The organism is Paraburkholderia sp. GAS32, assembly GCF_050434225.1.
In the GTDB taxonomy this organism is placed as follows: Bacteria; Pseudomonadota; Gammaproteobacteria; order Burkholderiales; family Burkholderiaceae; genus Paraburkholderia; species Paraburkholderia madseniana.
This window is the reverse complement of sequence record NZ_JBNPVS010000004.1, coordinates 115344-173014: the sequence shown is the minus strand read 5'-3', so window position 1 is coordinate 173014 and position 57671 is coordinate 115344. Positions and strand designations below refer to the sequence as shown.

The window sequence follows — 57671 nt, the reverse complement described above, 5'->3', positions numbered from 1 at the left end:
CAAAGACCCGTCATGACTGGAAATGCAAGTAGCGCTACACGCTGCACCAGCTCGGCATAGACCAGATCAACCCTTTCCCCGGAATCGTAGGCTCGAGACATCGCGGGCAGCATGGCACGATTGAATACGGATGAGATATTTTGCAAGGGGAAAAGCATGAATTTATACGCCAACCCGTAGATTCCAAGTGACGCGGCACCGAGAAATTTTCCGATCAAAATCGAATCTGAATTTCTGGCGAAATAGTTAACCGTAACAAATCCGAAAAGATTCGAGCTGTAAGAACTCACCTCTTTAAAAGACGCCCATTTGAATCGAAAACGGGGCCTCCATGGGTTGATGTACCAATAAGACAGTGTGGAAAGAGAGTTTGCCAATATCGCATTTGTAACGAGCGCGTAGACCCCAAAGCCAAATTTTGCCAGTAGTAATGAAGCCACCAACGCAATATACGTACTGGCTGTCTCCACTACAGCCAATTTCCGAAACTGCAATTCTCGCTCCAGAAACGCTTGCTGAGCTGCTCCGAGCGAAGCGATTGGAAACGAAATGCTTGCCCACAAAAGAACATTTTCGAGACGAGGCTCCGAAAACAGCCTCGCGATAATATGCGATGCCCCAGCTATGATTGCGCATGCCGCGACACCAACCAGAATATTGAAAGCAAAAACCGAGTTTAATGTATCCTCGGTTAATTCTTTTTTCTGGATTACCGCCTGCCCAGTCCCCATATCACGAAACAAAAGTGCGAAAGTGACGACTGTGGTTGCCATCGCCATCAGGCCAAAATCTTTAGGGCTAAGCAAATGGGCAAACAACGGCGCGCCAATCAACTGGGCGAGAATCTTTGCAGCCTGAATGGCGCCAACCCACTTTACAGAGCCGAAATGATTTTTTTTCATAAAATCTTGGAATCTCAAAGGTGTGCGCGTACCCTAGAGAGAGCTATCTCGATTGGTAATCCTGATACGCCGCCGAAAGCCCGCTGCGAAGGTCGAATTTTGCGTGCCACCCGAGTTTTCGAAGGGTCTCCGTGCTGGACAACTTCCTCGGAGTACCGTCCGGTTTGCTTGTATCGAACAGAATTTCGCCAGAATAGCCAACGGTCTCTGCTATAAGAGTCGACAGATCTGCGATGCTGATGTCGACACCAGAGCCGACATTGACGTGGGACAGTGTCGGCCTCGTGCTCTTTTCGTAGATCTGCCGATCCAGGTTGTGCAAAAAAATGCTCGCGTCTGCCATGTCGTCGACGTACAGGAATTCGCGCTTCGGCGTGCCGGTACCCCAGACCACAACGTTGGTCGCGTTATTCGTTTTAGCCTCGTGAAATCGATGAATCAGTGCGGCGATAACGTGACTGTTTAAAGGGTGGTAATTATCGCCATCACCATAAAGGTTCGTTGGCATCACGCTACGATAGTCCGTACCAAACTGTCGATTGTAGCTTTCACACAATTTAATACCCGCGATCTTGGCGATTGCGTAGGGCTCGTTCGTCGGTTCAAGCGGCCCTGTGAGCAAAGCCCCTTCTTCAATCGGCTGCTGGGCAAATTTCGGATAAATGCACGTCGACCCGAGGAACAGCAATTTATTTACCCCGGCCTGGTAAGAGGCGTGTATAACGTTCGCCTCAATCATTAAATTTTCGTAAATAAATTCCGCTGGATAGGTATCATTCGCGTGAATTCCGCCAACCTTGGCCGCCGCGAGATATACCTCATCGATCTGATTATCAGAAAAGAATCTCTTGACAGCATGCTGATCCAGAAGATCAAGCTCGCTGTGACTACGCGTTATGATGTTTTGATAGCTAAATTTTTTGAGTCGCCGAACAATGGCAGAGCCAACCATACCCCGATGGCCGGCAACGTACACTCGCGCGGTGGTATCCATAGTGTTTACTCGTTGTATTCGAATGCTTTGAATCCAGCCAGCGTGACTAGCGCATCGCGTTTCGCAACCTGGTAATCGGATCGGGTCATTTCGGCGACAAGCGACTCAAACGAGGTCGTCGGCTTCCATCCAAGCTTTTCGTGGGCATTGGTAGGGTCGCCCAACAGCGTTTCCACTTCAGTCGGTCGAAAATAGCGCGGATCTACGCGAACGATAACGTCACCTGGCTTGACTTTTGCGGCGCTTCCCTCAACTCTTGTTACAACAGCGATTTCGTCGACCCCAGAACCCTCGAATTGCACGGTGATTCCCAAATGGCCCGCGGAATGCTGAACAAAATCTCGAACGCTATATTGGACGCCTGTTGCTATGACGAAATCTTCGGGCTGCTCCTGTTGGAGCATTAGCCACTGCATTTCGACGTAGTCACGCGCGTGCCCCCAATCCCGAAGTGCCGAAAGATTCCCCAGATGGACACAGTCCTGAAGTCCGGCGGCAATCCGTGCAATAGCGCGCGTGATCTTTCGCGTAACAAATGTTTCACCACGTACCGGCGATTCGTGATTGAAAAGGATGCCGTTGCAAGCGTACATCCCATACGCTTCGCGATAGTTCACGGTAATCCAGTAGGCGTACAGTTTGGCCACTGCGTAAGGGCTGCGCGGATAAAACGGCGTAGTTTCCTTTTGGGGCACTTCCTGCACCAACCCGTATAGTTCTGACGTCGAGGCCTGATAGAAGCGCGTTTTCTTTTCGAGTCCCAGTATTCTGATTGCCTCGAGGATACGCAGCGCGCCTATTCCGTCCGCGTTAGCCGTGTACTCCGGTTCTTCAAAAGAAACTGCCACGTGGCTTTGAGCCGCCAAGTTGTAGATTTCGTCAGGTTGAACGCGCTGAATGATCCTGACCAAGCTCGTCGAATCGGTAAGATCGCCATGGTGCAGGACGAAGCGCGCATCCGTGGAATGAGGATCCTGATAGAGATGATCAATTCGGTCCGTATTAAACAGTGACGTCCGGCGCTTAATGCCATGCACCTCGTAACCTTTGCCTAACAGTAGCTCGGCAAGGTACGACCCGTCTTGTCCCGTCACTCCGGTAATCAGTGCGACTTTTCGATTCATTTGCTTGATCCTCAGTTTGATTCAAGTTGCGACACAACGGCTCGCGGCAAAGACTGGTGAACTTAATCTTCACTCAGTACTGCTTTGATATCCGTAATACCCAGAGTAGTAGGCCCCGTATCCGATCCGCCTTTGCGGCACATCGGAGAACAACACGCCCTTCACCATGACACCACCGTTGCGCAGACGCTTTGCGGTCTCCGCGATTTCGGACATCGGGTTACGACCATGCCGAACGACTAGTAATGTGGTGCCCGCGAATTTTCCGATAAGCGCCGCATCGGTGACCGCTAACACAGGCGGCGTATCAACGATCACGATGTCGTAACGAGTAGAAAAATAGTCCAGCATGTTTTTGAAGCGCTCGCTCATGAGCAATTCAGCCGGATTGGGTGGCAGCAAACCTTTGGGGAGAAAATCAAGGCCCGGCAGAACGTCATGCAACACGGCGCCCTCGATATCCCTTGCGCCGATTGCATCGGACAGTCCGGGACTTCGATTGACCCCGAGGTACGTGTGCGCGTCACCTCGGCGCATATCCGCATCTATAAGCAATACGCGCTTACTGCTCGACGCGAGCACTGCCGACAAATTGACCGCCATAAAGGACTTCCCAACTTCGGGACGCGGTCCTGTGATCATCACAATATTGTTGCGAGCGTCGAGTAGGCCGAATTCAAGCGCCGTTCGCAAACTCCGGATACCTTCCACGGCCACGTCCTCAGGCGCACTTGCCGCTAGCACGTTCTGCCCTTGGTGGCCTCGGCGGATATTCCTCCATAGCTGAATCTGCGCTTCGCTGTGAGGCACAACGGCATATACGGGAAGACCCAGTACTTCTTCAATTTCTTCGCTATGCTCCACGCCGCCAAAAAGCGTCTTCCGAACGAAGGCAGAAACGGTGCCAATGACCAGGCCTAAGACGCCAGCCAAGCCGACGGTCATGACGCGCCGAGGCCGGACAGGAACATCATCGGCTACAGCGTAGTCGACCACCCGCACATTCCCCACTTCACCCGCTTTCACGATGCGCAGTTGTTGCGCAGCGTCGAGAAGATTGGTGTACAACTCTGTATCGACTCGCACGTCACGCAACAACCGAAGCGCCGACTGCTCGGTATCAGGAAGCCGGATAACCTGTTTGTCGAGCGACGTCCCCTGCTCCTGCAGCAAGTTGATTTGGGCGGTCAATGCCGCAACAGCAGGGTGCGAAGAGGTGAAGCGCTGGACCATTTCGACACGCTGTTGCTCGAGATCCGCAAGCTTGGTCTTGCTGTCTACGATCTGCTGCAGGAGCAAGCGGCTCTCTGCGCTCAGATCAACCGTTCCCTTTTCGTTGCGAAATGCGTTATATCGGTCTTCAGCTTTGTCGAGTTGGGCCCGGAGTTGCGGCAATTGCTGGTTAAGAAACGCGAGTGTGTGTTCCGCCTCAGCAGATTTTCTGTCGATGTTCTGTTGAACGTATGCACTAGCGATCGTATTCAGGATCAGCGCTGTGCGGGCGCTGTCTTCGCCATCGAGCGTCGCGCCGATTACACCCGACTGCTTGGTCTTTTCGGCGATCGTCAACGCATCCTGCAACTGATCAATCGTCCCGAGCGTGGACGAGCGGGCGACCATAAATTGAGTACCGGGCCGCGCAACTAGTGCGTCAACCTGGATTTCGATTGGGCCGTTAGCCGTCATCCCAGTTGCAGGATCGCCAGCCTTGCCGTCTTTGACATCCTTGGACAAGGTCCCGGCTTTACCTCGAAGGACAATATCTCCGTCCTGATCCGCCACATCGAAATTACCGTTTTCACGCGCGGTCAAGACAAAGGTCGTGCCATAAAGTGATTTTGGCACCTCGAACATCGGAACTTGAATGCTTTCGCCGCCCCACGCGAATTTACTCAGTCCAAAGAAAGCCGGAGCAAGCTCGCCCGCCGCCACCTTGCGTGCAACGGCCCTTCCGATCAATGGGAAGTACCGTGGATAGGCGTTGATATCCAGATGCAACCGCTGCACGGTTTCCGTGACAACGAGTCTTGAACGGATCAGCTCGATTTCGGCCGCGGCTGTCTGCTTCGTATCGAAAATCGAGGCAAGTTCGCCGAGCGCGTCTTTCGTCGAACTCGCGCTGTCCTCGACCTGGATCATTACATCTGCCCGATAAATCGGCCGGGCCAAGACAGCATAGAGAATGCCTAGGATTACCACCGCAAACGTGATCCCGGCGATCAGACGCCAGCTTTCGACTACTACGGAAAGATAGTCGGCCAAGTGAATCTGGTCCCCACTTGAGGACTCGTCGGATTGTCTTTTATATATAGAAGCCATGCGTTCAGTGAACCAGTGGGATCATTGCCTCGAGCCAGCGCGACAAGCTGCGCTCAATTTGCACCAAGGACATCTCAAACGCCGCCCGGCCACGCCGGTATGGGTCTAGCACGTCCAGCCCTTCGTGCTCGCCGAGGCGATACACTTTCCCCTTCACGAAGGAATAGTTCGCTTCAATCCTCCTTCGTTGCTCCAGTGTCATCGTCAGAACAAGTTGTGCTGCGCGCACGTCTTGCAAGGACAACGCGGATGCGACATGCCCGCTTATGTCTATCTCACGCTCGGCCATGAGTTCGATCGCAAGCGGGTCCGCCTGGCGACCAACCAGAGCACCAAGCCCGGCAGACGTAATTCGGGCGCGGGGCAACTCTTTGGCCAACAGGCCTCGTGCCATCGGACTTCGGCATATGTTTCCCTCACAAACAATCAGAATGGTGTCTATCATTTCGCCACAATCGCCCCGGTCATGCCTGCGTTGATCGCTGGCAGCAGCAGATTCAGCACGCGGCTGAAGCGAACCAGACCGTTACCATCGACATACACGACGTCCTTGGGCTGCAACTCGAACTGATTCGCCAGCACCATTGCGACTGGCGAACGCGCATCGAGATGGAATATCTGCGGCGTCGCGTTGGATGAGCCGCGAATCACGTAGAGCTGAGCTGCGTCCGCGCTCGCGCTGTTCAAGCTGCCGGCTTGCGATAGGGCATCACTTAGTGTCAGCTTGCCGCTCTTCATAGGAATGGCGGTTACAGGCTTGTTGACCTCGCCCATGACAAATACGCCGTTGTCATCGCGCGAAACGACACGCAACAAGTCACCGTTCTTTAGCAGTATTTTCGAAGGGTTCTGATCGCTCGAAAGCATGCTCGATAGATTCAAACGATATGACATGCCGTCGCGCACGAGGACCATCCGGCTTTGATCAGCCGTCGTACTAAAGTCGCCGGCCCGGTTGATGGCTTCGAACAGGGTGAGTGGCACGTCGTTAATCGGAACTGCGCCCGGCGCGCGCACCTCGCCGTCCACATACACCTGCTTGGCACGAAACGAGGCCACTCGGACCGTCACCTGCGGCCGGACAAACACTTTGCTCAAAGCGGTGTACACCGCCTGCTGGCTCTGATCAACGCGTAGGCTGGCGACATGAACGTTGCCCGCATACGGAATCTGCACATTACCGTTGCTGTCAATCACGAACCCTTGCGCCGGATCGTAGGGCCGGTTGTTCGCTTGCGTCTGAGTGCCCAGCGCCGCCGTCAGCTCAGGATGGTCCCATACTGTGATCTGCAGCACGTCGCCCGCACCCAGTGTGTACGGCTCCGGCTTGGTCATTAGCTCATGCAGTTGCACCGCGTTAGCCTGAGCATCCGCCTCGCGCATCTTTTCCGTTAAGACGACGTTGATATCGGTAATCGGAATCTGCATCTCGGTCGGCGGCAACTCTGAGTTCCCGCTTCCGACCGGCAGCGTTGCCGGAGCAATCATCCGCATGCCAGGAGCCACTGCACAAGCCGACAACACGGCACTGGCGGCGACGCTCATCAGTAGACGAGTACAGCGGCGAACAGGACGTTCCACTCCGTCTCCACTACACTTCCCCAAAAATCCCATCAGATATTCCTCGAATTTCGTCCAACTGTTCATTCACATCGCGATCGCTAGTACGCGTTGCTATTAACCAGTCCCTTCGCTACCGTTGTCACGACAATCCGCATGTCCAACGCGAACGACCAGTTGCGCAGGTAGTAAAGGTCATGCTCCACTCGCTTCTGCATCTTCTCGACCCGGTCCGTTTCACCGCGGAATCCGTTAACCTGCGCCCAACCTGTAATACCCGGCTTGATCCGGTAGCGATGGATGTAGCCGTTGATGACTTTCTGATAAAGCTCATCGTGCTCGATCGCGTGCGGACGAGGCCCGACCACCGACATTTCGCCGCGAAGAACGTTGAAAAACTGCGGTAGCTCGTCAAGGCTCGTCCGTCGCAGCAGGGCACCCACGCGAGTGATGCGCGGGTCACCCTTCGTAGCCTGCGTGACCACGCCTGTCTTTTCGGCATGTGGACGCATCGTCCGGAACTTGTAGATTTTGAACACGCGGCCATCAGCCCCTTTGCGATGTTGCGTGAAAAACACCGGCCCACGCGATGAACACTTCACGGCAACCGCAATGATCGTCAACAACGGTATCAACGCGAGTAACGCAAGCGCCGCAAATACGCGATCGAAAATTTCCTTCTGCACGATTGCGCGTGCTGGCAAAGGCGATGCGACAAGGCTAATCGCCGGCGCCCCGATCAGGTCGATCACGCCGCCTTCGAATAACGCCATGCTGCGCACGTCAGGAATGAAGCGGATATTCACGAGGTCGTCACGGAATTCATTGACGAAGCGCAGCATGGTTGACGCTTCCGCCAAGGGCAAAGCCAGCCAGATTTCCTGCACGCCTGCGCTCCGAACGTGTTCGGCAAACTTGTGAAAATCGTCGAACACCGGCACGCCGTTCAGCACGACACTTCCTTCCGGCCCCACATCAAACACCGCAGATGCACGAAAACCGCTGGAAGGGGACGCCTCGAGTTTGCCCACCACTTCCTGGCAATGAGCCCCGACCCCGAGCACTGCCACGTTGCGCAAATTCAGACCGGCATAACGCACGCTGCGCAGAACGGCATGTAACATCAGTCGCGATACGATCAATGCACCGCCCGTGATCGCGGTCCAATAGGCGAACCACAGGCGCGAGATGAAATCCGTGCGGTGCAGCGAGAACATCAGCACCAGTCCGCACGCCTGCACCACCAGCCACGCTATCGAAACCTGCCCGGTCAATCGCAACAACGAACGGCCACGCCACGACTCGTACAAGCCGAAAACCGGAAACGACACCAACGCGAATGCGACGGAAAACGTAATAAACGCCCCGTCTCCTCGACTCTGCCCTAGATCCTCAAAGCGAATATGCGACGCCACCATGGCCCCCGTCACGATGAGGACCAAATCGACAAGCCGCGCCAATAACGCCTGTATCCCGAGCATCTCGCGATTCCCCGCCTGAAGTTGGACTGCGTAACATACCGACGCGTCACGCGCGCCCGTATGTGTCATCAAATCGAACGATGTCGTCTTCGCCGAGATACGATCCGGACTGCACTTCGATGAGTTCGAGTGGCAACTTGCCCGGATTCTCCAGACGATGCGTCACACCCAGCGGAATAAACGTCGACTGATTCTCACTGAGCATAAATTCCTCACTGCCGCGAGTGACGAGCGCCGTGCCACTTACCACAATCCAGTGCTCGGCGCGATGGTGATGCAATTGCAATGACAGGCGGCCGCCCGGATTCACGACGATCCGCTTTACCTGAAAGCGCTCACCACGATCGATTGAGTCGTAGTAACCCCATGGGCGCCGTACCTTTCGATGCGCATCGGCCTCGGGCGCTTGCAGCGCTTTCATCCGGCTAACCACACTCTTTACTTCCTGCAAGCGCGAGCGGTCGGCGACCAGCACGGCATCGTCGGTCTCCACAACGACCACGTTGGTCACGCCGACGCAGGCGATGAGACGCCCCTGCGAGTGGGCGAAGCTGGACGTCGTCCCTTCGAACACGACTCGTCCGCGCGCCGCGTTTCCGTCCGTGTCCTTGTCGAGTGCTTCCCATACCGCGTCCCAAGACCCAAGATCCGACCACCCTGCGTCAAGCGGTACCACCACGCCTTCCGCGAATCGCTCGTCCGATCCGAGACGTTCCATCACCGCGTAGTCAATCGAGTCCGACGGGGAAGACTTGAAAGCCTCTGCACCAGGACGGAAATACAACCCGTCGCAAGTACCTTGCGCGTGGGCTAACAAGCACGCGTCGTGCATCGCCGGCTGTATGATCTTGAGCGTAGCGAGCCATACGCTCGCCCGCACAACGAATATTCCGCTGTTCCACCAGTACTGCCCCGATGCGATGTACCGCGCGGCCAATTCGGCCACGGGTTTTTCGACGAATCGCTCAATACGATGCGCGCCACCGCTAAGGTCAGTACCAAGCTTGATGTAACCAAAGCCCGTATCAGGACGCGTCGGCGGCACGCCCAGTGTCACAATTGCGCCGTGCTGCGCATGCCGAGCCGCCAACGCAATCGTCGACTGGAAGGCATTGAGGTTCTCGATCGAATGATCTGCCGGCATTGCAACAATGATCGCGTCGTCACCATCCGAACATGCCGCCGCAGCGGCGAGTGTCAGCGCGGGTGCCGTGTCGCGTCGCGTCGGTTCAACCACGATGCGTGCGTCGATTCCTCTTGCCCGGAGTTGTTCCGACGTAACGAAGCGGTGATCGTCGCCGCATACGATGATCGGCGTGCTCACCGTACCTCCATCGGCATGGAACCCTTTCATCCGTTGCACAGTTGCTTGTAGTAACGAATCCGGCCCCAGCAAATCAATCAATTGCTTTGGATATTGTTCCCGTGACACGGGCCACAGTCGCGAACCCACTCCTCCTGCAAGTACAACAGGTACGAGTCGCACAGCCGCTGCAGAGGCAACCCGCTCTTCCGTCGGAACTATCTTGATATCACTATCACTAACTTCCGCCTCACTCACCGACGTATAACCCATACGTACTCCTATTCGACATTCCAACAGGATCAGAAATGTTGCACTTTTAATTTCCCCACACTGTAGGCGGCCTGACGTATCTCCCTCGATCATGGGCCGTACAAAGTTCGCCAAAATCATGTCCAGCGACACTACAACGTCTGCCCCAAAACAGATGCGAGTTGAATTGAGCGGTGCGGTTTACGACTGGCGCCAGCTGCAGCCACACGCAGCAATGACGTGGAGTATTAACGTGACATGAGATTCGTACTTCTCGCACCGACCATAAAGATCGCGCATTTTAAAAAGTGCGATGATGTACGTCATTTCTCCACAAAAAACGCTGCTCGCCTTTTCCGAGTGCCGTAATGATTGATCTGCAATAGCTTAAATCTCAAACACTACCGCCACCTCTCATTTTTAAAACGACCGCCTCGGCTTCAGTTGCAGTGCATCATACATAGGCTGCCTTCAGACGTAATGTGACTGACGGAAAACGCCAACATGTTGGCGTTTTAGCCCATTCGCTCCTGACGCGTCTGAATAGGCTATTCACGTGTCTCGCGCATTGTGCCTGGCTCACATACAACAGCCCATTCACGTAGCAATTTAGGGTGAACTGCCACGACCTCGACTGGGCATTCTTTATCCAGAAAGTCTCACTGTTTGACGCCTGCCTGACTCTACGCCGTGGCTGCGTCAATTCCACTGCTACGCTCTTCCAGAGATGCATCCGGGCCCATACAACGCATCCGAATCCATTCAGTTTCGAGGGTCCACAACCTGCACGAATTGAATGGACATTTGCAGGTGCGAAAGCCAGCCCATACACCCTTTGCACACGTTGAAGCGACCTGTGGATTCCAATCCTCGTGCTCCGCTAGTCTGATGCTATCAAACCAATTCGCGTCAGCTCTTCAGGTCAATGAGGTGCACTGGGTCGGAAAAATATGAGCAAACTACCGTGGCAAAATGCGCCATCGATTTGGCTGACCCCACCCAATTTTCCGGTCTATTGCCGCCACAACCGACATGATTTCATCCGATACCGAAGGCTGCATCCGAGGCGCCCCCCCCGACCGGAACAATTACTGCTCCGAAAGCGTCACTGAGAATTGCGACTGACTGTCTGTAACTTCAAGTGGTTGTTTTTATTGCCTGGGATAGGACGTCCGGCTAACACCGGGCCAGGGAAGCCTTCATTGACGTTGTTAGCAATCCTCGATTGAAGCTGACATTGCAGATCTACGAAATAAACATTGACACGATAAAAGACGCAATCCCGACGGGCACGATGAAGATCGTGCATAGCCCCATCCGCATCATCAACTTAGCCCTTGCAGCTTCCCAAGGGCCGCGCGCGCGATGCGGCTGAAACTCAAGAAAGATGACCGGTTGGAAGTGCCGCCTCCCGACCTTCAAAGCAGAAAGCAAGCTGAAGATTAGATAGACAAGCGTCCAGCCGAAACAAAATTTCGAAAGAATCGAAAGAGCGATCGTCATATATTTCGCCACTTGATCTAACAATTGAGACGTCTTGAGCCTATCCTGCAACGCAGCATTTTTCATGACAAACGTTTGGCTTTATCCGTCGTCTTTCGCCCCGCCGGCTGACGTATGTGACCTGCTGGCATGCCCCGCTCCGGAACGGTGCGAGTCGGCGATCCAGGCACTAGCCGGAGCAGCACATCTGGCGTGATCGACTATAGATGACCGCTTGCTGCACAGCAGTACAGTCGGATTTTTTTACGCAAATCTACCAACCATACAACGGGGGTAGCCATGACTGATAGCGAAAGACTTTTGCTAATACTTTCGGTACACCGATCGTCTGATCACCTATCTGCTTACCAGAGTGAGTCGCATGGCTCATCTCGCGAACGAAACTAGACAAGAGTGTTAAACGCCCTCCTCGACGAACGATATTTGGCGATGGAAGCCATCTGTGCATCGACACGCCCAGAACAAACGCGGACCGAGCTCACCCAACTACTAAAGGTCGAAGCGGAGAGATTTCATAAGCTCGCGGATACATTTCTTAATCGGTAAACATTGATTTTCGACAGCTCCTAATTTTCCCGAAACAAAAAAAACCGACACATGGTGTCGGTTTAAAAAAGCTTCCGGCTATTCCGAGGATTACTGCCGGAGGCTTGAGAGAAGTGTATTTTCGTCGACGACTGCGACGCTGTTCCGACATAATTTTGTACTCAACCGCCAAATTGGACTGGTAACTACTGGCCACCAATCGCAGGCGTTCGATATTAAATCGGCAAGATCCCAGCTACTTCAGAACCGCAAGATCCAACAGAACAACCATCAGTCTCTCAAGATGCACCCGATCAGAAGATCCAACGCGCCGCCACAGGTATAGTCTGTAGTGGTCTGCATTGGCCAGAACAACACAACGCAGGCTACAGCCTGTCGCGCTTCGCACGGCGGTCCGAGAAGCGCGATCCCGACGTGATATGGACCGTGCAGGCGTGGTACATCTCCACGACGGCTCGAGATTGATAGTCGAGATGAACGTGATCGACAAATGCATCTGTTAACGTCTTGGTGTCAAATCGAACCTTCGACACTTGCATTACATGCATCGCCAGGGCCTGTGCGCAACTGCCCAGCGCCACACGCTGGAGCAAGTCGATCCTGCCGTTAACGCACATCCACAGATGCGTGCATTGAACCACGTGTTGCGCAGTCAGCCACTTCCCAGTCAGTCGACGTCTGATTAACTGCGACACGACGAGATAGGTCAGTAGATCTGCACGCGTGTGTGTGTGTCGGAAGAATTTGACCAGGACATTGTTAATCTGGATAGCCAACAGGGTTGGGTATATTACGCACAACGGGTTGTTCTCTTTGTTAAGCGAAGGCGCGTAAGATGGCACCTCCGTCAAGTAAGGCAATTTCCGATGACATCCTGAGGCGCTCACGAACTCACGACCAGGCGAACTTCAGTCCAATTCGCCTATTCCCCCACCACCGCCTACCAGTTTCACGTCACGCCATGCTCACCATGGAAGGCTACCTGACCCGGGAGATTACTCGCGCACACGACGAAGATCTCCGTCACGACAGGGGATCGCAAGTCCAGGCGCAGACCATCAAAAAACATACGTGCCACAGTCTTTGCGTCGTACCTTTCTCGCGAAGTTTGCTCTATCTGTTCCGCTAAACGTTGCGCACGGCACGCAAGCCCGACGCGCTGAAGCCAGTCAGCTCTGCGACCGTTTAACCGCAGCCAAAGATGTGAATATTCGACAAGTTGCTCGAAATTTAGCCACTGGCTTGTCCTCTGACGCATTACTAGTTGTGAGGCGACCAGATAGGCAAGCAATTCTGTTTGTGCATACAGATCAAAATCAACAAGTCGGTGCGTCATCGTGTGTGGAAATTAGGTTATATCGCAATGCGTAATCGGAAATGAGTGTGGCGTCCCCTCGAGTGAACGTCAAAATAAACCCTGTATACCCCACAGACAGTCGCACCCCTAACGCGTGTAAAGGTCAGACCTCCAGCGACGCATAGTCCTACGTTGTGTCTGATCCGATCCGCCAAAACGTTGAAGGATTCCGCCGAATTTAGGTTGCCATTCTTCCGCGGTCTTTCACAAGCGGATTTTCTCGGCAACTCGCCACGCAATTGGATAACAAGAAGTTGGAGATTGGAGTGATAGATGGCGCCTCGAACCAATCTTTTGGCGCAATAGACTAAGCCCACTCTTGTATCATCCATGGTCCTGGAGACAGATATTCTTGAGCGATATCTTGCCGAATGCTGCTAAAACCGGCTTGAAATCGTTTCGCATCACGTCGAAGTCAATTTCAATTCCCAATCTTATGCGTTACAGATGACAATTCAGATTAAGCACACGGCAATTCACGACGTCAAGCTGATCGAACCATGCATCCAATCAGATAAGCGGGGTATTTCGTTTGACAGCTTCGACCAAGAGGAATTCGAGGAACATGTGGCGCGCGGCTATCGATTCGTGCAGGAGCGTCACGTGGTGTCCGCCCACAATGTGCTGTGTGGTCTGCATTATCAGATTCGGCGCCCGCAGGGGAAACTAGTGCGTGTCGTGAACGGTGAGGTGGTCGACGTGGCGGTTGACTTGCGACGCTTGTCGCCCACGTTCGGGCGCTGGACCAGTGCACGGCTATCGGCATCCAACTGCCGTCAGCTGTGGATTCCGCCGGGGTTTGCGCATGGTTTCCTCGTGTTGTCGGATGTCGCAGAGGTACTTTGCAAGACAACCGAGCGCTGCTTTGTCGAGCATGAACGCACGTTGCAGTGGGACGATCCCGATATCGCGATTGCCTGGGATCTGGACAAGGCGCCAATCACGTCCGCGCGTGATGCGGTGGGTACGAGTTTCAGCGTTGCCGAGGTTTATTGATCGCAATCCCCACTCATGGTCGACCGATGTACCCCACGAATAGTCTTTTATCGCATCTGTCGACGCACCTAACTAAACGACCGTTTGCTTGCACGGTACTCTGTCGGCGTTACTCCAAGGTATTTACGAAATACTTTCGAAAGCTGTCCGCCACTTCCGATCCCACATCGCCGCGCGATCTTGTCGACCGGAAGGTCCGTTTCGGAAAGAAGGTGGCAGCACTTGTCAATTCGAACGTATAAGAGGTAGTCGGACGGTGTCACACCCATTTCCATCTTGAAGCGGCGCAAGAAATTCCGCTCACTCATCGCGACGAATTGCGCCGCTTCTTCAATCGTGATCGTTCTTCCGCAGTTCATGTCCAACCATTGTGCCGACGACTGTATCTTTTCGCTCACAGCTCCGAACGCGTTCTTCTTTGGAACGGAGGTAAACTGTTCGTCATAGCGCAACCTTAGAGAGCCGGAGATCTCCCGCGCGATTTCCGCGCCGAGATCCTCTTCAATCAGCGCTAGTGCAGCTCGCAGCGGAGTGCTTGATCGCTGTGAAGTAGACACTTTCAGTCCGTTCCACGCGACCTCATGAGCACCTTCGCCACGGCGAAATTTGCGGGAAGTATTCGATGATTCAGCGACGTTCAGTAGCAAGCGTCTTTCGGAAATTGGAAAAATCCGTTCGCTGCGCAAATCGAGTTGGCTCAGCCAGGCAATCAGGTGTTCTTCACTCAGCATGCTGTGGACGCCTGCACCCCCGGCGATAAAGAGCGCATGAAAATCGCCGGCATGACCACGTGATTTGATACTGTCGGTCCAAACAAACACCGATGACGAACTCGCTATCCTGCCACCGCTGACCGACACGAGATGAACGTCGTAGCGAGGCCCACCTATGCGCAAGGACATGCAGAGCGCATTGGCTGACTGGAAAATCTCCACTACCGTGGCTGCCTCTGGTAGCGAGAAACCGTCGAACAGTGCAATGCCTATACGTCTTACGGAGCGAACGTCATGGAATACCTGAGACTGAGTCGCATCACGACTACTGCGGGCAAAAAAAACTGCCATCCAGCCATCCCCCCCGGAAGATAAGTGGCCTCCTACGGCTACATTTGAGCCGTTTTGACTGTCTGGACAATCGTACACAAGCGGCACGCATAAGATCGCTGGATGGCCGAATAGGATAATACGTTGGCGGTCACGGACCGATCGCAGCATTCAGGCAGAAGCTTCAGCGGCGGATGTCCAGTTCACGATTATTCGATCATCTTCCGTTACATTATTCGGCATCCTATATAAATTAGATAATGATGTTGATCTTCTTGCAAATGCCACGAATCGCAGATGGCCGACCGTCGCGTTCTTTGGCTTCAATATTTTGACGAATTCTGCCGCCCTCGCATCGGCGGGCGTTTCGAGGCGTCGGAGAGATCGTTTTCGCCAACGCAGTTGGTGGTTTTTTTGATTCAGCTAGATGGCAGGGCGCTCGCGAAGAGCCTGCTGAGCGGCTATAGCGCGTCTGGCTGTAGATCGCGCGAAATGCGCATCGCCTAGCTGTGGCGGGCAACACCTCAAGTCCGCGCTGAACCATATTGCTTTAACGGCAAACGCTGACAATCCGGCTCAGTATTCACATGCTGTGCAACACAGCAATATATGAATATGCTTTACACGAGGCGCGGCGACCTCACAGCGGCAGGAGAGACAGATGCTGCTCGAGGTAAGCACGAAACTCGACGCGTACCTCGGGATGCCGCAGTGCAAATTCCACCGCCGCCTTCAGATAGCCGAGCTTGCTGCCGCAGTCAAAGCGCTTGCCGTGGTACTTGTATGCAAGTACCTGTTCATCGGCTAGCAGCGACTGGATCGCATCCGTCAACTGGAGTTCGCCGCCCGCGCCCGGCGTGATTGCGCGAAGATGTTTGAAAATTCGCGGCTTCAGCACGTATCGACCCACCACACCCAGGTTCGAAGGTGCCATACTCGGCTCAGGCTTTTCAACGATGCCCGCCATTTTGATAATTGAATCCCCCCATTCCTTGCCGTCGATGATCCCGTACGACTTGGTATCCTGCGCCGAGATTTCCTCAACACCGATCACCGAGCTATGATAATGATCGAACACCTCGATCATCTGCGTCATGACAGGGGGGGTGCCGTATAGCAAGTCGTCCGCGAGAATTACGGCGAACGGGTTATCACCCACCAGCTTCTCAGCGCACAGCACAGCGTGCCCGAGGCCGAGCGCCTCCGACTGACGCACGTAAAAACAGTCAACATGACTCGGTTTGATGCTGCGCACCAACTCCAGCAGCTTGTTCTTACCGCGCGCTTCCAGTTCCACCTCGACTTCATACGACTTATCGAAATGGTCTTCGATGGCACGCTTGCTGCGGCCCGTGACGAAGATCATTTCGGTGATGCCTGCGGCCATGGCCTCCTCCACCGCATATTGAATCAGCGGTTTATCGACGATCGGCAGCATTTCCTTTGGGCTAGCCTTCGTAGCAGGGAGAAATCGGGTGCCAAGACCAGCTACCGGAAACACTGCTTTTGTAACTTTTAGCATAAAAGACTCCGAATGTGATTGCTATGGCCGATCCATGGTCGGGCCACCTCTGCCCCACATCGATAGCCGCGGAAAACCTGCACCCTCGGCAGCGACGCGCAGAGGCAAAGTGCGCGAAGGGTGCAAAGTGCGCGAAGGGCGGCGCTTTAGGCTGCCATCAGTAGTTCGGTGACGACCGCTGCGATTCAAACGGCTCGTTGTCGCCCACCCAGGTACCGAAACGACTGGGCGGAAGCATAAGGCCTCAGTTGGCCATTGTTCAAAAAACCATCGATCGAAGAGGAAGCAGATTGCGATGGATTAATCTCCATGCAGCAATGTGACCAGGCGTGATATCGGCAATTCGAATACCTAAAACTACCAGCAATAAATAGCAATTAAATAGCGAGAAAGAATAGCTACGCTTTGACGATTAACGATTCGACCGCCTTCCAACCCGATGGTAATTAGCGAGGCGAACAATGTCCGAAATACACCCACCGCTATTGGCCACTCAAGCCCGCTTGCTCGCGCGATACTCGGTAGGTGTCGTCGCAAGATGCTTGCGGAAGAGTTTCGCGAGCCGACCGCCACATCCAATGCCACAATGACGCGCCACCTTGTCGACTGGCAGGGCGGTTTCAACAAGCAGGCGACAGCTCATATCAAGCCGCACGTACAGCAAATAGTCAGACGGCGTCACACCCATTTCGATCTTGAAACGCCTGAGGAAATTGCGCTCGCTCATGCCGGCGATCTGCGCGGCGGCGTCAATCGAGATCGAACGGTGACCGTTCGCCTCCAGCCATTTTGCCGACGCCTTGATATTCTCGCTCACGCCTACCGAAGCACTCTTGCGCACAATTGCAGTAAACCGGGTATCCGGAGATGGTGCGACCCAGTCAGCGATCTGACGTGCAATTTCGCTACCGAAATCCTCCTCGACCACTGCGATGGCTGTTTGCAACGGGCCTGCGGCGACGCTCGAAGGTCCATTGGCGGCGCCGATCTGCATCATTTCGCAAGCGTGTTTGCCGTAGCGCCTAACACCGGTGGCCTGCCCGAATCCGGCGACGTCTAGCAGCGATTGGCCTTCGCCGATCGGGAATACCAAGTCGCTGCGCGGATGCGTCCGACGCAGCCAGGCAATCAGGCGTTCATCGTGTAGCGCATCGTTCACCCCTACGCCGCCAGCAATGAACAAAGCGTGAAAGCGCTCTGCGTCGCGCCGCGCCTCGATGCCTTCGGTCCAGACGAATACTGATGAAGAACTGACGATCCTGCCTCCCGCCACCGACAACAGGCTAACGTCGTAACGCATTCCGTCGCGCCGTTCGCCCTCAGTGAGCGCATTCACCGACTGGAATACCTCCACGACCGCTGCAGCCTCCGGAAGGGCAAAGCCGCCAAACAGAACTATGCCAATACGCCTCACGATGCCAGCCTCAGGCGAAACGTGGGGCGGCATTGCGCTGGTGCGGCAAAGGACTGAAGGACACTCCATCTGATTTTCCCCGGAAATTAGTTGCCTGTTCCAGCTTGCTTTGAGCCGGATTAATTGTTGAGTCTGATCGTACATAAGGATGGTTTGCGACGTATTTTTCTGGCCGAATCGAACAACATATTGGCGGCCACGATCAATTCATTAGCCGCCACACGAGGCCCAACATTCCGCCATGAGAAATTACCGGTTTTAATGAAAAAGCATTTCAAAAGACATCGCACAAAAATAGTCGATTAGCATATTCATATTAAATATCTGTAAATTCCCAGCGCACGTATGGTCGTCATCATCGAAGTGCATAAAAGTACTACTCGCGAGTCGCGCACGGAGGCGGGCCTTCCTCGCAAGCGATCATTCCAACAAGCCGGAGCGGAAATGTGATGCGGCCACCAGTAGTCGGTCTGCCCAAGAGCGTGTGTGGTTTCCGAGTACTGAAATGATCGATGTGCCAGTGAGTCGTTCGCTGTGCTGTACGGCAAAGTAAGTACTGGTATGCTTGGCAACAAACACTAGCGCGTTCCGAGCGGGCTAGTGGCTCAAAATAAAGTTCAGCCGCACGGGGCGGATCAATACTGGACGAAAATCAACACCGAGCCCTGCATTGAACGACGACCCGCAACACACAGCAATACCGCTAAGCCGCTTGTTGTTGCCGCCGGAGCCGCCAACGCTTGCTCCGGGCATCGTGCACAGCAATTTCAGCGTTCAAGGCGACGCCCGTCAAAGCTTCCTGGCCTGGCAGGAGCGTATGAGTTCCGTCTACGACATCCAGCCTTCGTCAAAGCAGGCTGAGGACACGTTCGATTCATCGCTGTCCCGTTACACGATCGACAATCTGAGCCTCTTCGACTTCCGCACCGCGCCGAACCTGGCCGTGCGATCGTTGGGTCGAGTTTCGACCGAGAGCATTCGCGACATCACCTTCAGCGTGTTCCTTGAAGGGCCACCGTCGCAGTTCGTGGGCGGCAAGCCACAACTCGATGCGCCGCATATACCGCAAGTGCCAAGTATCCTCGCGCTGGACATGGATCAGCCGTGCACAATCCGGAGCTTTCATGGTCGGCTACTGCTCCTTTTTGTGCCGCGCGCGCTGGTGGAAAAATCGTTCCCCGATGCCGCCTCGCTACATGGCCGTTGGGTCCACGCCACCACGCCTTTGACGCGCCTACTCATTGAGCATCTGGTGGCGCTCAAGCGGCAAATCGTCGGACTGAGCAAGGAGGAAGCGCACCACTCCTTTCTCACTGCGGTAGAACTACTCGTCGCCGCTTTCAGCCGTCAAGCGGGTCTCTCCGGCAACAGCCGCGCGGCGGTACGTGCCGCAGTCTATGGACAAGTGCGGCGGTATGTCGAGACTCATCTGCACGATCCGGATTTGTCGCCTGACAGCGTGTTGGCATCGCTGCATCTCTCGCGCGCCAGCGTGTATCGCATCTTTGAGCATGAAGGTGGCCTGGCCGCTTATATCCGGAACCGCAGGCTGCGAATGGCGGCCGATGAACTGGTGCGCTTTCCGCATATGGAGGTACAGGACATTGCTGCGGGCTTGGGTTTCAATGGAGCGTCGAGCTTTACGCGTGCATTCCGTCGCGCCTTCGACATCGCACCACGGGATTTGCACGAGTACGCGCCGTTGCTCCAGCGCGAAAATGCGAGCCGGGAGCGCTTCACTTAGACAGATAATGTTGAACCGATTGGATCGTTAGCTGCGATCGGTGGCGCGCAATGCAACGAAGTCTGCGGCAGGCAAGTTACGACGGGGTATCCACATGACGCATAGGGCGTCGCGCATCATGCTCGCTGTGACCGGCGTGTTCGTTGAGCGGTTGCAGGAGATATACGAGGCCGACGCAATTGCGGTGTGTTCTTCGTTCCTGATCTAGTTCGCTAAACTTGTGGGTAATCCTGGGCCCTTGGGGGGTCGTTTGAACACTACATTGACCCTGTCCGGCGCTTTCGTCGGCAATACTTCGCTGCTGATCTATGCGCTCTCGTCGTGGTGACGTGGGGTGATCGGGGTAGTGCTCAGAAACCCTGCGTGCTTTAGCCGAGACGAGCGAGCGTGCCCAACCGATACGATGGGTCAGGCTGGTATTGATATGCGGCCATGACACAAGCTGCCGTTGGCGCCCGAATGAAATGCACCGCCACGTGCGGCAGACCTCGCACCGGGCCCCGAAGATCGGTCAAGTCGGCGAGCACTGCTACCGCGCTGACGCAATTGAAAATCAGCCGTGCCCCGATTCGATCGACTACAGCTTGCTCGCGCGATCCTGAGACATGGGCCTGGTTGAAAAGACTTTGGAAGAAGGATCGCTACGACGCCCCAAAAGCGTGAATGTGCGCAAGCGACTGCGCGCTGCCGAGCGGCTTCTCGAGGCAGATGTTTGCGCCACTCTTCAGCCCCGCGGCGATCACTTGGTGCGACGTGCGCGACGTCACGCACAGGACAACCGGGATCACGGATCCATATCTGCACAGACAGCGCAATGTATCGTATCGGAGCGCATCCGGCGCCACCCAATCGAGCATCACCAGATCGACCGGCACCTGGTTGAGCAGCCCGTGCAATGTTTTGTCGCATAGCGCGCCAAAACAGAGATGCCCAGCGGATGACAGGATTTCGAGCGCACAGTCAAGTGCCGTGGCATCTGATTCTAGGATGGCGATTCTCATGTGAACAGGTGCGCTTGCGGAGTGCAGCGACGAGAGTGGTCGGTGGTGAGCAGGTCGGCGAATTGATAGGCAATGCCTGTATGGGCGAATGCACTTCGACGGCCGAGTCTACGCGAAAGCACTCGACAAAATTGTCAAGAAATGTCAGAAGCAAGAAAGGGGGCAGTGATGCGTCGCGCTGGTTTGCGCGACAGTCAATCGTCATTGTTCGACACCCTCGACCTTTTACCGAGCCGTAGTGTCGACAGCGCACCGCACGCATCACCCCATCGCATCCTAGAACCGTCGTTTGAAGCCCGGACGTGGATTTTCTATAATTAGGGCACGATCGACCCTTGGTCACGATGCTGTTGAAGTCATTTCGCCACCGCCATTTGTACGAATTCCGTGGCCCGGTCATGCCACGCTCTGCACCTGTAATGGCCAAAGCCGATCCGCCATGCTTAAAGCGTTCTGCATCCGCCCCTCATAGCCGCCCGGGAAGTCCGATCGCGCGATCCCTTCGCGAGGACACTTCTCGCGCCTTTAATAGTCGGAAAATAAATCGTCGCCTGACTGTTCCCTAGCTGGCCTGACTGATTCCACCGTCATAAATCTCTATGAGATCACCACACCGACGACGAATGTCGCGATACCCAAAGGCAATGCCAAGGCCGCGCATAGCGCCATTCGTTGCAACAAGCTGGCCTTGGCGATCTCCCTTGTGTCACGCGCACGATACGGCTGAAACTCAAGAAAGACGAGTCGCTGGCTATGTCGCGTACCGACCGATATGGAGGAATGGAAACTGAAAATCAGATAAACAATGATCCAGACAAAACAAAGTCTCGAGAGAACCGAAAGAGCGATTACCATGCGAATCTGCGTCCTGTGTACCGTCCGGCAGTACGAACGGAATTTAATCTGGATTTGTAGAGTTTATGTTTCGACGCAGAATGTTGATCGCCAATGTTGTGGCGTTATCCGCCGAGGAGACGAGCTAGGCAGGCAAGATAGATCTCGGCTACGGCTGGAGATCGGCGGCCGAGGCGCCAGTAGACAGCTATCGCGCAGTTGCTCGCCGCGCTGCCGACGATCAAATGAACCAGTACTTGGAAAAGCGCTGTGCAGAGGGCCATAGGAAGCGCGCGCAGACGCCGGGTGAGTACCGTTCGATCAAAGATTGAAAGGGCGCGTGGTGTCCGTAGGGGATCCCAGACACCAGCAGAAGTGAGGCAGCAGCAACAGTGTGCGCTTCTTCAAACACGCGAGCAGCACCAATGAGAGCGCCACTCGCGAGACCCAGAGCTATGCCGATGGAGACGTGCCCGGTACGGCGGAGAAACAACGCGATGTAAGTCGCCCATACCGCTGACGAGAGCATTGTGCGCCCGCTAAACAACGCGGAATCCTATTTCGCTAGTCTCAATGCCGCAGCCGGCGTACAGGATCTTCGTTGCTCCGACGATCGCCATCCCCGCAGACAGAAGAAACGGCCAGCAGGCTGCCGCGTGTCGATTCGATGAGGCGATCCAAATTGCGCAGGCCAGTGCCAGCGGAAGAGTAACGGCAGCGTCGCCGAAGTTGCTGACCGCATTCCACATTTCGTGCACATGTCCGATTGAATGTGTCACAGATTAGCAGATGGCGCGATGTTCGATTAATGCAAACTCGCCGTATCAAACTCGATCGACCTGACCGGCAATCGCCCGCTTAGCGGTAGAAATGGAGTTTCCACACACTCTGGACCAGTTTCGGACTTGAAACAGCGACGAGTGCTGCCGCGACGCGTTCGGGCGTAGATGGAGGATACTTGCGTAGCAGCAAGCCAACGCATCCAGCCAGGACTCTGCACATGAAGACACTTTCTCTACTGACTCTTTGCGCTGCGTTGTTCTCGTTCGGCGGCGCGGCGTATGCGCAAGTCGACCAATCGGAGCCTCAGCTTCTGATCAAGACCGCGACGCAACAGGTACTCGACGAGGTGCGCGCCCGAGCGATCGCGCCAGACGATATTCCCCGCATCATGGATATCGTAAACCGGGACATTCTTCCCTACACCGATTTTCGCCGCACCACGTCACTGGCGATGGGCCGTTACTGGCGGACGACTACGCCCGCGCAGCAGCAGCAACTCGTCGAACAGTTCAAGATGCTCCTGATTCACACATATTCGGGTGCTATCGGTCAGCTCCGTCCAGACCAGCGGATCGACTACCCGCCGATACACATCGCTCCAACCGATACGGACGTGGTGGTGCGCACGATTGCAACCAGGAACGGTGAACCAGCAGAGATCGATTACCGGCTGTACCGCACGCCGCAGGGCTGGCGGTTGTATGACCTGAATGTACTCGGCGTCTGGCTAATCCAGACATTTCGGCAGCAGTTCAGTGACAAGATCCAGGAAAGCGGCGTTGATGGTTTGATCAAGTTTCTCGCTGAGCGCAACCAGCAGCTCGCTTCGGGCAAGCAATAAGTGACCGCTGGGTATGATGGCGACGGACGCTTACAGCAGAATGTCGGTCGCGCAATGGACGTTTCGCGGACGTGCCCGAAAGTGGCTTGAGCGGCGCCCGCGAGAGTATGGAGCCGGCGGAAATTCCCGCGGGCGGTGTCCGTATAAGGGTGTGTGAAAGCCCACGTCAAGCGGGCCGATCGAAAAACTCGACCTTCAGATCGCGCTGTGTTGGCTTGGTGACGACTCGGGAAGGGTGAAGCGACACCGGGCCAATATCGAGCAGAGCACGGCCTTCACTCAGCCATGCAAGTGCTTTCCCCGGCAAAGGCGTCGCCGTTGAGAACATAACATTCTTGTTCTCAAGGCGCGCCAGTGCAGTCAAAGGATGCGGTTGGACTCAAACATTAATGTCCTTCTTCTTCCACTGTCAAATTGTTCTTGACCGACGTAACTCCAGGAACACTCTCAGCAACTTTCCCTGCGAGATCTATCTGCGCCTGATCTGGAACCATTCCTACAAGCGTAATCTTGCCGCTACGAGCGATGGCGTGAAGATCAGGCGTCTCCAAGCCCTTTTGCTTGTACAGCGCCGTCTGAACTCGCTTCGCCAACTCCCTATTTGCTGCTCTAATCGACGAACGAGAGGGAGCTGTTGCTGAGGTTGCCGCAGCCGTCTCTTGTGCATTAACAACGGGCACGATCGCAACAATGGCGCTGACGGCGATCGCTGTGGCAACGTAGGTCTTCATGGATTTCATCTCTTCTCCTTCAGGTGGGTAGCAAAACTGGGTGGGAGAGACTCGAAAAGGTCGCTGGTCAATCAAAGTGCGGCGAAATATGAGCACCCCGACGTTGATGACCAGCGGCCACGACGTTCGGCAATTGAATTGTAGACTTTTCCTCGTCGGATGCGCACTTCAAGCGCGTCTAGAACCGCTGGAGAGTCCTTTCCGCCGGACCTTCGACTAGTGGGTCAGGGCCAACCCTTTGTGTGAATGAGGGTAAGGGAACCCGATGACTCGTCGTTCGGCGTGCCTAGGCGCACGGCCGCTGTCAATTGGAGGCCGCCGTTGACTTCGGACGGACTCGAAGGGCCGTTGAGGGTCGCCTCCGGTCCTTGGCGTTTTCGGAGTCTGGTTTTCGATTCACAACGCCCGACAGGGGACTCGCATAAAATGAACTAGTCCGTTGCAATACACCCAAACGCAATCCCCAGGCATACAAATCCAGATGACTCGGGCCTTTGCAATCTGGGATGCCATCCGATTTCGTTCGCCATCGTTTCTCTCCAGTCGGGGCACAACGTCCTTATGTCGAGAATGACCGCCAATGCGATGAGCCGCCGGCACCTGCTGACGCTGATCGGCAAGAACCTCGGCGCGGCCGCCATGATGCAAGGCATGGGCACGCTTGGGTTCGCCGCTACCTCGACCTACGCCGGACCGATCAGACTCGACGGCGCACCCAAAGGAACGCGAATTCTCGTGCTCGGTGCGGGCATGGCTGGCCTCGTCGCGGCCTTTGAGTTGAGGAACGCGGGCTACCACGTGCAGGTGCTCGAATACAACAACCGCGCAGGTGGTCGGGCCTGGACTGTCAGGGGCGGTGATCGTTATACCGAACTCGGCGGTGCCACCCAGTCCTGCGATTTCGCCGACGGGCTTTATCTGAACCCAGGGCCGTGGCGCATTCCGTATCACCACCAGGGCGTACTCGATTATGCAAAACGTCTGAAGGTGTCGCTCGAGCCGTTCATCCAGGTCAATTACAACGCATACCTGCATTCTACGGAGGCTTTCGATGGCAAGCCGCAACGATTCCGGGCGGTGCAGACCGACTATCAAGGCTATATCGCCGAGCTGCTTTCCAAAGCAATCCGCAAGGACGCGCTCGATGATGCGTTGTCAGTCGAAGATGCGCATCTGCTACTCGAATCCCTGCGCCAATGGGGCGTGCTCGATCGGGATGGGAGCTACCAGGCGGGCCGGCGAAGCAGTGAACGCCGCGGATTCGCGACCGCGGATGGCGGCGGGCTGATGCCCGAGGCGGTGCCGTCGAATCTGCTCCCACGCGACCCCTTGCTTGCATCGCGTTTGTGGCAATGGCTCTCGTCTGGAAACGAACTGGACTACCAGAGTGCCATTTTCCAGCCCGTCGGCGGCATGGACAGGATTGCCCATGCGCTTTATTCGCAGGTCGCGAGCGCTGTAGTGTTCAACGCAAGAGTCACGGCCATCTTGCAGGACGAGCACGGCGTCACTGTGCGCTATACCGACACGACCACCCGGACCGAACGGAACGCGCGCGCGGATTGGCTGGTGTGCACCATCCCGCTCTCGATTCTGAGTCAGATCGACACTGCGGTCGGCCCGGCCATGCGCGCCGCGATCGATGCGGTGCCCTACGAGACATCGGTGAAAATCGGGTTGCAATTCGGCCGGCGATTCTGGGAAGAAGACGAGCAGATCTACGGCGGCATCACGCATACCGACCTGCCGATCTCGACGATCGGCTATCCGGCAACAGGTTACGGATCGACCGGTCCTGCGGTGCTGCTCGGCGCCTACATGTGGGGGCCCGCCAGCTATGAGATGGGTGCGCTGCCCCCTGCCGAACGGATCGCGGTGGCATTGAGCCAGGGCAGCCAGATTCATCCGCAGTACGCGCGCGAGTACCAGAACGGCTTCGCGATGAGCTGGAGCCGATCGCCGTTCACGAATGGCTGCTTCGCCGCATGGACTGATGCGTTGAGAGAAGCGCATTACGCGAATCTCTGTCAGATCGACGGACGGATCGTCCTTGCCGGAGAGCACGCTTCCCATATCCCGGCATGGCAGGAAGGCGCCGTGCTGTCGTCGCTGGATGCGATCACCCGGTTGCATCGGAGAATCGTCAATGGATAGCCCGACGCTGATCCTCAGCGCGATGCTGATTTCCTTGCTGATGGGAGCCGCGACGGTGTCGGCTCCGGCCGTGGCACAGGACGCACCACGCACCTTCACGATTTCGCCGGACTACCGCTTCACCGAAGAAAACGGTGAAGCGCTTTACAACGCTACCTGCGCGGGATGCCATATGCCGGATGGAAAAGGCGCCCAGGGCGCGGGTCACTACCCGGCCCTTGCTGACAACCCGGCAGTCGAAGCAGCACCCTACGTCATCCTCAACGTACTGCACGGCCGGAAGGCGATGCCATCCTTTGGCGACGAAATGGATGACGATCAGGTCGCTGCTGTCGTCAACTACACGAGAACCCATTTCGGCAATCGATTTACCGGAGATGTCACGCCGAGCCAGGTTAGAAGTCTGCGCTGAGTTCACGTGGCATGGCTGTCGATGCGCAGCCTCTTTCCTGCGCCATCCTCCAGCCGGCTGCCAAAAAAGTGTCTGACGATATGCGCGGAAGCGCACAGAGTCATCCGAATCGAACCCATACTCTGTTCGGTGCAGCACACAGATCTCCGCCGGACATCCGAGAGCCGTATTTCTGCATGTCCTTCACAAGCCCCAGCTCTACGAGCAATGGGGGAATGATCGCTCACGACACCAGGTCGACATTGGGGCCCCGCGCTACACCGCGGAAAGCAACTTCACGCAATCAGGTGCCACCGATGCGTCTTCGAGCCATCAAATATGCCTTGATTCTTGCCTGCGGGTGCATGGCTGTTGCGAATGTACTTGCCGCCGATGCTGCCGGCGTCGTGAAGACCCTTAAGGGCACGGTGCAGATCGAACGGGCTGGAGGGAGTTCGGGTGCGGCCATCGGCAGCGAGGTTTACGGCAGCGATCGCATAGTGACGGGCCCGGAATCTTCCGTCGGTATCACGCTGCGTGACGCCACCCAACTCTCTGCCGGCGCCAATACCATCCTTGAGCTCAACAAATTCGCGTTCAACACCACGACCCATGACGGAGTGCTCGACGCCTCCATCAAACGCGGTTCCCTGGCCGTGATTTCCGGGAAGTTGGCGAAGGCGAATCCGGATGCGGTCCGCTTCAGCACGCCGACTACCACGCTGGGCGTGCGCGGCACCGAATTCATCATCGAAGTCGGCGATAAATAAAAGGGAGAGGCACGTTGAAGGCTGCAATTCGACATCACGGGCTAGCCTTTGCCGCGGCATGCACCCTGCTGCCGTTCCTCGCCGGGTGCAGCACGCCGGACAAAATCATTCTATTGCCGGATCCCGATGGCAAAGTCGGAGCGGTCATTGTCCACAGCGCCACAGGAGAGCAGAAAATAGACAAGGCCTACGCCGGGGTCGACGTCACCAAGGGCGGCGCCATCGAAAAAACGATGGATAGCCAATCCACTGTGGAGACACGATATGGCGAGCTACTTGCGGCCCGGCCGCCTCGCCCCATGGCATTCACGATCTTTTTTCTCTTTGATTCCGCCACCGAATTGGCCCCTGAGTCGTCGGCCACGGTTAAACAGCTCAAAGCCGTCCTGGCGACGTGGCCCGCGCCGCAGCTCGTGGTGGTCGGTCATACTGATCTGGCGGGCTCTCAGGAATTCAATGACCAACTCTCCATGCAGCGGGCGAAGACGGTTGCAGCGTTCCTGATCAAGCAAGGCATTCCTGCCCGGCAAATAGAGACCGCGGCCCGGGGCAAGCGCGAGCCACTGGTGCCCACGGCAGATGGTGTTCCCAATCGCATGAACCGGCGCGCAGTCATCACAATCCAATGATCCGCGCCAGTCATCGGCGCTGAATGGCCTTTCCGCCGATGAAACGTTATTTCGACCCATGGCACGCCCGGATCAGGAATCTGCTGAAGGTCGCCCAGGGGCGTCCGGTGGCACTGGTGGTGTTGTTCGGCCTGAGCCTGCTCAACCTGTGCAGCGAATGGCCGAGCGACATAGCACGTCCAGCTTTCGTAGACACGCTCGATGAGACGCTTCCCGACTCCTTTAAAACAGCCCGGCAAATTCTGTTCGACCAGTATCAACGTCACTACCCACGGATTCCGACGGCTCAGCCGGTGACCATTGTCGAGATTGATGAGGAGACGCTCGCAACCGCCGGTCAATGGCCCTGGCCGCGCAATCGACTCGCGAGCCTGATCGATGCCATCGCGGCACTGAAACCGCTGGCGATCGGTCTCGACATTTACATGCCGGAGCCCGATCAGACTTCTCCCGACAAGGTGGCTGGCAATCTGCCAGAAACGGCTGCGGCGCTGGCCGCCGGCTTGCGGACCCTGCCCAGTCACGAAGCCATTCTCGCGAGATCGTTGCGCGCAGCGCCGACCATACTGGGTGCCGCGGCGCTCGATCATGCTGCCTTCGGCACCCGCACCGATCTGCGAAGCGCGCCGATCCGCGTTCATGGCACCGACCCGCTGGGCTACGTGCAGCGTTTCAATTATGTTCTCGGCAGCCTGCCGGAACTGCAGGCTGCGGCCCACGGACAGGCGATGCTGAGCGTAGCGCTCGAACAAGGCGTAGTCCGGCATATTCCGCTCGTCACGGGGTTGAGGGAGAAACTAGTCCCCGGTCTGCCGATGGAAATGCTCCGCCTCGCCACGGATTCATCGGCGATTGACGTCTTTGCGGATACATCGGGCGTAGAAGCGGTGGGCGTCGCCGATGTGCTGGTGCCCACGCAGCCCGGAGGGGACATCTGGTTGCATTTCGCGTCTATTCGGTCGACGCTGAGCCGCTACGTGTCGGCACGCGACGTCATGCAGGGATTAGTCGATCCGGAACGGATCCGGGACAAACTGGTGCTGGTCGGACTGACCGGTGCCGGCGTGACTGACATGCGCACGACGGCGCTGGGGGAACTGGTGCCGGGTATCGAGATTCAGGCGCAGGTCATCGAGACGATTGTCGAGGGACGGTTTCTGCGCCGCCCCACCTGGCTGAAATGGGCAGAATGCGCCTTCATCATGACGTTCGGGCTGCTGATCATCTGGTATGTGCCTCGCCCCCGATCCCGGTTCGCGGCGCTCATCAGAGCCGTACCCAAGGGCGTCGCCGCTCTGGGTATAGGCCTGCATCTGCTGAATCTTCTGTGCTGCTTCTTTATTTTCGTGCGCTTCGGACTGCTCGTCGATGCGGCCTCGATTTTCATTATCCTGTCCGCGGTCATGGGCTGCTTCCTGTCACCCGCGTTACTCCGCCTCGATGAACAACCATGAGTGTCATGGCAGAAGGCAGCTTCCTGCATCGGCGAACTCACACTCATCGACCCGGATCGGCCCCTCGTCTTTCGCACGAGAACCGTCCGCAATCGAGTGCAGAACGGACGTCCGCTGAGTATTCGACGAGTCAGTTGAAACGCAGGCCCAGTACGCTCTAGCGCTTTCTACTGGGGAGACGGCGGATTCAAAAGCTTACTCAACGGCTTCAGTGGGCCGATTGGGAGCAGCGAGAATGTCATTAAGTGCGCTTTCCCCAAGGGAAGTGCCTCAAGCATTTCATGCGCTTGACTGACGTCCGTAACGTTCAGGATGAACGCCACCCCAGCCCGGTCCTGCAGTGAATACCACTGGTCAATCTTGCCCTCGAGGTAGAGTTGCGCCGTATCGCGAACTTCGGTCGGAAGAATGCGTTGGACAAGTTGCATGTCCGTGCCCGGTGGAAAGGTGCCAATCGCCAATATCTTCGTGGTTGGCGTGGTTGGCATCGGAGTGGTTTGCGCCATGGAAACTCCAGCAGAAGCGACCAGCACAAAGGCTGTTGTCAAATTAAGAAGAAGGCGTTTCATGCAACGTCCAGCACCGACATGTCGGCGGAGATTCCGGCCAGTTGGGCAAGATCGGCGGTGGCAGCAAGCCCACGCGTGTGAAAGTTACGGCAACTCTTCAATACAAGGAGGCTCGCGCGAGGCCACACCCGATGCCGTATCCAGCGCTGCGGCTTCTGGTCCCGTCAGATAGCAATCGCGGAAGCGCTCATCGACGCGTTCCCACATCCGTTTCGAGAACAGCAGCGCTGCGTTGAGCGGGCGATGATTGATGACCACGGAATCCGTCTCGCCCTGTTCGTTCAGATGCGCGACGACCACCGTTTCGATCGGCACGCCCTCGATCTGCGACCGATAGGATTCCATGTACAAACCGTTGCCGATCTCGCCCTTGTAGCTGTGATGCTGGAATTCGTAGAGCGAAATCGCGTGTTTGATCACGGAGAGAATATCGGCTCGTCCCTCGATCGGACGCTTCAGGACGGTGGCTTCGAGCGTCGCGCTTTCGGCGAGCCTCGCCAGCCAGAGCGGCGGACCGCCTGCGGGCGTCAGCACGGGGGCTGTGTCGTTGAATTTCATGCTGGGGCTCCAGTTACGGTTTGCTCGTCATGCCTGCGCTAGCGGCATCGAGCGCTGCTTCGAGCGTGACGCGCGCCTTTTCGAGGCGGCGTCGCGCGAGGCGTCCAACGCCCGCGCCGCGCTCAGACTCGCCCGCCAGCAGCGCATGAATATCGGGCAGCATCCAGATCGCGCCGCGCGTCCCCCAGGCGCCATCCGGAATCTCGGTCGGGAAGACCCAGACACGCGGCGCGACGTCATCGAACGGCCGGTTCTCCGCGCGCGCCACCGCTTCCGTGACGTTTCTGACGAGCGAGCGACGCGATTCGTCGGTGTATTGCCCTTCGGGTGCAGACGGAATGATCCGGTAGCGTATTGTGTTCGTGCGTTCGCCGCCGATGTAGATCGCAGCAGGCCGATGAAGATGGAACACGGTGACACGCTGTGCGATCGGATTGGCGGGATCGTACCCTTCCGCCTTGATGAGGATGTCGGTCAGTTCCTTGACGAGGCGCGCTTCGGCCTCGGGCGTCAAGGCGTCTTCGGGCCACAGTGCATCGATCATTGGCATGGTGCTGCTCCTGCTTTCAGGTCATTGGATGTGGCCATGATCGGGGTTTACTCGCGCGGCCGGAAGTGGCAGCATCGCCATTATTCAGGGAATTTCAGACACGCAATGGCCATCGTCCGCATCTGGGTCTATGACGGAATCCTCGCGTCCGGCGTCGCGGGCCCTGTTGACGTCTTCAACGCGGCCAATCAGTTCCATGCGCGCAAGGCTGCACCCGGCACGACATTCGCGCCGGTGTTTGCATGGCGCGTGGAATCTCTCGACGGACAACCCGTCACGGCTGCGTCGGGCCAGACCATTCACGTCGACGGCAAGATCGACCCGCGCAAACGGGCGGACGCCGTTCTGCTGACGGCACCGTTTTTCTCGAACATCGACGAGTTCATCGGGCGCCGCGAGCAGTTGAACGCGCTGTCTTCCGCACTGCGGCGTCAACGCAAGGCAGGTGCCGTGCTGGCGGCTTATTGCACGGCCAACTACCTGCTCGCCGAGGCGGGCCTGCTGGATGGCCGCGCCGCAACGACGCACTGGGCGAGAGCCGCGGACTTCGCGCGCCGCTATCCGCGTGTCGAAGTTCGCGCACAGGAACTGTTGATCGCGCAAGACGGCATCATCTCGGGCGGTTCCGTGACGTCGTATCTGAATCTCGCGGTGCGGCTCGTCGAAACATTCGCCGGCGAAGAACTCGCCACGATGACCGCGAAGGCGCTGTTGATCGACATGAACCGGACTTCGCAGGCTTCCTTTGCAACGCTTCTCGACGAACATGGGCATACGGACACGCTCGTCGCGCGCGCCCAACAGCAGATGGAGGCTACGTTGCAGCAGGGATTCCGGTTGAGCGATCTGGCGGCGTCGCTTGCTGTCAGCGAACGCACGCTCAATCGCCGTTTCAAGGAAGCCGTCGGGCTCGCACCGTTGGCGTATCTGCAGAATCTGCGCATCGAGGTCGCGAAAAGGTTGCTGGAAACGCGGCCAATTGGGCTTGAGGCGGTGAGTCAGCGGGTCGGTTATGGCGATATCAGCACTTTTCGGCAATTGTTCAAGCGCAAGACCGGGTTGTCGCCGAGTGAATATCAAATGCGGTTCTCGCGTGCCGCGGCGGAGAATATAGAAACCGAGTCAGGCCGCAACGGCGGCTGAGGCCTCGCGAGATCATCACGCCGCAGCCCTCGTCATTTCCCTCCCTCTTTCCCCGCACTGCCCTTTTGTATCTCAACGTATCTACACCAGATAGGGATACGCACGCTTACACACAAGCGACTTTCGGACACAAGCGGGATACGTTCATCCGCTCAAATACGCCCATCGCGAGCAAAACACCGCAACGCAAAAAACTGGGCTTACCGAGGTAGTGCATATGCAACACGAGTCGAACGGAACCGTTGAACTGGACCGCACCGCGGATGAACCGCTGAGCAGCCAGATCGCGCGCAATTGTCTGCTGACGCGCGCCCGGCAGATCTCCCGCGTCTTGACCTCCGTTTATGACGATGCGTTGCGTCCGTTCGGCATCGTGGCGCCGCAGTTCTCATTGCTCGTGCTGATCGCGGAGTTCGGGCCTATCAGCCGCTCAGATCTGGGCCGACGGAATCATCACGAGCGCTCGACGCTGACAAGGAATCTGCAGCCGCTGATCGCGCAGGGCTGGGTCGCCGAGGGCGTCCCGGCAAGCGATGGTCGAAGCCGCCCTCTCTCGCTCACGCATGAAGGCAAGGCGCTGCTCAAAACCGCCGCGAGCGCTTGGTCGGCTGCACAGAGCCACGCGACGCGCCTCCTTGGCGAAGGCTGCGCCCATGAACTCATGAATATCGCGCGCAAATTGCCGCTGCGCATGGTCTGAAATTTTTCGGTCGATGTTGCATATGCAAGATTGACCGACGCCTGGTACCCCTCCCCCCTCGTCAAGGAGTTTGTCATGAAAGTCGTCAAAGCCGCCGCCGTCCAGTTCAGCCCGGTGCTCTATAGCCGTGAAGCAACCGTCGCCAAGGTCGTGCAGAAGATCCACGAACTCGGCCAGAAAGGCGTGCAGTTCGCCACCTTCCCCGAAACGGTCGTGCCTTATTACCCTTACTTTGCGGCCGTCCAGACGGGCATCGAGCTTCTGTCGGGCACCGAACATCTGCGCCTGCTCGAACAGGCTGTGACTGTGCCGTCCGCTGCTACCGACGCGATCGGCGAAGCCGCGCGAAAGGCCGGCATGGTCGTGTCCATTGGCGTCAACGAGCGCGATGGCGGCACGCTGTACAACACACAATTGCTCTTCGATGCTGACGGTACGCTGATCCAGCGCCGCCGCAAGATCACGCCGACGCATTTCGAACGCATGATCTGGGGCCAGGGAGATGGCTCGGGCTTGCGTGCAGTTGACAGCGCAGTCGGCCGCATCGGCCAGCTCGCATGCTTCGAGCACAATAACCCGCTCGCCCGCTACGCGATGATCGCCGACGGCGAGCAGATCCACTCGGCGATGTACCCGGGCTCGGCCTTTGGTGAGGGCTTCGCCCAGCGGATGGAAATCAATATCCGCCAGCATGCGCTCGAGTCCGGCGCTTTCGTCGTCAACGCGACGGCGTGGCTGGATGCCGACCAGCAGGCGCAAATCATGGAGGACACCGGTTGTGGAATCGGTCCGATCTCGGGCGGCTGCTTCACCACGATCGTCTCTCCTGACGGCATGCTGATGGCCGAGCCGCTTCGCTCGGGTGAAGGCGAAGTCATTGTTGATCTCGACTTCACGCAAATCGACCGTCGGAAACTGCTGATGGACTCGGCCGGCCACTACAACCGCCCCGAATTGCTGAGTCTGATGATCGACCGTACGCCGACCGCGCATGTTCACGAACGCGCTTCGCACCCGATGATCGTCAACGACCAGGGTTCCGACGATCTGCGCACCCAGGCTGCATGACCTGCGAACTTCGAATTGCCCCTCTATCGAAGGAGAATTTGCTTTGAAAGCAATGATCAGGACCGGCTGCGTGAGCATCGTCGTTGCGGCGCAGATGGCGGCCGCTTCCCCAGGCTACACGCAGACGTCCGCAACAGATACGCCAGTTGCAACGCATTCGCGCAAGCAGGCGGCCGCAAAGACTGACGTCTCGGACGGGACGCTGGTGAAGTCGCTGCCCGAATTCAGAAATGGCTATGCAACCGTGAACGGCGTACGGCTGCATTATGTGGTCGGCGGCAAGGGCGAGCCGCTCGTGTTGCTGCCCGGTTGGCCCGAAACGTGGTGGACCTTCCACAAGATCATGCCGGCGCTCGCCGAGCACTACACCGTGATCGTGGTGGATCTGCGCGGCATGGGTGCGTCGTCGAAACCCGTTGACGGCTATGACAAGAAAACGATGGCCGCTGATATCCATGAACTGACGCAATCGCTTGGATACGACAAGGTTGCGATCGCGGGACACGACATCGGCTCGGCTGTGGCGTTCGCCTACGCGGAGAACTATCCGGAAGCCACCGACAAGCTGGTGATGATGGAGTTTCCGCATCCCGACGATAGCCTGCAGACTTTTCCGCTTCTACCCGCCCAAGGCGGATACGGTGACAGGCTGGGTTCGGCGCGCCCGAACCTGTGGTGGTTCGCGTTCAATCAGGTCAGAGGTTTGCCGGAGAAGCTGCTGGCAGGCCGCGTCCGGCTTGAACAGGACTGGCTCTTCCACTACTTTCTTGTGAATGAGAAAGCAGTCGACGCGCGCGACCGCGCCGTGTACGAGCACGCCTATAACAGCGCCGCCGCGATCCGCGCAGGCAACGCGTGGTATCAGGCGTTCCCTCAGGACGTCAGCGACAACAAGGATTATGGCCAGCTGCAAATGCCCGTTCTCGTGATGGGCGGTCCCGCATACAAGTGGATGAAAATGGTCGTCGGAGAAAAGGCGGTCAATATGAGCGCCGTCGACGTAGAAAACAGTGGGCACTTTATCCAGGAGGAGCAGCCCGAGCTTGTTACGAAGACAATGCTCGGCTTTCTGCAAGGCGCCCGCGAATGATGACCCGATCGTCGCGTTGATCGACGTATGCACGCGCACGTTTTCATATACACGTGTGTATATGCATACATAACTGAAGTGAAGTTTTTCCTTGAAAGGATGTGATATGACAACGAAACCTGCCCATGATCGGCCCATTCTCGTGACGGGTGCCGGAGGCGCAATTGGCGGCATTGGCCGCAACGTGACAACGTCATTGCTCGCGAAGGGCTATAAAGTGCGGGCGCTGGTCCGCAAAGAAGACGAACGCGCGGACGAGTTGCGCCGCCTTGGCGCCGAAGTCATGGTCGGCGACCTGACCGATCTCGCCTCGATGCACCGCGCAATCGAAGGCTGTTCGCGCGTCTATTTCGGCATGTCCGTCTCTGCGGCCTATCTCGAAGCAACCGTCAATTTTGCTGCCGTGGCGCGTCATCATGGCGTCGAAGCCATCGTGAACATGTCGCAGATGACGGTCACGGAAATGAGCATCACAGAGACCACCGACAGTCCCCAGCACAAGCTGCACTGGCTCGCCGAGCAGGTCTTGCAGTGGTCGGGGCTGCCCGTCGTCACGGTACGGCCCACGGCGTTTCTCGAGAGCTTCTTCCTGACGCTTGGCGCAGCCGGCGTGCGCGACAACGACGAACTCGCACTGCCGCTCGGCAATAGCAAGACTTCGCCCATTTCAGCCGTTGACGTCGCAAATGCCGTATCAGTGATTCTCGAAGACCCGGCGCCGCATATCGGCAGGATCTATAACCTGACGGGCCTCGAATCAAATGATCTCGAGCACGCCGCGCGCGTCTTTTCGGACGCGCTCGGCCGGCCCATCCGTTACCGGAATGTGCCTGTCGCGCCGCGGTCGGACAAATTGCGCGAACTCGGCATTCCCGCTCACGTCGTCGACCATCTGGCCGTGATGGCCGACCTGCACGTTCAGGGGCGGTATGACCGCATGACGAACGACCTGTTCGAACTCACGGGCCGCAAACCCATGAGCATGTATGACTTCGTGAGACTGCACATCGCAGACTTCACGCGCAACGCAACACGCTGATTCAAGGCAGGAGACCGATCCCATGTCAAAAGACACGCCCCAATCCTCATCGCGCCGGCACTTTGTCGGTATGGCGGCCGCGGCGCTCGCGGCAGGCTCGCTGAGCCGGCTCGCCTTCGCGGAAACGAGCCCCGCAATCGGCAAGATCACCGAACCCGCGAACGGCGACAAGACGGCGATCCGGCCGTTCCGCGTTCACGTCCCCGACTCGCAGCTCGTCGACATGCGGCGCCGCATCAAGGCCACGCGCTGGCCGGATCGCGAGACAGTGCCCGACGAATCACAGGGCATTCAGCTCGCCACCATTCAGGGACTCGCGCAATATTGGGCAACCGGCTACGACTGGCGCAAATGCGAAGCGCGGCTGAATTCGTATCCGCAGTTCATCACTGAGATTGACGGACTCGATATCCATTTCATCCACGTGCGGTCGAAGCACGAAAACGCGATGCCGTTGATCGTGACCCACGGCTGGCCCGGCTCGATCATCGAACAGTTCAAGATCATCGACCCGCTCGTCAATCCGACTGCGTACGGCGCGCCGGCTTCGGATGCCTTTCATCTCGTGATTCCATCATTGCCCGGTTACGGCTTTTCGGCGAGACCTACCACAACGGGCTGGGGACCGGAGCGCACCGCGCGCGCGTGGGTCACATTGATGAAACGCCTCGGCTATGAGCGCTTTGCTTCGCAGGGCGGCGATCTCGGCGGGATTGTCACGAACATCATGGCCAAACAGGCGCCACCCGAACTGATCGGCATTCATGTGAACTTCCCTGCCTCCGTTCCGGCGGAGATCCTGAAGTCGCTGGCCGCGGGCGACGCGATGCCTGCCGGCTTATCGGACGAGGAAATGCACGCGTATGAGCAGTTGAGTGCCAACTTCAAAAAGAAGCGCGGCTACGCTTTCGAAATGGGCACGCGCCCGCAGACGCTGTACGGACTCGCCGACTCGCCCGTCGCGCTGGCTTCCTGGCTACTCGACCACGGCGACGGCTACGGCCAGCCCGCGGCGGCGTTGAGCGCAGCCGTGCTCGGCCATCCCGTCAACGGTCATTCAGCAGGCGCGCTGACGCGAGACGACATACTCGACGACATCACGCTTTACTGGCTGACCAACACCGGCATCTCGGCAGCGCGCTTCTATTGGGAGTCGCACGCGAATTTCTTCCTCGCGGCCGACGTCAACGTGCCTGCCGCTGTGAGCGCTTTTCCGGGAGAAAACTACCAGGCGCCGAAGACCTGGACCGAAAAGGCCTATCACAACCTGATTTACTTCAACAAACCCGAAACGGGCGGGCACTTCGCGGCATGGGAAGAACCGATGATCTTCGCGAACGAAGTGCGCGCGGGATTAAGGCCCTTGCGCGCCTAAAGTGCGAAGCGCTCCGACGCGCATGCGTCGGAGCGCTCCTCGATGTAACCGCGCTAGTCGGATCCATGCGATGTTGTTCGCATTGATCTGCCGTTTGGTTCGCCCCCGGGTCCGCTTGCGAAACACGGGTTTTCGACGAACCCTGGCGCGTATGTCCGATATTCCTCGAAAGATGGCAATATTGCCACTCCCGCTCGTTTCGGCAAAGCCCGACAATTAGGCGACTTTCCATTTCCGGAACCAAAACATGACTGGAAACGCCTATTTCTCGACAAACCTGCTGCTTGCCTATGCAGCGTATTTCGTTGGCACCGCGAGTCCCGGGCCGAGCAACCTTGCAATTATGTCCATCGCGGCCAGTCACGGCCGGAAAGCGGCGTTGATGTTCGCACTCGGTGTCATCTCGGGGTCGATGTTTTGGGCGACGGTGGCAACGCTAGGCGTCTCGGCTACCCTGATCGCCTATTCTCAATTCATCATTGCAGTCAAGATTTTTGGTGGTCTATATCTCCTGTGGCTAGCCTTCAAATCCGGACGCAGTGCGCTCGCGACAGCGGCTGAATCCGTACTGAACGTGGAACGAACACCGACATTGACGAGCGTCTACTCCCGCGGAGTGATGCTCCATCTCACCAATCCGAAAGCCATCCTCGTGTGGGTTTCAATTGTTGCTCTATCGTCGAACAGCACGGGATCAGCCCATAGTGCTGTAATTCCAGGTTGTGCGGCCATCGGATGTCTGGTGTTCGGCGGTTACGCCATACTGTTTTCAACGGACTCGGCTCGCAGGTTGTACGTGCGGACCCGTCGTGCCCTGGAAGGATGCCTGGCCGTAGTATTCGGGATTGCCGGCATCAGACTTCTGGCGTCGCGTGTCTAGCCAGTTTCAGTACCTTCGCTTGTCCAATGCCATACCGCGGGGGAGTCCTGCTATTTCGGTCGAAAGTACGCATCCGCATGCAGTGAAGCCATGACATTCACGGCGATAGAGGCGGGAATATCAGGAAGCCGCCTACAACTACGCGTTCCCGCACAAGAAGCACCTGCACATTCATTCGAGCTGCGACGCCAGGCTGGCAGAACGTGTCGCTGGCTCTCACGCGTAGCGCGAAGAGCGACGTTGCCTGGGCGGAATGCGCCCCGCTCTTCGTGTATAAAGGAGGAAGCCTGTACTACGGGAGCCCGCCGTGCCCGAAACCCCACCGTCAACCACGAACTCAAGCGCTGAAGGTCCGAACCCGTCCTTGCCCCGAATCATCAAGCCGTGGGCCATCGGCGGCGCAATCGCGCTGTTGCTCGGCATTTTGCTGCTGATCTTCAACCCGTTCCACAAGAGCCCGGATGAACGGGCGCTGAGCGAACTGGGATTCATCAAAGGCACCTGCAACGACAGCGACGCGTCGACAGCCAAGCCCGACTCGGAATGCCTGGCGTTGCGGGCGAAACCGACAATGACGGCATCTCAGGTCGCGGCCGCTTTGCCACATCTAAAGAATTCCGACCGCAAGATCGAACTGAATCTGCGAGGCACCCAGATCGATAACGTCGATTCGCTGAAGGAACTGGACGATCTGGAATCGCTTGACCTGACGGACACGCCCGTCTGGAACATCGACGCCCTGAAGGAAATGCACTCGCTGAAAAGGCTCGTGCTCCATCGCACCGAAGTCGAAAACATCGCCGCGCTAAAAGGGCTGACCGGTCTGCAATCGCTGAACCTCTGGGATACCCGCGTCTCGAATCTCGACGCGCTCAAGAACCTGCGCGATCTGCGAGAACTCGACCTGCGGGATACACAGGTTCGCGATCTCAATCCGCTCGAAGATCTGCCTCATCTGGAAACGCTCAAACTCGGGGGCGCGAGGAACGTCCGGAACGTCGACGCGCTCAGCCAGCTCGCCTCCTTGCAGACGCTCGACCTCAACGAAACCCAGGTCGACAGCATCAGTGAGTTGAAAAAGCTCCGCGGTCTGCAAGCGCTCTATCTAGCGAACACGCCGCTGCGAGACATCGACGCACTAAAAGGAATGTCCTCGCTCAGGACGCTCGTGCTGGACGGCTCGAAGGTCGATGATATCGACGCGGCGCAGGGCATGCTCCAGATGGACACGCTGGTGCTCGCTCGCACGCAAGTGACGAACATCGATGCATTGAAGGGGCTCACCCGTCTGCAAAGACTCAATCTCGCCGACACCCGGGTCGAGAACATCGAGGCGCTGACAGACCTGAAAAGCCTGCGAATGCTCAATCTCTTTCGCACCAGGGTTCGAAACATCGATCCACTGCGAGGGTTGACCGGTTTGCAGGAACTCTACCTTGCGAACACCCCTGTCGAAGACGTCGACGCGCTGAAAGGGCTCACTGGTCTGCGAGAACTCGTTCTGTATGGCACCCAGGCCAGGAACGTCGACGATCTCAAAGCGGCGCTTCCAAAAACGCGAATCGTGTGGTGATCATTCGACATTTTTTCAACAGGTGCGCCGGGTCAAACAGCAGCGCCCCAGATTTTGATAGTCCTTATCCGACGGCACGCGACAACTGACGTGCACTTGCAGCGAGATTGTGTAGAGGAACTCGATTGCCTTGCGGAAAATTAACCAAATAACTTCCGGCGAGCGCCAATACTTCAAGTCATCGATTCCGCCAGATACCGGTGAACAAACGTGACTGCCATGGCCCCTTCCCCAACCGCTGACGCAACCCGCTTGACCGACCCGTAGCGGACATCGCCGGCTGCGAAGGAACCAGGGACGCTTGTTTCCAGAAAGTAAGGGCGCCGCTCGAGCGGCCAGCAAGTCTCGAACTTGGGAAAGTCGCTCAGATCGGCGCCTGTCACAAGGTACCCATTCCTGTCCCGGACGATCGTGGTGTCTTTTGCCCACTCGGTGTTCGGTGCGCCACCAATACACACGAATAAGCGGTCTGCCGAAACAACCTGAGTTCCGCCCGCCATGTTCGTGATCTGCAGCGCTTCAAGCTGGGTATCGCCATAGATTGCTGAGACAGACGACTCAAAGACGACCCGGACGTTGCTCGTGTGGGCAATGCGATCCAACAGGTAATGCGAGAGCGTTGCGGCAAGGGACTCGCCGCGAACGATCAATGTCACACTCTCCGCGGTTCGCGCGAAATTCATCGCGGCCTGCCCTGCGGAATTTCCGCCGCCTACGATGAAAATCTTTTTTCCGGTGCACATTGGCGCTTCGCTCGCGCCCGCGCCGTAGTACAACCCTGCGTTCAACAGCCTTTGCTCATCGGGAATGCCCAGGCTGCGGTACTCGATACCCGTCGCGCAAATATTGGCGCGTGCCCTCAGCAGCGTCCCATCCGCCAGATTAACTTCAATTTTTCCATCCACAAACGTGGCGTGCACGCCCTCGCGCATCATAAGCAGTTCGACGCCAAACTTCACTGCCTGCTGACGGGCGCGCTCGGCCAATTCCGCACCGGCGATGCCCTGCGGGAAACCCATATAGTTTTCAATGAGCGAACTCGTTCCCGCTTGCCCGCCCACCGCAGCCCGTTCAATGACGACAGCCCGCAGGCCCTCCGATGCCGCGTAGACCGCGGCGGATAATCCTGCGGGTCCCGCGCCGTATATCGACAGGTCATACTCCTGATAACGTGGGCGCGAGACCCACCCAAGCTTGGCCGCGATCTCCGCTAAACTCGGCGCGTCTAACCTGGAGCCATCTGGAAAGACGACAACAGGCCACTTGATATCGCCAAAGCCGGCAACGCCTAGTTCCCGGACGCACGCTTCGTCTGATGCGATTTCGCACCATTCATATTCGACCACGCCTCGGGCAAGGAAGTCCCGGATCTCGTATGCTTCCTTGCTGTGTGCCGCCCCAAGAACCCTGACCACTCTTGCGCCGTCCATCGCACCTCCACGACAAACCTGCCACGCCCGTCGAGATTGCCTCCTATGGGCGCCACCGCTGCAGTTTCTTAACTGCGCATGCTGACCCAATGCAATCTCACGGTCGAGTTAACGTTTCTGAATGTGTAGCGCGAGTAGGGCTGCCGCCCAGCCTTCGAGGCGAGCAGCCCATAGCCACTGCGGCCCTGCTTACGCCGCGGTGGCACGGGGTTTCAGGGCACCCTCCAGCGTTGCCCGAAACAGAGCGACAGACTGTGCGCCGCCGATAATTTCATCGCCAATCCTCACCGACGGTACCGAGCTGACGCCATGCCCGATCGCCTGAGCTTCAAGCGCACGCACTTCCTCTACTCCACTGTCCAACGCGAACAACGCTTCGACGTGGTCTTTCTCAAAGCCCGTAGCTACCGCGATCTCCGTCAACACGGCGACGTCTCCAATATCGCGACCAGCGGAGAAATACGCATGGAAGATCGCCTCCACGAGCGCCGTTACGTCATGCCGTTGTTGCAAGAACCATACAAGCCGATGTGCAGCCAGCGTATTCGGCGTGCGCTTCGCCAGCGCATAGTTGAATTCCAGACCGACCTGACGTCCGGCCGCCGTGACTTGAGCATCCATTGCCTGCGAGCGCGTCCAACTCCCGAACTTCGCCGACCGGTATTCTTTACGGTCGAGACCTTCGACGGGCATACCCGGATTCAATTCATAAGGAACGAACACGAGTTTCGTTTGCTCGACGGCGTTCGCTTCGCTAATCGCTTTCTTCAGTTTCTCCCCGCCAATCCAGCACCAGGGACAAATGAAATCGTATGTGACCTCGAGATGCAGCTTGTTCATCGAACATCTCCAAAAGGGATTGTTTGCATGACAAACGATAGCGTGGCTATCAGTCGATCGGAATGGCAATGCGAAGCAATGTACCTTTGCGTGGTCCGCAATAAGACGCGGCGAACGGCGAAGTCTGCCTGGCGTCTCTCGCCTCATGCACGAAGCCGCTCTTTCCCACGCAGCGCACCACGCTATTGCTGAAAGACTATTTTTGCCGGTCACGCAAAGGTGGATTGCGTCGCGTCTCGATTCTCTGCTGCTTCCGCAACGGCTAATCTTCCGCTATCGGGCAATAGCAGGAGAACGCGGTGAACGCCATAGCTGAGCAGAAACATCAGACGCAGAATCATCAGGAACGCCTCATGGGGAATGTCAATCGACCCTCTGCAATCGTTATCGGCGGTTCGCTCAGCGGCCTTTTCACGGCGACCGCGCTACGCGCAGTCGGATGGGACGTCAAGCTCTTCGAGCAGTCGCCCAATGAACTTCACAGCCGGGGTGGGGGGATCGTGCTACAGCCCGACGTTCTGGAAGCGTTCCGTTTCGGCCGCGTGAAACTGCCGGCATATCCAGGCGTGGACTCCGGCGATCGCATCTATCTCGACCAGAACGACCGCATCATCGACCAGTTCTACATGCCTCAGACGCAAACTTCATGGAGCCTGATTTACAGCGCCATGAGACGTGCGTTGCCGGTTGAAGTCATTCATCCCGGCGAACGTTTCACTCATCTCGAGCAAACCGGGGAAACGGCCAAGGCTCATTTTGAAAGTGGCCGTGTCGAAGAGGCGGATCTTCTGATCGGCGCCGATGGTGCGCGCTCTACGGTTCGGGCTCAGCTGCTGCCTGATTCACAGCCCAGCTATGCGGGCTATGTCGCGTGGCGCGGTCTCGTCGAAGAAAATGATCTGCCGGTCGATGCTGCCAATGTTCTACGGGATCGCTTTACTTTCCAGCAAGGTGAAGCCCATCTGATTCTGGTCTATCTCGTACCCGGGGAAGACGGTGCAACCGAGGTCGGCAAGCGGCGCTGGAACTGGGTCTGGTACCGCCCGATGTCCGGCGACAGCCTCAGGGCACTGATGCTGGACAGACACGGGACGCAACGCAGCACGTCGCTGCCCCCGGGAACGACAAAAGACGACGATATCGCCGAACTGCGTTCCGCTGCTGGCCGGTTGCTCGCGCCTACGCTGCAGGTCCTCGTTCAGGCTACGGCCGAGCCGTTCGTTCAGGCTATCCAGGACCTCCGGGTTGAAAAAATGGTTTTCGGCCGGACGATTCTGCTTGGCGATTCTGCGTACGTTCCACGTCCGCATACGGCAGGCAGCACCGCAAAGGCCGCTGCGAACGCCGTCGCGCTAGCTCTCGCGCTCTCGAAGGGCGGCGAGCGCCTGCAGTCTGCGCTGTCCGGCTGGGAGTTACAGCAAAGGCGGCTCGGCATCAGCATGTCGGAACTTGGGATTTCTCTGGGTGACCGCATTATGAAGCTTCGCCGCTAATGCCTGACCGGAACGGTGAAGGTCCTCGGTAATGAATCCACCGGCAGCGCTGCTGGAGGTCGGGGCTTAGAAACGGTGGGCCAATCCTATCGTATCCACAACCTGCTGGTTTCTCGATGACGGTGTCATCCCCGCGATCGACGCAACCGCGCTTTGCCCTAGCGAGTTCGTTCCAGAGGCACGTTGATAGGCGGCGACCATATACACGTCTGTGCGTTTGGAGAAAAAGTAGTGGACGCCGGCAGTCACCTGCTGATAACGAGCACTCTGATCATTCGGACCATCGTCTTTGGTGAACGAATACGCTAGTCCTACTGATACGGGTACCGTGACCTGAAATTGCAGGTTCGCTTCAACCGTATTGAAGGTCGAACTACCCGAGTACGAGAGCGGATTCGGTCCCGAAGACGAACCCAAGCCGGCGAACCGCGTGTTGGTGTAAACGAGGCCCAGCGTCGCCGGACCAGCGATGTATGAGCCGCCCATGCCGAAGATCTGCTCCCGGTGCACCGACGCATAACCTGCGATGATTGGGTTTCGTTGTGCGCTTGTCGCCGAACCGAACGATCCAAAATTGTTCGTGGCGGCACCGCCCGCTGTTGGCGTCGATCCATATATCGAGGTATTGGGATTAAACGCGTCCACAAGCGCGATGCCCACGCGGACAGGACCTCCGGTATAACCCATCCCTACGGACCAGATCTGATTCTCCGAGAAACTACCGGCGACGCCACCGGCAGAATACAGCGCATTAGCGGTAATGCCGTTCCACGTGGGCGAGGTGTATTTGAGTGAGTTGTTCTGCCGATTCGTACCGCCGATGTTGTCGAGATCGTCTGGATGGGACCCAAGATAGCCGGCCCACTGGGTGATGACCGCGAGGGGGGACACGAAATCCCACAGCGACGAATACTGGCGGCCGAACGTGACACGCCCCGCGGCCGCCGACAAGCCGACAAACGCCTGCCTGCCAAACAGCAGCCCACCTTGACCCAACGTGCCATTCGCCGCATTGAATCCGTTTTCGAGCGTAAACAACGCGGTCATACCCCCACCCAGATCCTCCACCCCCTTCAGGCCGAAGCGGCTGCCAAAGTACGCGGATGTCGTTGCGTCCATCATGGAGTATTGCTGCTTCCCCGTTAATTGCCCGCCCGAACGGCCCGTCTGTGCATTGTTCACGAAAACGATATCCGGATCGACAACCCCGTACAAAGTGATGCTGCTTTGCGCATGGGCCGCGGAAACAGACATCACCATCAACGCAAATGAAGCCCCTATCTTTTTCACTGAAAGATCCTCTCTTGATGTAGTCGAATTGGATTGAATAAAACCTGATACCCCGCTGTTTTCATTCATCAACAGGTGAGGCAATTGCTTTGCTTCCGAATAGGACTCCAACATAAACAGAATCCAACCTGAACGCGTGGAGGCCGTCCGCGAACGTTGCTTGCTGGTCGGCAAGAGAATGGCGCCGTGATCAATGAGTCAGAATATAAATGTTCAAGTGATAATTTACAATGCGCAGAGCATCGGGGTTTGCCCGAGGTGCTCCCGAGGTCTTCCAGAGGCGTCGATTAGACTTTAATTATTCAATAGATAATTAAAAGATGGCCGGTCACGGCCAATGCGACATGCGCGACGTAAATGCAGCCGCCTAACAACCAGGGCAGAATAGCGACCGTACTGTGCGATGCGAACCGATTCCGCGTTCAGATATTGGAGCGGCCGGCACTAAGCCTTAGAGGTTAATAAGGCCGCCGCAAACCAGCAAACTGTATGGGCCAAGATTATGGACAAGCTATCGTCGCTTCGAGCGTTCGTGGAAGTCGCTGAGGCAGGCGGTTTTTCGAGTGCGGCACGGCGCCTCGAACTGGCAACGTCCTCGGTTATGCGCTCGGTTGATTCGCTTGAGAAGGAGCTGGGCGCGGTACTCCTGAATCGGACCACCCGCCAGGTGACCTTATCCGAAGCGGGGACCTCCTACTACGCCAAAGCAAAAAAGCTGCTCGAAGATCTGGCCGATGCCGATGCATCGGTTTCGGACAGAAGCGGCGAACCGTCGGGCCCACTACGCGTGTCCGTGCCCGTCGCATTCGGATCCCGACTGATCGCACCTGCCCTCGCGGTGTTCTTGCAAAAATATCCCAAGCTGGAGTTGGACGTCAAACTTAGCGATGCCTTTGTCGATCTGGTCAGCGAGCGAATAGACGTCGCTATTCGCCTTGGCGAGGTCGCTGCCATGGCCGACGTCGTCAGCAAGCGCGTCGGCATCTTCGCTCGTTATCTGGTCGCGAGTAGCGAATATCTCGACCGAGCAGGCTATCCCGCATCTCCTGACGAATTGATAGACCATGAATGCCTTCGGTTCACCTATACGACAGAACCTCAAGTCTGGACGTTTTCGCGTAACAAGGAAGAAAGCCGCGTGCCGGTGACGGGCAGACTCAAGGCGAACAATTCCGAAGTATTGCGAGAAGCAGCATTGGACGGCATGGGCATCGCGTTGCTTCCCGACTGGCTGGTGGGGTCGGACGTTCAGTCAGGCGCCCTCACCCGGCTGTTCGCCGAGTTCGAGGCGGGACCGAACGACGCACGGGCTGTCGTGAGCGCGCTGTATCTGCCGAATCAGCGAGGATCGCGAAGAGTCAATGCGTTTATCGATTTCGTGTCCGAACTGACGGGCGGCCCTCAGTAACCGCTATCGCGGCGTGCTGATCGCCGAACTCTCTCTCACGTCAATCATTGGCAACGGGTGTTCGATCAATACCGGCAAACGCCGGCTACACCCGCTGCGCCTTCCTCGATCTTTGCTCACCACGCAATGCTGTATAGCGCGCCGTTGGGATTCCGCCCAGGCCCCGTCTCGCCTAACCTTACACACATCAACCAACCGCACAGACATGCAGCACCGCTGCATGACCGCCAACGACGAACACCACGTCTGAGAGGCGCGTTGCGGAAGGATCAGGTAAGGCGCGCTGCACCAGGCCATGCCTTGAAATGCACATGGCGGCGCCGCAAGGCGCGCCTCACATCTTTGACGGAGATACACCATGACAAAGCACCTGTTTAACCCTATCAAGCTGGGCCGCCTCTCCCTCGATCACCGCGTTGCGATGGCCCCTCTTACGCGCTCGCGCGCCGGCCAACCGGGAAACGTGCCAACAGACCTGAACGTCGAATACTATCGGCAACGCGCCGGCGCGGCATTGATCGTGAGCGAAGCAACACAGATCTCACAGCAAGGCCAGGGTTATGCGTGGACGCCGGGTATTCACACGGAACAGCAGATTGAAGGCTGGCGTGCTGTTAGCAAGGCTGTTCATGAAGAAGGCGGCCACATGTTCCTCCAGTTGTGGCACGTCGGCCGCGTCTCCCATCCCGTGTTCCAGCCGAATGGCAGCCTGCCTGTTGCCCCCACCGCCATGCCGGTGCCAGGCAAGACGTTCATTCTCGACGAGGCGGGCAACGGCGTGTGGGGTGACGTTCCGGTACCGCAGGAACTGACCGTTGAAGGCATTCGAGAAATCGTCGCCGACTACCGGCGTGCCGCAGGCAATGCGATCGCGGCCGGCATGGACGGCGTTGAAATTCATGCCGGGAACGGCTATCTGCTGGACCAGTTCATCAACAGCAACAGCAACCACCGCCTCGATAGCTACGGCGGCAGCATCGAAAATCGCGCACGGTTGCTGCTTGAAGTCGTCGCCGCTGTCAGCGACGAAGTGGGTCCGCAAAACGTCGGTGTTCGCCTCACCCCGATGGGACGTTTCATGGGAATGGGCGATGAAACGCCTGAGGCAACGTTCGGCTATATCGTCAAAAAACTCAACGACTACGGTCTCGCCTATTTGCATCTCGTCGAACCGGCGATGGTGGGTACGGTGAAGGACGAGAACTTCGACCCGCGCTGGGACGCCATCATCAAACTGCTGCGAGACGAATTCAAAGGCGTACTGATGATCGCCGGCGGCTATGACCGTGATACCGCCGAAAAGGCGATCGCCAACGGCCGTGCCGACATCATTGCGTTCGGACGGCCCTTCATCGCGAATCCGGACCTGCCGGCCCGTCTGCGCGATGGACACCCGCTGAATGCCGCCGACAGCGCAAGTTTCTTCGGCGGGGATGTGACGGGCTATACCGACTACCCGACCATGAACTAAGCGTCGGCTTTCCCGCTAGCCAGCTTTAAAACGTTGTATGCGGGGTGGACGATTCCGCCCTGCTGATTTCGCGCAGCGTCGCACTGCTCAACCCACTGCGTGATTTAAGGACAATTTATTTACCCTCAGGACATCCGTTGTGGCCTTCGCTGAGACATGCACGGCGCAATCATGACTCAATCATGCTCAGGGCGATCCCAACGCCACATTGAGCCAATGCGCCATGGCGGCGGCGTCGACGGGTTTGGGGAGAAACGCCAGCACACCGTCCTTCTGGATTTTCGCGTGAAGCGCGACCGGAGGGAATGCCGAGATAAACAGGGTTGGCGGTGCGTACCCGAGCTTCAGCAGTTGTTCGTGCATCTCGATCCCTGACATGCCGGGCATTCGCACGTCAGAGATCAGACACGACGTTTCACCGAGGTCACCGGATTGCAGAAACGCTTCCGCCGAGCCGAATATGCGCGTTTTCCATCCGAACGACCGAACCAGGCTCGCCGTGGCCATCCGGACGGACTCGTCGTCGTCGACGATACAAACAATCTGAGTGGCGTCCACGCAGCGGCCCCGGTTTTCAAAAATGATCTGCAAACACGCGGATTTCTAATCAGGCGCATTGAATCGGGTAAGGATAGTTCACAAGACTCTGACAGGAAAGCATACGAATGTATAACAGTCTGGCTAGCCTTGCGCACGGCCTGATCGGGCATTGAAGCGATGCGGGGCCGCGCGGCGGATCCTCAGCCCCGGCTAAGCACCGAGGTCACGCGATTTGCACCAATTCGGATCAGTCGCGAGGCAAGCAGCGCACAGAGCGCCATGGCGCCCGTGTCGGTATCGAAGCGGCAGCAATAGTGCACGAGCGACCAGAACCAGAACGTGAGCGATGAAATAGAACTCAGTTTCATGACGATGAGCTCCCCAGTCACGCTGCCATCAGCGAGTCTCGTGCATCCGCCCCGCTGTGCCTGAACTGGGCGAATGACGAAAGACTGTGCGCCGCCAGCGATTCCACTTGGGGTATGGCGTTCTCGCTAAAGCCGCTAACGAGGCGATCAACCAGTTTGCGTACACGCAACGGCTGATTACGTCGCACTCGATACAGCAACTGCGTATCGAACGAGGGTGCTCTCCAGTCACTCAGGATGCGCACGAGTTCGCCGCGCGACTCAGGAATGCATCCAATATGCTCCGGCAAAATAGCCACTCCCGTGCCGTCAACCGCCGCGGCAACCAGTGCACTGGGGCAGTTGGTGCGAAATGGGCTCTGAGCACTGATTGCCGACTGTTCACCTGTGGCGCAATGGCTAAGCTGCCAGGATGCGTCGCGCGACCCCACCACAACCGCCATGCAATGCGTCGAGCGCACTTCGGACGGATGTTTCGGCATGCCGGCGCTGCTAACAAAACCGGGGCTCGCATAGATGCCAAATCGCGTCGCCCCGAGCGGCCGCGCAACCCATGAGGAAGGGACAGACCTGCCGACGACAATGGAAAGATCGGCGAGATCCCCTAACGCTTCACCGGAGTTGTCGACAAAGCGTGTGTCGACCCGCACCTTGGGATATTCACGCATGAAGTTCGCCAGAATGGGCGCGAGACGACCCATGCCGAACAGGACCGGTACTTCAAAACGAATATCGCCTGACACTTCGAGTGCAATGTCGTGACTGACTCGCGCAAGGCCGTCGTAGCAATCCAGCACTCCCGCTGCGTGTTCAAGCACCGTATGTCCGACCGGGGTCAGCGTGACCTTGCGGGTGGTACGGTGAAATAGTTGAACCCCAAGCAGCGCTTCGAGGTCCTGCACCGCCCGGCTAACGGCGGGAACGCCCACGTTGGTCACTTCGGCTGCCTTCGTGAAGCTTCCGTGATCCGCGACGGCCTTGAATATCTCCAGCGCTTTCAGACGTTCCATGATTTTCTCCGCGTCAAAAGACAGAATGCATGGACTGAATGTTGGGCTGACGGCGCGTGCAAAGCCAGTTACGTGGTGTTAAGAGTTGCTATGCGCAGGATCGGGAGGAATGTGTCCTGATTGGTTTTCAGATCATTTAAGTTGGCGTCAGAACGAGGCCAGGCGACCATACGATATTTTTCCCTATATCGAGCGCCATGGAAGCTTTACGATCCACCGCACCCGGCGTGAGTGACGATACAAGTAAAGGTGGTTTGATGGTCACCCCGTACTCCATGACGTTTGGCGCCTTCACCTTGCATTTCCCGCAGCGCAATCTGACAAAAGACGGTCAAGCTGTCCGGCTCGGCAGCCGGGCCCTGGATATTCTCGTCGTGCTGGTCGAAAACGCCGGCGTGCTGGTATCCACCAGGGAACTGTGCGAGCGCGTATGGGCGGACAACGTCGTCGACGAAGGCGCCCTCCGGGTACACCTGTCAGCAGTTCGCAAAGCACTGGGCGACGGTAATGAGGGCATCCGCTACATCGTCAACGAGACAGGCCGGGGATACCGGTTTGCGGTACCGGTTAGCAGGTCCGTTGCCCACCCGCCCGCGCCGCCGCTCCACAACAGCGGTGCACGCGCATTGCCGGTTACGCTGGCGCGCGTCATCGGTCGCGAAGAGGTCATAGCGGGGCTGATCGATCAGTTGCCCGAGCGCCGCTTTTTGACCATCACCGGGCCGGGCGGGATGGGCAAGACTACGGTCGCATTAGCCATCGCCCACCGATTTTCCGGGCAGACCGGCACACGCGCCCTCTTCGTCAATTTCGCCCCGGTATCGGAGACGCCCAGCGCGGCAAGCACGGTGGCTTCCGCCGTTGGCGTCGCGGTTTCCACCGGCGACCCCATTCCGGATTTGATCAGGATGCTTGGCGACGCGCCAGTCCTTCTGGTGCTGGATAACTGCGAACACCTGATCGAGGCGGTCGCCGAACTTGCTGAAAAGCTGCTCCAGGCTGTGCCTGGTATCCACCTGCTCGTGACAAGCCGGGAGCCGCTGCGAGCAGACGGCGAGTCGGTGCACCGGCTCGCCGCGCTACCGTCTCCAGCATCGGGCACGACCCTCGGAACGAATCAGGCACGTGAATATGCTGCTGTCGCGCTCTTCGTCGACCGGGCCAAAGCCGCGAACGATTCCTTTGCTTTGACTGAATCCAACGTCACTGCGGTTTGCGATATCTGCCGCAGACTGGACGGCATTCCACTGGCGATCGAATTCGCCGCGGCGCGTGTCGGCTTGATGGACGTGCATGCTATTTCCGCGCGTCTGGACGACCGCTTTGCATTGCTGACACAGGGCCGCCGCACCGCCCTGCCGCGACAGCAAACGCTACGCGCAACACTGGACTGGAGCTACGAGCTGCTCCAGCCGAAGGAACAGCAAGTCCTGCGGCGTCTTTCCGTGATGCGTGGCTCCTTCGACATGAGCGACGCCGCCGCGGTCGCAAGCTGCAAGGAGCTCGACGAACTTGCCGTATTCGACGCCACGACAGGTCTGATCGCCAAATCGCTCGTTTCATGCGACGTCAGCGGTTCGCCGTTACCCTACCGGCTGCTGGACACGACCCGCCACTATGCCCATTTGCGCCTCGCGGAGGCGAACGAGATCAACGACGTGCGGCGGCGTCATGCGATGCATTGCTGCGAGATATTTGCAGATCCGGCGGCGGCCTGGGAAGGTAAAGCCCCGCGCGAATGGCTCGCCATCCATAGCCGGCGAATTGACGATATCCGGGCCGCGTTCGACTGGGCATCCCGCGAGGAAGGCGACCCGACCATCGCCATCACGCTGGTGATCGTCACTGCGCCGCTATGGTTTCATCTATCGTTGCCCCATGAGTTCCTCGGACTCGCCGAGCACGCGATCGCCACTGTGGAGAGCTCGGATCTCGCCGGCACCCCCCAGCACATCGAACTGCTTGCGGCATACGGCCATGCCCTGTGGCACACCCGCGGACCGACGCCGGACATGGCGCGAGCTTTCGAACAGGCTTACGACGCGGCCGGGCGCATCAACAACGAAGGCATGGCGTTACGAACGCTGTGGGGAATCTGGGCGCAGCGCATCCTCGCGGGAAGCTATTTGGAAAGCCTGCAGTTGGCCGGGAACTTCAGCGACCTTGCATCTCGAACCGCGGATTTGTCTGCCACACAGACTGCCGATCACATGAAGGCGCTGTCGCAGCATTTTCTGGGAAATCAGGCTGAAGCACGGTCTCTGATCGAGGACGTCATCGCTCGCGATGAAGATCCGATTCGCGCGAATCACGCGAACCATGCGCAGGTCGACGGTCAGATCGCCTCGATGTCGCTCCTGATGCGCATAGTCTGGCTTCAGGGATCGACCGATCGCGCCATGGCGCTCGCCCATGAATGCGCCGGGCAGGCATTGGCAATCGACCACGATCTATCGATTTGTTATGGCCTCGCCATCGGATCGATCCCAGTCGCAATATGGGAAAACGATTGGGCCACGGTGCGCGAGCTTACCGGCAAATTGCGCGAGCGGACCCGCCAGCGCGGGCTGTCGTACTGGGATAAATGGGCAGAAGGCTTCGAGGCCCTGATCGAAGGACGGCCAGTCATGCCCCGGGGCGCCACCATCATGCAACTGGAGCTTTTCGCCAGCGCCGGGTCTCAGGCTTGCATCGAGGCGCTGATTGCGCACGGCCGTCTCGACGAGCAGGCGTGGTGCCGTGACCGCCTGCTTGAACATCGGGCAAGCCTTGCTGGCGCGGACGCTAACGGTTCTTAGCAAAGCTTAACTGACGCGCCGGGGCCCGTCTCGACGAGAATCAGTGCTGACGGATGTTCGCATTTCAGGATCGGCCGCCCTGCTCGCGCAGGGCACGGCGCCGGTCGCGAGCCATCCATAACGGCCTCTCTCATCGGAACCTGCTCTCATGAATCAACCCATCTCCACTGGCGAATCCCGGCGCTCCCAGTCGAGTCTGGTGACGCCGTCATCGGCACACCCGGTCTTGGACATCGAGACACAACAGTTTCTCGACGTGATTGCAGAAGCGGGCATGCATCCCGACGATCTTCTATTGCATTGCCAGTCTGCTTCAGGCAGGTCCGCCCAGGAGACGACGCGGCCTGATCGCTTGCCTGTCCAGACAGAAGATCTGACGCTGCCCACGGGACCAACGGGCTCGATCGAGATTCGAATTGTGCGCCCACTCGGCGCCCGGACTCCGCTGCCCGTCGTCATGTATTTTCATGGCGGCGGCTGGAGCATGGGCGATCGCAACACCCACGACCGGCTGATATGCAGACTTGCGGCAGAAGCCGGCGCTGCAGTCGTCTTCGTCGATTACACGCGGGCCCCCGAGGCGCGCTACCCGATGCAGAACGAAGAGGCCTACGCGGCGTTGACGTACGTCGTCGAGCACGCTCATGTTCTAGGAATCGACGGCCGTTCAATCGCGGTAGCCGGTGACGGCGCGGGTGGCAACATGGCGGCCGCGATGACACTCCTGGCCAAATTACGGCATGGCCCGCGGATTGCCCTTCAGGTGCTGTTCTATCCGATTCTGTCGGCCAACCGGACTTCGCCGTCCTACTTCCGTTACGCCGATGGCCCCGGATTGACCGCCCACGCGGTGGAATCGTTCATTCACACCCAGTTTCCAGACGAGTGCCTGACCGAAATCACGGCAATGCCGCTCAACGCTTCCACCGCCGATCTTGAAGGCCTCCCTCCTGCATTGCTAATAACGGCAGAGAACGATGTAGTACGCGACGACGGTGAGGCCTATGCGCGCAAGCTTATGCAAGCGGGAGTTGAGGTCAGCGCAACCCGCTATCTCGGCACGATCCATGATTTTGTCGCGCTCGAGGGTCTTGCCGACACACTGCCCACCAGCACTGCGCTCATGCAGGCGTGCAGCGCGGTGAAGGCTGCGTTCCTCAAAGGCGACAGCTCACGTTCAGCGTGGCGATGAGTCCTGGCTCGTTGTCGGCAAAGTCGAGCGAGCCGCGATGGAGTGTCGCCACCGCCTTCACGAGCGCGAGCCCAAGGCCTACACCCGGCGTTCCGCGACTCGCGTCGCCACGATAGAACCGCTCAGTCACTTTGGACTTTTCCGCGTCCGGAATACCTGGGCCGTCGTCCGCCACCGAGACCGCAATCATGTCATCGCGACGTGCCGCGATGACACTGATTTCACCCCCGTCGCGCGCGAACTTCAATGCGTTGTCGATCAGATTGCCGATCGCCTGGGCAAGCAGAAGCGGATCGGAATTTGCCACGAGGTCACCCGAAACCCGCAGCGATAGCGTCACGCGGCGCAACTCCGCCACGGGCTGATAAAACTCCACCGCATCCGACACGATCGTTTCCAGATCGTTGGGTATGAACCCCGAGCGGCGCACGCCTGCGTCAATTTCGGCGAGACGCAACAACGCATTGAAGATGCTGATTACGCGATCGACATCCGTCAATGCGACCTCCAGCTCCGGCAAGCACTGGTCATTGCCTTGCCGTCTCAACGTGAGCGTCAGCACCTCAAGCCGGGAGCGCAATTCGGTAAGCGGCGTGCGCAAATCGTGAGCGATCGCATTCGACACATTGCGCACGCCATTGATGACTTCAATCAGCGCCTCCTCGGCCTGTTTGCGCGTCTTCACTTCCTTTTGCAACTGGATGTTTTGCTCTTCCTGCAGTTTTTGCAGCGCGCGTAGTTTCAGGTGCGTATTGACGCGAGCGGCGACCTCCTCCATCTGCAGCGGCTTGGTGATGTAATCCACCCCGCCGGCGCGAAAACCCGTGATCTTGTCTTCTGTTCGCGTCAACGAAGTCATGAAGATGACCGGAATATCCCGGGTCTTCTCCATCGCCTTCAATGTCCGGCACGTTTCAAACCCGTCGAGTCCAGGCATCATGACATCGAGCAGGATCAGGTCGGGTTGCACAAGCTCCGCCCGGCGCAACGCCTCCGCCCCGTCACGCGCAACCGCCACCCGCAAATGATTGCCTTCGAGGCATTCGACCACCAGCCCAAGATTGGCTGGCGTGTCGTCGACAACCAGAACAATGGGCGCACCCGTGTCGAATGGTTCCATGGTGCTCACGAGTCTCGACCCAAATGTTGTTCGATCAGGGATAGTAGGGCCTGCGATTCAAAAGCCGCCGCGAGACGGCGCAATTGCGTTGCGAAGGCCTCGTAACGGACGTCGAGGCCGATAAGATAGTCGGCGTGATGGACGATGGCGCGCATCGAGCCAAGCAGCGCAAACCGATGCAGTGTGGCCATTTCATTGCGCGGTGGGACGATGGGTTCGTCAATCACGAGCACGTGACGCGCTTCGCCTTCCTCACCCGCGAGCTGAAGGGTTGGGCCGAAATCCGCCACCTCCGTATAGGACACAGGAGCATCGAGCTCGAACCAGAACGTGCTCCCATGACCGACGCGGCTCGTAACATGGATTTCGCCCCCCATCATGCGCACCAACTGACGGCTGATCGCGAGTCCGAGGCCAACGCCGCCTGTGCGCCGTGTGAGATCGCCGGCCTGCTCGAACGGCTGAAAGATGGTTTCGAGCCTGTCTGGACTCACGCCGACGCCTGTGTCCCGCACTTCGAAGCGCAGCCTTCCATCCGAAATAATTCGAACGACAAGCGTGACTTCACCCTGGTCCGTGAACTTGACTGCGTTGGCAAGAAGATTTAACAGCACCTGCCGAAGGCGTTTTTCGTCAACACGAATGACCGTCGACACATTCGCCGGCGCCTCGTGGTTCAGGACAAGCTTCTTCTGATCGGCGCGCACGCTCACCATCTCGGCGATGACACGTAAGAATGGGCCAAGTGGTACGTCTGTCACGCTCAGTCCGAGCTTGCCCGCTTCGATTCGAGCAAAGTCAAGAATGTCGTTAATCAGCATAAGCAGATGCTCGCCGCTCTGTTCGATCACCCCCAGACTCGACAGTTGCCGCTCGGTCATGGCCGCGTCGCGCCGCAAAATCTGGGCATAACCCAGGATGCCGTTCAGCGGCGTGCGCAACTCGTGGCTGATGTTGGCGAGAAACTGGTCTTTGGCGCGATTCGCCGATTCGGCGGCGTCCTTTGCGACACGCACCGTGTCCTCGAGCGCCTTGCGTGCTGAAATATCCTGGAGGATGGCAATGGTGTGAATCGCCCGGCCGTTCGTATCACACTGAAGCGCCACCGACACACTCACCCAGACACGGGATCCGTCGAGTTTGACCAGAGGCGTCTCCTCCGAATAGTGCGAGAGCTTACCGTCGGTCAGCAAGCGATACTTTTCCTCGCTCGCGGCCAGAAAGTCCGGATCGATGATGTCTTGAAAACGCATGAGCAACAGACCCCCACGCTGATAACCCACGATATCGCACGAGCGTTGGTTCAAGCGCAGAAAGTGTCCATCGAGATCGCAGTGCGCGATGCCGACCGCGGCATTTTCGAAGGTGCCCCGAAAGCGCGCCTCACTCGACCGAAGCGCCTGCTCCGTGAGTTTCAGCTCCGTGATGTCCACCAGACTGCCGACGAAGCGAATCGGCTTTCCGCCGGCATCCCACCGCGCCATACCGCGCACGAGGACCCAGCGGACGCTGCCGTCGCGATGGCACAAGCGGTTCTCCACTTCGAACACATCGACGTCCCGTTTGAGGTATCTGACTATCGCCGCCTCGGTCCGCGCGCGGTCGGCGGGATGCAGCACCGCCATATAGGCATCGTAGTCGAGCAAGGTCGGCGGGCGCGTGTAGCCAAGCCATTCCCAGATGTTCGAGAAACGCGCGTAGCCGTGACGGTAGTCGCCGTCCGGCATATCGATTTCCCACACGCCGACGTTGGATCCGTGCATCGCCATTTCAAGGCGGGCGTTCGTCTCGCGCAGTATTTCGGCCTCTTCGGCGCGACGCCGTTGTGTGACGTCGCGAAACACCAGCACCACGCCGAGGATTTCACCACGGTCGTCGACGATCGGCGACCCGCTGTCGTCGATCGCGATCTCCCGCCCGTCGCGCGCGAGCAGTATTGTGTGATTCGCCAGTCCGACACGCGTGCCGGCGCTCAGCACGGCCGTCACAGGATCCTCCGCCGGCGCGCGAGTCGTTTCGTTGATCACGTGAAACACATCCGCCAGCGGGCGCCCCATCGCCTCGTCGCGTGCCCAGCCCGTCAGCATTTCCGCGACCGGGTTGATAAAGTTGATGCACGAGTCGCGGCCGGTCGCAATCACGGCATCGCCAATACTCGACAGCGTCACCGCATACCGTTGTTCGCTTTCGCGCAGACGGCGTTCCGCGCCGTGCTTATAGAGCGCCATTTCGACGACCGTGCGCAACTGCATATCGTCAAACGGCTTGAGAACATATCCGAACGGTTCGGTGACGGTTGCGCGCCGGACGGTTTCCTCGTCGGCATAAGCGGTCAGGAAAACGACCGGCAGGTTGAAATTCTCACGCAGCAGCCGTGCGGTATCGATGCCGTCGAGTTCGCCCTCCAGCCGCACGTCCATCAGGATCAGATCCGGCACGGTGTCGGCCGCGAGCGGCAGCGCGTCTTCGCCGCGCGCAGTGATGCCGACCACCGTGTGGCCCGCGCGGCTCATCTGTT

47 protein-coding genes and 1 pseudogene (2 of these 48 cut by a window edge) are annotated in these 57671 nt (G+C 57.8%); 21 read left to right on the top strand and 27 right to left on the bottom strand.

Features of this window, described 5'->3' with window-relative positions:
• The 9 genes from P3T25_RS06600 to P3T25_RS06560 all read right to left on the bottom strand — a co-directional run.
• Positions 1-902, bottom strand: partial view of a lipopolysaccharide biosynthesis protein gene (locus tag P3T25_RS06600; protein WP_408516572.1) — the 5' portion only. 541 nt of this gene lie to the left of the window's left edge; the window shows 902 of its 1443 coding nt (coding positions 1-902); the start codon lies at positions 900-902; the stop codon falls past the left edge of the window.
• A gap of 43 nt (positions 903-945) precedes the next feature.
• Positions 946-1896: a GDP-L-fucose synthase gene (fcl, locus tag P3T25_RS06595; RefSeq protein ID WP_408516571.1), complete on the bottom strand. Its 951-nt coding sequence runs from the start codon at positions 1894-1896 to the stop codon at positions 946-948.
• Positions 1897-1901: 5 nt separating this feature from the next.
• Entirely contained in the window at positions 1902-3020 is a 1119-nt protein-coding gene (gene gmd / locus P3T25_RS06590) for a GDP-mannose 4,6-dehydratase (protein ID WP_408516570.1), read from the bottom strand.
• Between the two features lie 69 nt (positions 3021-3089).
• Entirely contained in the window at positions 3090-5339 is a 2250-nt protein-coding gene (locus tag P3T25_RS06585; RefSeq protein WP_429357730.1) for a polysaccharide biosynthesis tyrosine autokinase, read from the bottom strand.
• A 4-nt stretch (positions 5340-5343) separates the two neighbouring features.
• Positions 5344-5784: a low molecular weight protein-tyrosine-phosphatase gene (locus P3T25_RS06580; protein ID WP_429357729.1), complete on the bottom strand. Its 441-nt coding sequence runs from the start codon at positions 5782-5784 to the stop codon at positions 5344-5346.
• On the bottom strand, positions 5781-6827 hold the full coding sequence (locus P3T25_RS06575; RefSeq protein WP_408516627.1) for a polysaccharide biosynthesis/export family protein: 1047 nt from the start codon (positions 6825-6827) through the stop codon (positions 5781-5783). Before P3T25_RS06575 ends, P3T25_RS06580 begins: the two co-directional genes overlap by 4 nt.
• A gap of 173 nt (positions 6828-7000) precedes the next feature.
• Positions 7001-8380, bottom strand: a complete 1380-nt coding sequence (locus P3T25_RS06570) for an undecaprenyl-phosphate glucose phosphotransferase (protein WP_429357728.1) — start codon at positions 8378-8380, stop codon at positions 7001-7003.
• A gap of 46 nt (positions 8381-8426) precedes the next feature.
• Positions 8427-9956 (bottom strand): mannose-1-phosphate guanylyltransferase/mannose-6-phosphate isomerase, encoded by a 1530-nt coding sequence (locus P3T25_RS06565; RefSeq protein WP_429357811.1) that lies wholly within the window; start codon positions 9954-9956, stop codon positions 8427-8429.
• Between the two features lie 1224 nt (positions 9957-11180).
• Positions 11181-11438, bottom strand: a complete 258-nt coding sequence (locus P3T25_RS06560) for a hypothetical protein (RefSeq protein ID WP_200577423.1) — start codon at positions 11436-11438, stop codon at positions 11181-11183.
• 2350 nt (positions 11439-13788) lie between these two features.
• On the opposite strand from P3T25_RS06560, the gene rfbC reads away from it, so the two are divergent.
• On the top strand, positions 13789-14337 hold the full coding sequence (gene rfbC, locus P3T25_RS06555) for a dTDP-4-dehydrorhamnose 3,5-epimerase (protein ID WP_429357727.1): 549 nt from the start codon (positions 13789-13791) through the stop codon (positions 14335-14337).
• A gap of 68 nt (positions 14338-14405) precedes the next feature.
• Here rfbC and P3T25_RS06550 read toward each other — a convergent pair whose 3' ends face one another.
• The 3 genes from P3T25_RS06550 to P3T25_RS06540 all read right to left on the bottom strand — a co-directional run bounded on the left by P3T25_RS06550 (position 14406) and on the right by P3T25_RS06540 (position 18385).
• Complete coding sequence (locus tag P3T25_RS06550) at positions 14406-15401, bottom strand: GlxA family transcriptional regulator (protein ID WP_408516566.1); 996 nt, start codon at positions 15399-15401, stop codon at positions 14406-14408.
• 619 nt (positions 15402-16020) lie between these two features.
• The gene (gene galU, locus P3T25_RS06545) at positions 16021-16902 is read right to left on the bottom strand and encodes a UTP--glucose-1-phosphate uridylyltransferase GalU (RefSeq protein WP_408516565.1); all 882 of its coding nucleotides are present in this window, start codon (positions 16900-16902) and stop codon (positions 16021-16023) included.
• Positions 16903-17395: 493 nt separating this feature from the next.
• Complete coding sequence (locus P3T25_RS06540; protein ID WP_429357726.1) at positions 17396-18385, bottom strand: GlxA family transcriptional regulator; 990 nt, start codon at positions 18383-18385, stop codon at positions 17396-17398.
• A gap of 748 nt (positions 18386-19133) precedes the next feature.
• On the opposite strand from P3T25_RS06540, the gene P3T25_RS06535 reads away from it, so the two are divergent.
• Positions 19134-20060: a helix-turn-helix domain-containing protein gene (locus tag P3T25_RS06535; RefSeq protein WP_233468726.1), complete on the top strand. Its 927-nt coding sequence runs from the start codon at positions 19134-19136 to the stop codon at positions 20058-20060.
• A 641-nt stretch (positions 20061-20701) separates the two neighbouring features.
• Here P3T25_RS06535 and P3T25_RS06530 read toward each other — a convergent pair.
• From P3T25_RS06530 to P3T25_RS06520, 3 genes and pseudogenes are all read right to left on the bottom strand, one after another.
• Positions 20702-21061, bottom strand: coding sequence for a response regulator transcription factor (locus P3T25_RS06530; protein WP_171925588.1), 360 nt, complete (start codon positions 21059-21061; stop codon positions 20702-20704).
• Positions 21062-21658: 597 nt separating this feature from the next.
• Positions 21659-21916, bottom strand: a complete 258-nt coding sequence (locus tag P3T25_RS06525) for a hypothetical protein (protein ID WP_429357725.1) — start codon at positions 21914-21916, stop codon at positions 21659-21661.
• Positions 21917-22136: 220 nt separating this feature from the next.
• Positions 22137-22644, bottom strand: a pseudogene (locus P3T25_RS06520) (phosphatase PAP2 family protein).
• A 251-nt stretch (positions 22645-22895) separates the two neighbouring features.
• Between P3T25_RS06520 and P3T25_RS06515 the strand changes: the two are divergent.
• On the top strand, positions 22896-23519 hold the full coding sequence (locus tag P3T25_RS06515; RefSeq protein ID WP_429357724.1) for an MlaC/ttg2D family ABC transporter substrate-binding protein: 624 nt from the start codon (positions 22896-22898) through the stop codon (positions 23517-23519).
• A gap of 386 nt (positions 23520-23905) precedes the next feature.
• On the opposite strand, the gene P3T25_RS06510 is transcribed toward P3T25_RS06515, so the two are convergent.
• Entirely contained in the window at positions 23906-24259 is a 354-nt protein-coding gene (locus P3T25_RS06510; RefSeq protein WP_266240874.1) for a BON domain-containing protein, read from the bottom strand.
• Between the two features lie 552 nt (positions 24260-24811).
• Here P3T25_RS06510 and P3T25_RS06505 point away from each other — a divergent pair.
• The 5 genes from P3T25_RS06505 to P3T25_RS06485 all read left to right on the top strand — a co-directional run bounded on the left by P3T25_RS06505 (position 24812) and on the right by P3T25_RS06485 (position 29648).
• Positions 24812-26404, top strand: a complete 1593-nt coding sequence (locus P3T25_RS06505; RefSeq protein ID WP_408516563.1) for a flavin monoamine oxidase family protein — start codon at positions 24812-24814, stop codon at positions 26402-26404.
• A complete protein-coding gene (locus P3T25_RS06500) occupies positions 26397-26816 on the top strand; it encodes a c-type cytochrome (RefSeq protein WP_408516562.1) in 420 nt (139 codons plus the stop codon). The genes P3T25_RS06505 and P3T25_RS06500 overlap by 8 nt, the downstream gene beginning before the upstream one ends.
• A 215-nt stretch (positions 26817-27031) precedes the next feature.
• Positions 27032-27565, top strand: a complete 534-nt coding sequence (locus P3T25_RS06495; RefSeq protein ID WP_408516561.1) for a FecR family protein — start codon at positions 27032-27034, stop codon at positions 27563-27565.
• A gap of 14 nt (positions 27566-27579) precedes the next feature.
• Positions 27580-28194: an OmpA family protein gene (locus P3T25_RS06490; RefSeq protein WP_154558275.1), complete on the top strand. Its 615-nt coding sequence runs from the start codon at positions 27580-27582 to the stop codon at positions 28192-28194.
• 23 nt (positions 28195-28217) lie between these two features.
• Positions 28218-29648 carry a CHASE2 domain-containing protein gene (locus P3T25_RS06485; RefSeq protein WP_429357723.1) on the top strand — a complete coding sequence of 477 codons (1431 nt, stop codon included), beginning with the start codon at positions 28218-28220 and terminating at the stop codon, positions 29646-29648.
• A gap of 167 nt (positions 29649-29815) precedes the next feature.
• Here P3T25_RS06485 and P3T25_RS06480 read toward each other — a convergent pair whose 3' ends face one another.
• From P3T25_RS06480 to P3T25_RS06470, 3 genes are all read right to left on the bottom strand, one after another.
• Positions 29816-30217, bottom strand: a complete 402-nt coding sequence (locus P3T25_RS06480; protein ID WP_233464719.1) for a hypothetical protein — start codon at positions 30215-30217, stop codon at positions 29816-29818.
• Positions 30218-30301: 84 nt separating this feature from the next.
• Entirely contained in the window at positions 30302-30775 is a 474-nt protein-coding gene (locus P3T25_RS06475) for a hypothetical protein (protein WP_154558273.1), read from the bottom strand.
• 13 nt (positions 30776-30788) lie between these two features.
• Positions 30789-31325, bottom strand: coding sequence for a tautomerase family protein (locus P3T25_RS06470; protein ID WP_154558272.1), 537 nt, complete (start codon positions 31323-31325; stop codon positions 30789-30791).
• Between the two features lie 105 nt (positions 31326-31430).
• Between P3T25_RS06470 and P3T25_RS06465 the strand changes: the two genes are divergently transcribed.
• The 8 genes from P3T25_RS06465 (at position 31431) to P3T25_RS06430 (ending at position 40193) form a co-directional block, all read left to right on the top strand.
• The gene (locus P3T25_RS06465; protein ID WP_408516557.1) at positions 31431-32468 is read left to right on the top strand and encodes a GlxA family transcriptional regulator; all 1038 of its coding nucleotides are present in this window, start codon (positions 31431-31433) and stop codon (positions 32466-32468) included.
• A 217-nt stretch (positions 32469-32685) separates the two neighbouring features.
• Positions 32686-33168, top strand: coding sequence for a MarR family winged helix-turn-helix transcriptional regulator (locus tag P3T25_RS06460; RefSeq protein ID WP_429357722.1), 483 nt, complete (start codon positions 32686-32688; stop codon positions 33166-33168).
• 75 nt (positions 33169-33243) lie between these two features.
• Positions 33244-34236, top strand: a complete 993-nt coding sequence (locus tag P3T25_RS06455) for a carbon-nitrogen hydrolase family protein (protein WP_429357721.1) — start codon at positions 33244-33246, stop codon at positions 34234-34236.
• 52 nt (positions 34237-34288) lie between these two features.
• A complete protein-coding gene (locus tag P3T25_RS06450; RefSeq protein WP_429357810.1) occupies positions 34289-35326 on the top strand; it encodes an alpha/beta fold hydrolase in 1038 nt (345 codons plus the stop codon).
• A 106-nt stretch (positions 35327-35432) separates the two neighbouring features.
• On the top strand, positions 35433-36365 hold the full coding sequence (locus P3T25_RS06445; RefSeq protein ID WP_429357720.1) for an NAD(P)H-binding protein: 933 nt from the start codon (positions 35433-35435) through the stop codon (positions 36363-36365).
• Positions 36366-36387: 22 nt separating this feature from the next.
• Positions 36388-37740: an alpha/beta fold hydrolase gene (locus P3T25_RS06440; RefSeq protein ID WP_429357719.1), complete on the top strand. Its 1353-nt coding sequence runs from the start codon at positions 36388-36390 to the stop codon at positions 37738-37740.
• Positions 37741-37987: 247 nt separating this feature from the next.
• Positions 37988-38620 carry a LysE family translocator gene (locus P3T25_RS06435; RefSeq protein WP_408516554.1) on the top strand — a complete coding sequence of 211 codons (633 nt, stop codon included), beginning with the start codon at positions 37988-37990 and terminating at the stop codon, positions 38618-38620.
• Between the two features lie 364 nt (positions 38621-38984).
• Positions 38985-40193 (top strand): leucine-rich repeat domain-containing protein, encoded by a 1209-nt coding sequence (locus P3T25_RS06430; RefSeq protein ID WP_216674145.1) that lies wholly within the window; start codon positions 38985-38987, stop codon positions 40191-40193.
• Positions 40194-40366: 173 nt separating this feature from the next.
• Here P3T25_RS06430 and P3T25_RS06425 read toward each other — a convergent pair whose 3' ends face one another.
• Both P3T25_RS06425 and P3T25_RS06420 read right to left on the bottom strand, forming a co-directional pair.
• On the bottom strand, positions 40367-41623 hold the full coding sequence (locus P3T25_RS06425) for an FAD-dependent oxidoreductase (protein WP_171925577.1): 1257 nt from the start codon (positions 41621-41623) through the stop codon (positions 40367-40369).
• Between the two features lie 189 nt (positions 41624-41812).
• Entirely contained in the window at positions 41813-42463 is a 651-nt protein-coding gene (locus tag P3T25_RS06420) for a DsbA family oxidoreductase (RefSeq protein WP_429357718.1), read from the bottom strand.
• Between the two features lie 353 nt (positions 42464-42816).
• On the opposite strand from P3T25_RS06420, the gene P3T25_RS06415 reads away from it, so the two are divergent.
• Positions 42817-43956, top strand: a complete 1140-nt coding sequence (locus tag P3T25_RS06415; RefSeq protein WP_408516624.1) for an FAD binding domain-containing protein — start codon at positions 42817-42819, stop codon at positions 43954-43956.
• A 66-nt stretch (positions 43957-44022) separates the two neighbouring features.
• Here the strand turns inward: P3T25_RS06415 and P3T25_RS06410 are convergent, their stop codons facing one another.
• A complete protein-coding gene (locus tag P3T25_RS06410; protein WP_233468725.1) occupies positions 44023-45360 on the bottom strand; it encodes a porin in 1338 nt (445 codons plus the stop codon).
• A gap of 388 nt (positions 45361-45748) precedes the next feature.
• On the opposite strand from P3T25_RS06410, the gene P3T25_RS06405 reads away from it, so the two are divergent.
• Both P3T25_RS06405 and P3T25_RS06400 read left to right on the top strand, forming a co-directional pair.
• Positions 45749-46654: a LysR family transcriptional regulator gene (locus P3T25_RS06405; protein WP_154558263.1), complete on the top strand. Its 906-nt coding sequence runs from the start codon at positions 45749-45751 to the stop codon at positions 46652-46654.
• 358 nt (positions 46655-47012) lie between these two features.
• The gene (locus P3T25_RS06400; RefSeq protein ID WP_171925576.1) at positions 47013-48125 is read left to right on the top strand and encodes an alkene reductase; all 1113 of its coding nucleotides are present in this window, start codon (positions 47013-47015) and stop codon (positions 48123-48125) included.
• A 186-nt stretch (positions 48126-48311) separates the two neighbouring features.
• Here P3T25_RS06400 and P3T25_RS06395 read toward each other — a convergent pair whose 3' ends face one another.
• From P3T25_RS06395 to P3T25_RS06385, 3 genes are all read right to left on the bottom strand, one after another.
• Positions 48312-48683, bottom strand: a complete 372-nt coding sequence (locus tag P3T25_RS06395; RefSeq protein ID WP_168435547.1) for a response regulator transcription factor — start codon at positions 48681-48683, stop codon at positions 48312-48314.
• Between the two features lie 182 nt (positions 48684-48865).
• The gene (locus tag P3T25_RS06390) at positions 48866-49033 is read right to left on the bottom strand and encodes a hypothetical protein (protein ID WP_408233480.1); all 168 of its coding nucleotides are present in this window, start codon (positions 49031-49033) and stop codon (positions 48866-48868) included.
• Positions 49034-49050: 17 nt separating this feature from the next.
• Complete coding sequence (locus P3T25_RS06385) at positions 49051-50043, bottom strand: LysR family transcriptional regulator (protein ID WP_408516552.1); 993 nt, start codon at positions 50041-50043, stop codon at positions 49051-49053.
• Positions 50044-50300: 257 nt separating this feature from the next.
• Between P3T25_RS06385 and P3T25_RS06380 the strand changes: the two genes are divergently transcribed.
• Together P3T25_RS06380 and P3T25_RS06375 are read left to right on the top strand one after the other, a co-directional pair.
• Positions 50301-52841, top strand: a complete 2541-nt coding sequence (locus P3T25_RS06380) for an ATP-binding protein (protein WP_429357717.1) — start codon at positions 50301-50303, stop codon at positions 52839-52841.
• A gap of 274 nt (positions 52842-53115) precedes the next feature.
• Positions 53116-54033, top strand: a complete 918-nt coding sequence (locus P3T25_RS06375; RefSeq protein WP_429357716.1) for an alpha/beta hydrolase — start codon at positions 53116-53118, stop codon at positions 54031-54033.
• Here P3T25_RS06375 and P3T25_RS06370 read toward each other — a convergent pair.
• Together P3T25_RS06370 and P3T25_RS06365 are read right to left on the bottom strand one after the other, a co-directional pair.
• Positions 53999-55153 (bottom strand): hybrid sensor histidine kinase/response regulator, encoded by a 1155-nt coding sequence (locus tag P3T25_RS06370; RefSeq protein ID WP_154558259.1) that lies wholly within the window; start codon positions 55151-55153, stop codon positions 53999-54001. The genes P3T25_RS06375 and P3T25_RS06370 overlap by 35 nt on opposite strands.
• Positions 55154-55158: 5 nt before the next feature.
• On the bottom strand, positions 55159-57671 hold the 3' portion of the coding sequence (locus P3T25_RS06365) for a PAS domain S-box protein (RefSeq protein ID WP_429357715.1). 64 nt of this gene lie beyond the right edge of the window; only the last 2513 of its 2577 coding nucleotides appear in the window; its start codon lies off the right edge, out of view — the gene reads right to left on this strand; the stop codon is at positions 55159-55161.

Coding starts and splice junctions, on each gene's coding strand:
- fcl (WP_408516571.1), bottom strand. CDS start 1,896: ATGGATACCACCGCGCGAGTGTACGTTGCCGGCCATCGGGGTATGGTT.
- gmd (WP_408516570.1), bottom strand. CDS start 3,020: ATGAATCGAAAAGTCGCACTGATTACCGGAGTGACGGGACAAGACGGG.
- P3T25_RS06585 (WP_429357730.1), bottom strand. CDS start 5,339: ATGGCTTCTATATATAAAAGACAATCCGACGAGTCCTCAAGTGGGGAC.
- P3T25_RS06580 (WP_429357729.1), bottom strand. CDS start 5,784: ATGATAGACACCATTCTGATTGTTTGTGAGGGAAACATATGCCGAAGT.
- P3T25_RS06575 (WP_408516627.1), bottom strand. CDS start 6,827: ATGATTGCTCCGGCAACGCTGCCGGTCGGAAGCGGGAACTCAGAGTTG.
- P3T25_RS06570 (WP_429357728.1), bottom strand. CDS start 8,380: ATGCTCGGGATACAGGCGTTATTGGCGCGGCTTGTCGATTTGGTCCTC.
- P3T25_RS06565 (WP_429357811.1), bottom strand. CDS start 9,956: ATGGGTTATACGTCGGTGAGTGAGGCGGAAGTTAGTGATAGTGATATC.
- P3T25_RS06560 (WP_200577423.1), bottom strand. CDS start 11,438: ATGACGATCGCTCTTTCGATTCTTTCGAAATTTTGTTTCGGCTGGACG.
- rfbC (WP_429357727.1), top strand. CDS start 13,789: ATGACAATTCAGATTAAGCACACGGCAATTCACGACGTCAAGCTGATC.
- P3T25_RS06550 (WP_408516566.1), bottom strand. CDS start 15,401: ATGGCAGTTTTTTTTGCCCGCAGTAGTCGTGATGCGACTCAGTCTCAG.
- galU (WP_408516565.1), bottom strand. CDS start 16,902: ATGCTAAAAGTTACAAAAGCAGTGTTTCCGGTAGCTGGTCTTGGCACC.
- P3T25_RS06540 (WP_429357726.1), bottom strand. CDS start 18,385: ATGGAGTGTCCTTCAGTCCTTTGCCGCACCAGCGCAATGCCGCCCCAC.
- P3T25_RS06535 (WP_233468726.1), top strand. CDS start 19,134: ATGAGTTCCGTCTACGACATCCAGCCTTCGTCAAAGCAGGCTGAGGAC.
- P3T25_RS06530 (WP_171925588.1), bottom strand. CDS start 21,061: ATGAGAATCGCCATCCTAGAATCAGATGCCACGGCACTTGACTGTGCG.
- P3T25_RS06525 (WP_429357725.1), bottom strand. CDS start 21,916: ATGGTAATCGCTCTTTCGGTTCTCTCGAGACTTTGTTTTGTCTGGATC.
- P3T25_RS06515 (WP_429357724.1), top strand. CDS start 22,896: ATGAAGACACTTTCTCTACTGACTCTTTGCGCTGCGTTGTTCTCGTTC.
- P3T25_RS06510 (WP_266240874.1), bottom strand. CDS start 24,259: ATGAAATCCATGAAGACCTACGTTGCCACAGCGATCGCCGTCAGCGCC.
- P3T25_RS06505 (WP_408516563.1), top strand. CDS start 24,812: ATGTCGAGAATGACCGCCAATGCGATGAGCCGCCGGCACCTGCTGACG.
- P3T25_RS06500 (WP_408516562.1), top strand. CDS start 26,397: ATGGATAGCCCGACGCTGATCCTCAGCGCGATGCTGATTTCCTTGCTG.
- P3T25_RS06495 (WP_408516561.1), top strand. CDS start 27,032: ATGATCGCTCACGACACCAGGTCGACATTGGGGCCCCGCGCTACACCG.
- P3T25_RS06485 (WP_429357723.1), top strand. CDS start 28,218: ATGGCCTTTCCGCCGATGAAACGTTATTTCGACCCATGGCACGCCCGG.
- P3T25_RS06480 (WP_233464719.1), bottom strand. CDS start 30,217: ATGAAACGCCTTCTTCTTAATTTGACAACAGCCTTTGTGCTGGTCGCT.
- P3T25_RS06475 (WP_154558273.1), bottom strand. CDS start 30,775: ATGAAATTCAACGACACAGCCCCCGTGCTGACGCCCGCAGGCGGTCCG.
- P3T25_RS06470 (WP_154558272.1), bottom strand. CDS start 31,325: ATGCCAATGATCGATGCACTGTGGCCCGAAGACGCCTTGACGCCCGAG.
- P3T25_RS06465 (WP_408516557.1), top strand. CDS start 31,431: ATGGCCATCGTCCGCATCTGGGTCTATGACGGAATCCTCGCGTCCGGC.
- P3T25_RS06460 (WP_429357722.1), top strand. CDS start 32,686: ATGCAACACGAGTCGAACGGAACCGTTGAACTGGACCGCACCGCGGAT.
- P3T25_RS06455 (WP_429357721.1), top strand. CDS start 33,244: ATGAAAGTCGTCAAAGCCGCCGCCGTCCAGTTCAGCCCGGTGCTCTAT.
- P3T25_RS06450 (WP_429357810.1), top strand. CDS start 34,289: ATGATCAGGACCGGCTGCGTGAGCATCGTCGTTGCGGCGCAGATGGCG.
- P3T25_RS06445 (WP_429357720.1), top strand. CDS start 35,433: ATGACAACGAAACCTGCCCATGATCGGCCCATTCTCGTGACGGGTGCC.
- P3T25_RS06440 (WP_429357719.1), top strand. CDS start 36,388: ATGTCAAAAGACACGCCCCAATCCTCATCGCGCCGGCACTTTGTCGGT.
- P3T25_RS06435 (WP_408516554.1), top strand. CDS start 37,988: ATGACTGGAAACGCCTATTTCTCGACAAACCTGCTGCTTGCCTATGCA.
- P3T25_RS06425 (WP_171925577.1), bottom strand. CDS start 41,623: ATGGACGGCGCAAGAGTGGTCAGGGTTCTTGGGGCGGCACACAGCAAG.
- P3T25_RS06420 (WP_429357718.1), bottom strand. CDS start 42,463: ATGAACAAGCTGCATCTCGAGGTCACATACGATTTCATTTGTCCCTGG.
- P3T25_RS06415 (WP_408516624.1), top strand. CDS start 42,817: ATGGGGAATGTCAATCGACCCTCTGCAATCGTTATCGGCGGTTCGCTC.
- P3T25_RS06410 (WP_233468725.1), bottom strand. CDS start 45,360: ATGTTGGAGTCCTATTCGGAAGCAAAGCAATTGCCTCACCTGTTGATG.
- P3T25_RS06405 (WP_154558263.1), top strand. CDS start 45,749: ATGGACAAGCTATCGTCGCTTCGAGCGTTCGTGGAAGTCGCTGAGGCA.
- P3T25_RS06400 (WP_171925576.1), top strand. CDS start 47,013: ATGACAAAGCACCTGTTTAACCCTATCAAGCTGGGCCGCCTCTCCCTC.
- P3T25_RS06390 (WP_408233480.1), bottom strand. CDS start 49,033: ATGAAACTGAGTTCTATTTCATCGCTCACGTTCTGGTTCTGGTCGCTC.
- P3T25_RS06385 (WP_408516552.1), bottom strand. CDS start 50,043: ATGGAACGTCTGAAAGCGCTGGAGATATTCAAGGCCGTCGCGGATCAC.
- P3T25_RS06380 (WP_429357717.1), top strand. CDS start 50,301: ATGGTCACCCCGTACTCCATGACGTTTGGCGCCTTCACCTTGCATTTC.
- P3T25_RS06375 (WP_429357716.1), top strand. CDS start 53,116: ATGCATCCCGACGATCTTCTATTGCATTGCCAGTCTGCTTCAGGCAGG.
- P3T25_RS06370 (WP_154558259.1), bottom strand. CDS start 55,153: ATGGAACCATTCGACACGGGTGCGCCCATTGTTCTGGTTGTCGACGAC.